The sequence below is a fragment of the Arthrobacter sp. V1I7 genome (genome assembly GCF_030817015.1).
GTDB lineage: Bacteria > Actinomycetota > Actinomycetes > Actinomycetales > Micrococcaceae > Arthrobacter.
Window position 1 is genome coordinate 3996786 of sequence record NZ_JAUSYS010000001.1, and the last position, 57671, is coordinate 4054456.

Annotated in this window: 45 protein-coding genes (1 of these 45 only partly in view); 29 read left to right on the plus strand and 16 right to left on the minus strand. The window is 65.7% G+C overall.

The window, feature by feature from the left end; genetic code table 11:
* Together QFZ69_RS18340 and QFZ69_RS18345 are read left to right on the plus strand one after the other, a co-directional pair.
* On the plus strand, nt 1-1721 hold the 3' portion of the coding sequence (locus QFZ69_RS18340) for a glycogen debranching N-terminal domain-containing protein (RefSeq protein ID WP_306913403.1). The gene continues 250 nt to the left of window position 1, outside the view; the window shows 1721 of its 1971 coding nt (coding positions 251-1971); its start codon lies beyond the left edge, outside the window; the stop codon is at nt 1719-1721.
* Between the two features lie 153 nt (nt 1722-1874).
* Entirely contained in the window at nt 1875-2465 is a 591-nt protein-coding gene (locus tag QFZ69_RS18345; RefSeq protein WP_306913405.1) for a protoglobin domain-containing protein, read from the plus strand.
* Nucleotides 2466-2475: 10 nt separating this feature from the next.
* On the opposite strand, the gene QFZ69_RS18350 is transcribed toward QFZ69_RS18345, so the two are convergent.
* Nucleotides 2476-3078 (minus strand): YdeI family protein, encoded by a 603-nt coding sequence (locus tag QFZ69_RS18350; protein WP_306913408.1) that lies wholly within the window; start codon nt 3076-3078, stop codon nt 2476-2478.
* A gap of 90 nt (nt 3079-3168) precedes the next feature.
* Between QFZ69_RS18350 and QFZ69_RS18355 the strand changes: the two genes are divergently transcribed.
* Nucleotides 3169-3927 carry a VOC family protein gene (locus tag QFZ69_RS18355; protein ID WP_306913410.1) on the plus strand — a complete coding sequence of 253 codons (759 nt, stop codon included), beginning with the start codon at nt 3169-3171 and terminating at the stop codon, nt 3925-3927.
* Between the two features lie 18 nt (nt 3928-3945).
* Here QFZ69_RS18355 and QFZ69_RS18360 read toward each other — a convergent pair whose 3' ends face one another.
* Genes QFZ69_RS18360 through QFZ69_RS18380 form a run of 5 tightly spaced genes read right to left on the minus strand, consistent with a single transcriptional unit; the run spans nt 3946 to nt 11408 of the window.
* The gene (locus tag QFZ69_RS18360; RefSeq protein WP_306913413.1) at nt 3946-5208 is read right to left on the minus strand and encodes a M20 family metallo-hydrolase; all 1263 of its coding nucleotides are present in this window, start codon (nt 5206-5208) and stop codon (nt 3946-3948) included.
* 9 nt (nt 5209-5217) lie between these two features.
* On the minus strand, nt 5218-6975 hold the full coding sequence (locus QFZ69_RS18365) for an amidohydrolase (RefSeq protein ID WP_306913415.1): 1758 nt from the start codon (nt 6973-6975) through the stop codon (nt 5218-5220).
* An 18-nt stretch (nt 6976-6993) separates the two neighbouring features.
* Nucleotides 6994-8421 (minus strand): gamma-aminobutyraldehyde dehydrogenase, encoded by a 1428-nt coding sequence (locus QFZ69_RS18370; RefSeq protein WP_306913417.1) that lies wholly within the window; start codon nt 8419-8421, stop codon nt 6994-6996.
* Between the two features lie 12 nt (nt 8422-8433).
* Nucleotides 8434-10074: a thiamine pyrophosphate-dependent enzyme gene (locus QFZ69_RS18375; protein WP_307000324.1), complete on the minus strand. Its 1641-nt coding sequence runs from the start codon at nt 10072-10074 to the stop codon at nt 8434-8436.
* Nucleotides 10071-11408 carry an MFS transporter gene (locus tag QFZ69_RS18380; protein ID WP_306913419.1) on the minus strand — a complete coding sequence of 446 codons (1338 nt, stop codon included), beginning with the start codon at nt 11406-11408 and terminating at the stop codon, nt 10071-10073. Before QFZ69_RS18380 ends, QFZ69_RS18375 begins: the two co-directional genes overlap by 4 nt.
* A gap of 176 nt (nt 11409-11584) precedes the next feature.
* Between QFZ69_RS18380 and QFZ69_RS18385 the strand changes: the two genes are divergently transcribed.
* The 9 genes from QFZ69_RS18385 (at nt 11585) to QFZ69_RS18425 (ending at nt 20533) form a co-directional block, all read left to right on the plus strand.
* The gene (locus tag QFZ69_RS18385) at nt 11585-12769 is read left to right on the plus strand and encodes a CdaR family transcriptional regulator (RefSeq protein ID WP_306913420.1); all 1185 of its coding nucleotides are present in this window, start codon (nt 11585-11587) and stop codon (nt 12767-12769) included.
* Between the two features lie 132 nt (nt 12770-12901).
* Nucleotides 12902-14260 (plus strand): MFS transporter, encoded by a 1359-nt coding sequence (locus tag QFZ69_RS18390; RefSeq protein WP_306913422.1) that lies wholly within the window; start codon nt 12902-12904, stop codon nt 14258-14260.
* On the plus strand, nt 14257-14730 hold the full coding sequence (locus QFZ69_RS18395) for a RidA family protein (protein ID WP_306913424.1): 474 nt from the start codon (nt 14257-14259) through the stop codon (nt 14728-14730). Before QFZ69_RS18390 ends, QFZ69_RS18395 begins: the two co-directional genes overlap by 4 nt.
* On the plus strand, nt 14727-15335 hold the full coding sequence (locus tag QFZ69_RS18400) for an RraA family protein (RefSeq protein ID WP_306913426.1): 609 nt from the start codon (nt 14727-14729) through the stop codon (nt 15333-15335). Before QFZ69_RS18395 ends, QFZ69_RS18400 begins: the two co-directional genes overlap by 4 nt.
* A 41-nt stretch (nt 15336-15376) precedes the next feature.
* Nucleotides 15377-15916, plus strand: a complete 540-nt coding sequence (locus QFZ69_RS18405) for an NUDIX hydrolase family protein (RefSeq protein ID WP_306913428.1) — start codon at nt 15377-15379, stop codon at nt 15914-15916.
* A 129-nt stretch (nt 15917-16045) separates the two neighbouring features.
* Nucleotides 16046-17155 carry a DUF6707 family protein gene (locus tag QFZ69_RS18410; RefSeq protein ID WP_306913429.1) on the plus strand — a complete coding sequence of 370 codons (1110 nt, stop codon included), beginning with the start codon at nt 16046-16048 and terminating at the stop codon, nt 17153-17155.
* 49 nt (nt 17156-17204) lie between these two features.
* Nucleotides 17205-17930, plus strand: a complete 726-nt coding sequence (locus tag QFZ69_RS18415) for an SRPBCC domain-containing protein (protein ID WP_306913431.1) — start codon at nt 17205-17207, stop codon at nt 17928-17930.
* A 33-nt stretch (nt 17931-17963) separates the two neighbouring features.
* Entirely contained in the window at nt 17964-19271 is a 1308-nt protein-coding gene (gene tgt / locus QFZ69_RS18420) for a tRNA guanosine(34) transglycosylase Tgt (RefSeq protein WP_306913433.1), read from the plus strand.
* Nucleotides 19272-19591: 320 nt separating this feature from the next.
* Nucleotides 19592-20533: a hypothetical protein gene (locus tag QFZ69_RS18425; RefSeq protein WP_306913435.1), complete on the plus strand. Its 942-nt coding sequence runs from the start codon at nt 19592-19594 to the stop codon at nt 20531-20533.
* A 145-nt stretch (nt 20534-20678) separates the two neighbouring features.
* Here the strand turns inward: QFZ69_RS18425 and QFZ69_RS18430 are convergent, their stop codons facing one another.
* On the minus strand, nt 20679-21374 hold the full coding sequence (locus tag QFZ69_RS18430) for a queuosine precursor transporter (RefSeq protein WP_306913437.1): 696 nt from the start codon (nt 21372-21374) through the stop codon (nt 20679-20681).
* Nucleotides 21375-21692: 318 nt separating this feature from the next.
* Entirely contained in the window at nt 21693-23120 is a 1428-nt protein-coding gene (locus QFZ69_RS18435; RefSeq protein ID WP_306913439.1) for an MFS transporter, read from the minus strand.
* A gap of 258 nt (nt 23121-23378) precedes the next feature.
* On the opposite strand from QFZ69_RS18435, the gene QFZ69_RS18440 reads away from it, so the two are divergent.
* Genes QFZ69_RS18440 through QFZ69_RS18450 form a run of 3 tightly spaced genes read left to right on the plus strand, consistent with a single transcriptional unit; the run spans nt 23379 to nt 26498 of the window.
* The gene (locus QFZ69_RS18440) at nt 23379-24047 is read left to right on the plus strand and encodes a response regulator transcription factor (RefSeq protein ID WP_306913440.1); all 669 of its coding nucleotides are present in this window, start codon (nt 23379-23381) and stop codon (nt 24045-24047) included.
* Nucleotides 24044-25480, plus strand: coding sequence for a HAMP domain-containing sensor histidine kinase (locus QFZ69_RS18445; protein ID WP_306913441.1), 1437 nt, complete (start codon nt 24044-24046; stop codon nt 25478-25480). Before QFZ69_RS18440 ends, QFZ69_RS18445 begins: the two co-directional genes overlap by 4 nt.
* Nucleotides 25481-25532: 52 nt before the next feature.
* Nucleotides 25533-26498 carry a TAXI family TRAP transporter solute-binding subunit gene (locus QFZ69_RS18450; RefSeq protein ID WP_306919498.1) on the plus strand — a complete coding sequence of 322 codons (966 nt, stop codon included), beginning with the start codon at nt 25533-25535 and terminating at the stop codon, nt 26496-26498.
* 100 nt (nt 26499-26598) lie between these two features.
* Here QFZ69_RS18450 and QFZ69_RS18455 read toward each other — a convergent pair whose 3' ends face one another.
* On the minus strand, nt 26599-28110 hold the full coding sequence (locus tag QFZ69_RS18455) for a helix-turn-helix transcriptional regulator (RefSeq protein WP_306913442.1): 1512 nt from the start codon (nt 28108-28110) through the stop codon (nt 26599-26601).
* A 141-nt stretch (nt 28111-28251) separates the two neighbouring features.
* On the opposite strand from QFZ69_RS18455, the gene aceA reads away from it, so the two are divergent.
* A complete protein-coding gene (gene aceA / locus QFZ69_RS18460; protein WP_306913444.1) occupies nt 28252-29583 on the plus strand; it encodes an isocitrate lyase in 1332 nt (443 codons plus the stop codon).
* Between the two features lie 199 nt (nt 29584-29782).
* The gene (aceB, locus tag QFZ69_RS18465; protein ID WP_306913446.1) at nt 29783-31435 is read left to right on the plus strand and encodes a malate synthase A; all 1653 of its coding nucleotides are present in this window, start codon (nt 29783-29785) and stop codon (nt 31433-31435) included.
* A 172-nt stretch (nt 31436-31607) separates the two neighbouring features.
* Here the strand turns inward: aceB and QFZ69_RS18470 are convergent, their stop codons facing one another.
* The 3 genes from QFZ69_RS18470 to QFZ69_RS18480 form a co-directional block, all read right to left on the minus strand.
* Complete coding sequence (locus tag QFZ69_RS18470; RefSeq protein WP_306913448.1) at nt 31608-32804, minus strand: CynX/NimT family MFS transporter; 1197 nt, start codon at nt 32802-32804, stop codon at nt 31608-31610.
* Nucleotides 32805-33173: 369 nt separating this feature from the next.
* Entirely contained in the window at nt 33174-34088 is a 915-nt protein-coding gene (locus QFZ69_RS18475; protein WP_307000326.1) for a sugar phosphate isomerase/epimerase, read from the minus strand.
* A 491-nt stretch (nt 34089-34579) separates the two neighbouring features.
* Complete coding sequence (locus tag QFZ69_RS18480; protein WP_306913452.1) at nt 34580-35788, minus strand: ROK family transcriptional regulator; 1209 nt, start codon at nt 35786-35788, stop codon at nt 34580-34582.
* A gap of 231 nt (nt 35789-36019) precedes the next feature.
* On the opposite strand from QFZ69_RS18480, the gene QFZ69_RS18485 reads away from it, so the two are divergent.
* From QFZ69_RS18485 to QFZ69_RS18520, 8 genes are all read left to right on the plus strand, one after another.
* Nucleotides 36020-37063: a sugar phosphate isomerase/epimerase gene (locus QFZ69_RS18485; RefSeq protein WP_307000330.1), complete on the plus strand. Its 1044-nt coding sequence runs from the start codon at nt 36020-36022 to the stop codon at nt 37061-37063.
* 108 nt (nt 37064-37171) lie between these two features.
* Nucleotides 37172-38389, plus strand: coding sequence for an inositol-3-phosphate synthase (locus QFZ69_RS18490; protein ID WP_306913456.1), 1218 nt, complete (start codon nt 37172-37174; stop codon nt 38387-38389).
* Nucleotides 38386-39267, plus strand: coding sequence for an SCO3242 family prenyltransferase (locus tag QFZ69_RS18495; protein ID WP_306913458.1), 882 nt, complete (start codon nt 38386-38388; stop codon nt 39265-39267). The genes QFZ69_RS18490 and QFZ69_RS18495 overlap by 4 nt, the downstream gene beginning before the upstream one ends.
* Nucleotides 39264-40760, plus strand: coding sequence for a TIM barrel protein (locus QFZ69_RS18500; protein WP_306913460.1), 1497 nt, complete (start codon nt 39264-39266; stop codon nt 40758-40760). The genes QFZ69_RS18495 and QFZ69_RS18500 overlap by 4 nt, the downstream gene beginning before the upstream one ends.
* A gap of 11 nt (nt 40761-40771) precedes the next feature.
* Nucleotides 40772-41650 (plus strand): TatD family hydrolase, encoded by an 879-nt coding sequence (locus QFZ69_RS18505; RefSeq protein WP_306913463.1) that lies wholly within the window; start codon nt 40772-40774, stop codon nt 41648-41650.
* Nucleotides 41650-42783 carry a metabolite traffic protein EboE gene (gene eboE / locus QFZ69_RS18510; protein ID WP_306913465.1) on the plus strand — a complete coding sequence of 378 codons (1134 nt, stop codon included), beginning with the start codon at nt 41650-41652 and terminating at the stop codon, nt 42781-42783. The genes QFZ69_RS18505 and eboE overlap by 1 nt, the downstream gene beginning before the upstream one ends.
* Nucleotides 42784-42814: 31 nt before the next feature.
* Nucleotides 42815-44215 carry an alkaline phosphatase family protein gene (locus tag QFZ69_RS18515; protein WP_306913467.1) on the plus strand — a complete coding sequence of 467 codons (1401 nt, stop codon included), beginning with the start codon at nt 42815-42817 and terminating at the stop codon, nt 44213-44215.
* A 296-nt stretch (nt 44216-44511) separates the two neighbouring features.
* On the plus strand, nt 44512-46713 hold the full coding sequence (locus QFZ69_RS18520) for a PQQ-dependent sugar dehydrogenase (protein ID WP_306913469.1): 2202 nt from the start codon (nt 44512-44514) through the stop codon (nt 46711-46713).
* Between the two features lie 151 nt (nt 46714-46864).
* Here the strand turns inward: QFZ69_RS18520 and QFZ69_RS18525 are convergent, their stop codons facing one another.
* From QFZ69_RS18525 to QFZ69_RS18540, 4 genes are all read right to left on the minus strand, one after another.
* Nucleotides 46865-48100 carry an ROK family transcriptional regulator gene (locus QFZ69_RS18525; RefSeq protein WP_306913470.1) on the minus strand — a complete coding sequence of 412 codons (1236 nt, stop codon included), beginning with the start codon at nt 48098-48100 and terminating at the stop codon, nt 46865-46867.
* 183 nt (nt 48101-48283) lie between these two features.
* Entirely contained in the window at nt 48284-49366 is a 1083-nt protein-coding gene (locus QFZ69_RS18530; RefSeq protein WP_306913471.1) for a polyprenyl synthetase family protein, read from the minus strand.
* Between the two features lie 72 nt (nt 49367-49438).
* A complete protein-coding gene (locus QFZ69_RS18535) occupies nt 49439-50491 on the minus strand; it encodes an ABC transporter permease (RefSeq protein ID WP_373461729.1) in 1053 nt (350 codons plus the stop codon).
* Nucleotides 50488-52008, minus strand: a complete 1521-nt coding sequence (locus tag QFZ69_RS18540; RefSeq protein ID WP_306913473.1) for a sugar ABC transporter ATP-binding protein — start codon at nt 52006-52008, stop codon at nt 50488-50490. Before QFZ69_RS18540 ends, QFZ69_RS18535 begins: the two co-directional genes overlap by 4 nt.
* Nucleotides 52009-52162: 154 nt before the next feature.
* Between QFZ69_RS18540 and QFZ69_RS18545 the strand changes: the two genes are divergently transcribed.
* From QFZ69_RS18545 to QFZ69_RS18560, 4 genes are all read left to right on the plus strand, one after another.
* Nucleotides 52163-53206 carry a substrate-binding domain-containing protein gene (locus QFZ69_RS18545; protein WP_306913475.1) on the plus strand — a complete coding sequence of 348 codons (1044 nt, stop codon included), beginning with the start codon at nt 52163-52165 and terminating at the stop codon, nt 53204-53206.
* An 87-nt stretch (nt 53207-53293) separates the two neighbouring features.
* Nucleotides 53294-54466: a Gfo/Idh/MocA family protein gene (locus tag QFZ69_RS18550; protein ID WP_306913476.1), complete on the plus strand. Its 1173-nt coding sequence runs from the start codon at nt 53294-53296 to the stop codon at nt 54464-54466.
* Between the two features lie 367 nt (nt 54467-54833).
* On the plus strand, nt 54834-56066 hold the full coding sequence (locus QFZ69_RS18555) for an IS256 family transposase (protein ID WP_307000480.1): 1233 nt from the start codon (nt 54834-54836) through the stop codon (nt 56064-56066).
* A gap of 284 nt (nt 56067-56350) precedes the next feature.
* A complete protein-coding gene (locus tag QFZ69_RS18560; protein WP_306912914.1) occupies nt 56351-57574 on the plus strand; it encodes an IS110 family transposase in 1224 nt (407 codons plus the stop codon).
* The last annotated feature ends 97 nt before the right edge of the window (nt 57575-57671 follow it).

Below are 57671 nucleotides of genomic sequence, written 5' to 3' on the forward strand. Positions count from 1 at the left end.
GCGTCAACGGTATGGCGCCCGAACCGGCCTCGGTCGAGGCGGAGGCCGGCGGCGTGCTGCGTGTCCGGGGACTGGTCCACGGCATTCCCGGGCCTACGGAAGATCCCGCCGTCGAGCTCGCGCAGACCTGGACCGTCACACCGGGCGTGGTGCGCCACTCCCTGCAGGTGAACACCTCGTTCGACGCCCTGGACGTCGAAATTGAAGTGCGGCTCGCCGCGGACTTCACCGATATGGCCGCCATCCGGCTCAGCCGGCTCAGCCAGCCGTTCGCGCCGTTCGCCGCGGACGACTCAGCCCTGCGCTGGCGGAACGGCGCCCGGACGCTCACGGTGGCCGCCCCGGGCAGCGTAGCCGCGGGAGAACGGCTGCTTTGGCGTGGAACGGCAGGGCGCGGGCGGCCCTTCGAGGCCGAATGGCAGGCCGTCCTGGCGGACAGCGAGGACGCCGTCGTGGCCGCGCGCCCGCCCGCCTCGCGGCGGCCCCGCGCGGAGCCGTCCGGTGCGCTGGGCCTGCTGCTGGACAACTCCCTCGATGAACTGGCCGGCCTCCGCCTGGCTTCCCGCCAGCTGCCGGACGCCCCCTTCCTGGCCGCCGGAGCGCCGTGGTATTTCACCCTCTTTGGACGGAACTCGCTGTGGGCGGCGCGCCTGCTGTTGCCGCTCGACGCCGGGCTGGCCGGCGGGACGCTGCGCACCCTGGCCGCCTTCCAGGGCAGCCGGAACGATCCCGCGGGCGCCGAGGAACCCGGGAAGATCCTGCACGAGCTGCGCGCCAAGGAGCTGGTCCTGGAGAGCCAGGGCCTGCGCCTGCCGCCGATCTACTACGGCGCCTTGGACTCCACCCCGCTGTGGCTATGCCTGCTCGGCGAACTGGGCCGCGCCGGCACGGATGACAGCACAGTCCGGGCGTTGCTGCCGAACGCCGCACGGGCGGCGGAATGGTTGCTGGCTGCCGGCGAAGTGCGCGATCACGGTGCCAACGGCGGCTTCCTCTGCTACCAGGACAACGGGCACGGGCTCGGGAATCAGGGCTGGAAAACCGCAAGGGACGCCATGCAGTTCCGCAACGGCCGCCAGGCGGACGGCCCGATGGCGCTCTCCGAAGTGCAGGGCTACGCCTACCAGGCCGCAGTGGAAACGGCCGAGTTGTTCGATGCCTACGGCGAGCCCGGCGGACAGGCGCTGCGGGACTTCGCCGAAGCCCTGAAGCAGGCATTCCGCGAGTGCTTCTGGATGGAGGACGAAGGCGGGCTGTTCCCGGCGATGGCCCTCGATGGGCACGGCGACCCGCTGGATGTGCCGGGCTCCAACATGGGTCACCTGCTCGGCACCGGCATCCTCGACGCCTCGGAGGCGCGGCTGGTGGCGGACCGGCTGCTCAGCCCGGAGTTGTTCTCCGGTTACGGGGTGCACACGATCTCCCGCCGAGCCGCGGGCTTCTGGCCCTTCAGCTACCACTGCGGCTCGGTCTGGAGCCACGATACGGCCATCGCCATCCGCGGGCTGCTGGCCGAGGGCTTCCTCGCCGAGGCCCGGATTCTGGCCGAAGGACTGCTGAAGGCGGCCGGCTCGTTCGACCACCGGCTGCCGGAACTGTTTGCCGGTGTCCCCTTGTCCGATTCCGGCCATGCGGTCCCGTATCCGGCGTCCTGCCATCCGCAGGCGTGGTCCTCGGCGTCGGCCGTGGTGATCGCCCAGGCCATGGGCGTGGGGTTCTGAGCGGCCGCTGGTCGGTGCCGGCTGGCCTTGAACCTTGCTTCGCTATCCGGCATCGCGTCATCCGGACCCTCTACCGTTAACTGCGCAGCCTACTTAGTGTTGACTTACACGGAGCCGGAACGGGCTTCACCTGGAAGCAGAAGGAGCGGGCCAATGTCACACGATATTCCCGGCTACACCGCCGGCACCGCAACGCTTGCACGCTCACCGCTGACGCTCGCTGAATTCGAGCTGAAGAAGGCGAGCGCGCTGTTCGGCGACGACGACGTGAAGCACCTCCGCCTGTCCCTTGAAGTGGTGGAGGAGCAGGTGGAGGAGATTCTCGACGTCTGGTACGGCTTCATCGGTTCACAACCTCATCTTCTGGCCTCCTTCAGCGGCAAGAGCAGCGCCGAGCCGCTGGGCGATTACCTCGGCGCGGTCCGCCGGCGCTTCGGCCAGTGGATCCTCGACACGGCGCGCGCCGAGTACGGCCAGGACTGGCTTGACTACCAGCACGAGATCGCTTTGCGCCACCACCGCAGCAAGAAAAATCTTACCGACGGCGCCTCGTCCACCGACATCGTGCCATTTCGCTACCTGTTCGCGCTGATCTTCCCGGTGACTTTCACGCTCAAGCCGTTCCTCGCCAACAGGGGGCATGCTCCAGAGGTCGTCGACAAGATGCACGAGGCCTGGGTGAAATCGTGCCTGCTTCAGCTCACGCTGTGGAGCCATCCGTACGTGAAGGACGGGGACTTCTGAGCGCAGGACCTTACTCGGCGCCGGCCGCGCGTTTCTTCTGCGGATACGGCGTCTCGTGGCGGGCCAGCATCTCGACGAAACGGGCGATCTTTTTCTCCCGTGTCGAGGCCTGTTTGACCGCGTTGGTCCGGTAAATCAGCGCGTACCGGTTGACGGAGGTCAGGACGTCGAACATGGCCTGGGCCCGGGGTTCGGCCGCGATGGCCGCCGCGAGATCCGCCGGTACCACCGCCGTCGCAGACCCCGAATAGGCGGCTTCCCAGCGCCCGTCGGCCCTGGCGGCGTCGACGGCGGCGCGCCCTGCGGGGGTCATCCGCCCGGCGGCTTCGAGGCGTCCGATCCGGTCCACGTTCCGTTCCGACCACACACTCTTCGGACCCCTCCGGGTCATCCGCTGGAACGAGCTCTCCGCGTCCCGGCGCCTGCCCTGGCCATCGATCCAGCCGAAACACAGCGCCTCCAGCAGCGCCGCCTCGTAGTCCAGCTCGGTCACCGAGCCGCCCTTTTTGTGCAGCACCAGCCACACGCCAGGGCTGTCCGCATGATGCTGCTCGAGCCAGGCGCGCCACTCGGCGGCGTCCTTGACCAGCAGTTCCTCAAGTTCAACAGCCATGGCACCATTGTGCTCCCCCCTGACCATGAGTGCGGATTTGGTGGCACGATATCCCTGAGAGCCGGATCTGTCACAACCTAAGGAGCAACGATGCTGCGTGTTCGCCCGGTCCACTTCACCTCCCGCCTCGATGAGTGGGAGCGGCTGCTCACCTCCCTGGGCATGGTCAAGACTGTCGATGAGCCCACCTGGCGGGAGTTCGACGCCGGTTCCGGCCGCCTCGGCCTCCATTTCGTCGAGCAGGGAGCCCCCGAGGACGGCACCACGTCCTTCGGTGTTGAGGTGGGCAACCTGCAGGAGTTTGCCCGGCGCACCCAGGAGGCGGGGGCCGCCGACGGCGGCACCACCGCGGAACTCATCGACGCGGACCACGGCCCCTCCTGCCGCGTCACGGCGCCGGACGGGTTCAGTTTCCTGGCCGACCCGGCGACGCGCGCCGCGGACGGGAGCTGGGGCGGGTCGACGGAAGCGGATCCGGGCCTCGCCGTCGTCGTGGTTTGGTTCTCCGAGGACGCTGTGGCGGCGGCCCGAACCCTGCGCGACATCGGCGCCCTGGCCCGCCCGAATCCGGGCAGCAGCGACCCGGACAACGTGGAATCAGAAGCCTTCACGGCGAAAAACGGTGGGATCCTGATGGTCGGATCCGTCACCGGTGCCGGCCGCGCCGGCATGGGCTTCGAGTACGCCGGCGACCTGCACGCCCTCCGTGAACGCCTTGCCGCAGCGGGACACGAGGTGGCAGTGATCGAGGAAGCCGCCATCCCCACGCTGCACGTGGCCAACCCGGACGCGGCCGGCACTTCTGCCCGCCCGCCGCTCTGGATCGCAGCGGCCCCGTCGCCGAGCTGAGCCGGATCCGCCGCGGCGTCAGTCGGCCAGCACTCCGTTGCAGAGCCGGTTGACGACCTCCGTCAGCATGGTCAGCCCTGCCACGATGTCCTCGTCGGTGGTGTATTCGTGCTCGTTGTGGGAGATCCCGTCCACGCTGGGCACGAACAGCATCACGGTTGGCACGAGGTCCTTCATGTTGGTCGAATCGTGGCCGGCCAGGGTCATGACCTGTTTGTTCGCCATTCCCAGGTCCGCCGCCACCTTCGCGGCCAGCTCAACGCCCTCGGGCTGATACGGCGTCACCGGCCACGAGTGGGCGTGGTTGCGTTCCACGGTCACGTTCGCGAGCCGCTCGATCCCGGAGATCCGCTGATGCAGCATGGCATCTGCCTCGCCCAGGACGGCCTCATCGGCGCTGCGCAGGTCCAGCAGCAGGCTGACGCGGGAGGGCACCACTACGGGCGAGTTCGGGTACACAGTCAGCTGCCCGACGGAGGTGTGCAGCACGCCCGGAAAAGTATCCGCGAGTTCACGGGCTGCCACGACCATCATCGATGCCCCCAGCAGCGCGTCTTTCCGGTCGGCGATCACGGTGGAGCCGGTGTGTGCCTGCTCGCCGTGGACCACGAACTCGTATTTGTTGGCGGCCCAGTTGGAATTAACCAGGCCGATGGTGATGCCTTCCCGTTCCATGCTTCGGCCCTGCTCAATGTGGATTTCGGCGCAGTACGCGGCCTCCGGTCCCTCGTAGGTGCCACGGCAGCCGATCGCGTCCAATGCCTCGCGGACCGAGACGCCGGCCGCGTCCGTGGTGGCCAGCGCGGTCTCGAGTTCGAGTTTTCCTGTGTAGACGGAGGATCCCATCATGGACGGCTTGAAGCGGGAGCCCTCCTCGTTGAACCAATTGACCACCGCGACATTGAACTGGGGCTGCCCGTCGGGTCCGGCGGCGGCCCACTGCTCGACGAGCCGGAAGGCCGCGTGGGCTGCGGCGAGCACCCCGTAGGCGCCGTCGTACCGTCCCGCCGTCGGCTGCGAATCCATATGCGAGCCCACCACAACAAAGGGCGCTCCCGGCACTGCCTCGTACAGGCCCCACTGATTGCCGGCCCGGTCGAACTCAACGGTGAAGCCCTGCGCCTCCAGCAGGCCTGTAAGCCATTGCCGCTGTTGCCCGTCCGGGGCGCTGGCGGCCTGCCGTTCGACGCCGCCGTTCTCGGTGGCGCCGAATTGGCTCATGATGTGGAAGTCCCGCACGAATGCGGCGTCGCGGGTGCTGAAAGTGGTCTGAGAAGTCACGGTGTTCCCCTATGAACGGTTGGTAGCTGTGCTTGAGAATGGTGTGGCCGCGGCAGGATCGTCCGCTGGCCGGAACCGCATACCAGGCGCCTGGAATGTGAAGGTCCCCCCGACGGCGGTGGCCAGGACCTTGAGCTCCGCGATATTTCGGGCAAGGAGCGGGGACCCGGACAAGACGGTGAAGTCGGCCAACTTCCCGGCGGTCAGTGAGCCCTTGACACCAGACGTGCCGGTGGCTGCGGCGGCCCCGGTGGTGTACGCCGCCAAGGCCTGGAACGGGCTCAGCCGCTCGTCCTGGTTGCCGAAAACGGTCCCGGATTCAGTGCACCGGTCAACGAAGGCCTGCATTCCGCGGAGCACATTTCCGTCTGCGACGGGGCGGTCGGAGCTCCCGGCGAGCGTCACCCCAGCCGAAAGGAACGACGCCGCACGGTAGGCCCAGCCGAGCCTTTCCGGGCCCAGCGAGGCGGTCATTCCGTCCCCGCCGTTGAAGAAGAAGCTGGCCTGCGGGGTGACGGCGATACCGGCTGCGGCGAGCCGCGGAAGCTGGTCCGGCCGGGTCATCGAGGCGTGCTCGATCCTGTTGGGCACGGCCCGGGGCGGATACTTCCCCGCGCAATCGGAGATGATGTCGATCGCGAGGTCTATGGCGCGGTCGCCGATGGCATGCGCGGCGATCGACCAGCCCGCCGCGTAGGCAGCCTCGATCTTGTCCCGGAGGGCCTCCGGTTCCGCCTGGAAGTAGCCGGTGTTGCCCGCGTTGTCCGTTCCGCCGTGGCTGCAGTAGTCCTCACTGACTGCCGCCGTTTCGCCGAGCAGGGAGCCGTCCAGGAACACCTTCGCCGGGCCCAGCGACAGGAAGTCGCCGCCGAAACCGCTGGCGATGCCGAGGTCCAGGCCGGCCGGCGCCGCGCCCCGCGGTTGCTGTCCGCCGAGCGGGTGGAGCACATCAAGGACCGGCATCAGCTGCGCGCGGGCGTGGAGCCTGCCCGCGGACGCCGCCCGCTGGTAGGCGGCCAGCTCCACCGGGCTGTGGCCGATCCAGCCGCCGCCGATCCCCGCCTCGGTGAAGCTTGTGATGCCCTCTGCGGCGTAGTAGCTGGTGGCCCGGTCCAGCGCGGCTTCAATCGCCTCGCTGGAGTACGGCAGGATCAGCTGCTGGATCAGTTGCTGCGCCGTTTCCTGGACCAGCCCGGTCGGGCGGCCGCCGGCATCGCGAACAATCACGCCGCCGTCGGGGTCCGGAAACGACGCCGTATCGGCGCCGGCAAGCCGGAGCGCGGCGGTGTTGACGACGGCCATGTGGCCGGAGTTGTGCCGCATGAACAGCGGCCGGCTGCCCGTGATCCGGTCCAGCACGGCGATGTCCGGAAACTCGCCGCCGTGCTGCTGCTGGCTGAATCCGGTGGCCAGGAGCCAGCCGGGCGCCGCGCCGGCCCCGGATTCAGCGGTTGAGGGCGATTCCGCGGCACTGTCTGCCGCCATGCCGGCCTCCAGCAGGGCGTAGAGCTGATTCAGTCCGCGCGCGGCGGAGACGTCCAGTTCGCCGAGGCCCAGCCCGAACCAGGTGGTGTGGCAGTGGGCGTCGATGAAGCCGGGAGTCACGGTGGCGCCGCTGAGGTCCAGGACTTCGGCGGCCTCCAGCCCGTCCAGGTCATCGTCGAGACCCACGATCCGGCCCTGCCAGACACCCAGCGAGGTGGCATGGGGGCGGCGCCCGTCCATGGTGATGATGTCCGCGTTTCGCAGCAGCAGATCGAGTTTCATGGTTACCTAGCGTGGTTCTCAGCGGTGGGAGGTGGTGACTGACTTGATGCGGGTGTAATCCTCCAGGCCAAAGACGGAGAGGTCCTTGCCGGTGCCGGAGTGCTTGAAACCGCCGTGCGGGGCTTCGGCGGGGATCACCTGGTGGCAGTTGATCCAGACAGCGCCGAAGTCCAGCTCGTTGGACACCCGGGTGACGATGCCGTGGTTGTTGGACCAGACGCTGGAGGCCAGCGCGTACTTCGTCCCGTTGGCGAGCTCCACTGCTTCGGCCTCGCCCCGGAAGGGCTGGATGGTGACGACGGGTCCGAAGATTTCCTCGCACACCACCTCGTCGGCCTGGACCACGCCGTCGATCACGGTCGGTTCGAAGTGGAAGCCGGCGCCGGTGCGCTTGCCCCCGGCGAGGACCTTCGCGTTCGCCGGCAGCCGGGACATAAAGCCCTCCACCCGGTCCAGCTGCGCGGCGCTGTTCAGCGGCCCCAGATCCGCGGCGTCGCCGCCGACCCTCAGCGCTGCGGCCGCTCCGGCGAGCGCGGCGCCGAACTCCTGGTGGATCGATTCCTCCACAAGCACGCGGGTCACCGCGGTGCAGTCCTGTCCGGCGTTGAAGAACGCACCGAGCGCGATCTCGCGGGCCGCCAGGTCAATATCGGTGTCCGCGAAGACGATCGCCGGCGCCTTGCCGCCGAGTTCCAGGTGGACGTCCTTGAGGGTCTTCGACGCCGCGGACATCACCTGCGCGCCGGCCCGGGTGGAGCCGGTGATGGACACCATTTCGGGGATCTCGGACTCCACCATGGCGGCACCGGTCGCGCGTCCGCCGCAGATGACGTTCACGACGCCGGCGGGGTAGGCTTCCTGCGCCAGCTCGCCCAGGACCAGGGTGGACCAGGGCGTGGTGTCCGCCGGTTTCAGCACCAGGGTGTTGCCGGCGGCGAGCGCCGGTCCGATCTTCCAGATGGCCATCATGAACGGATAGTTCCATGGGGTGATCTGGGCGACCACGCCGAGCGGTTCCCGCCGGACTGTCGAGGAAAAGCCACGGACGTATTCGGTCTGCGCGGTCCCGGACACCACGCGGCAGGCGCCGGCAAAGAAGCGCAGCTGGTCGGCCCCGCGGAGGATTTCGATCTCGCGGGTGATCTCGCGGGGTTTGCCGGTGCAGGCCACCTCGGCGTCCAGGAGCCTGTCAACGTTGGCTTCGATGAGGTCGGCGAGTTTGAGCATCATGGCCTGACGTTCCGCCGGCGTGGTCCGCTTGTAGCTTTGGAAGGCCGTGCGAGCGGCCTGGAACGCGCGGTCCACCGTGGCGGCGTCGCTGTCCGGGGCGGTGCCGAGCTGGACTCCGGTGGCGGGGTCGAAGAACGGCAGGGTGGCCTCGGCCGGACCGCCTGCCGCACTCCCGTGGACGATTTCACCGTTGATGATGTTGTGAAGGGTGATCATGGCGGGCTCCGGTCAGTTGCTGGAAGTTTTGGGTGAGCGGGTGGCGGGGTCCTGCGGGAGGTGCAGGACCGCCGGCAGCCCGGATTCGACGGCGCGGCGGAAGGCGGCGCCGAAGTCCTCCGCTTTCTCCACGCGTTCGCCGTAGCCGCCGTAGGACCGGGCCAGCGCGGCGAAGTCCGGGTTGGTCATATGGGTGCCTGAGGGGCGGCCCGGGTAGTGGCCTTCCTGGTGTTCGCGGATCGTGGCAAAGATGCCGTTGTCCACCACGAGGGCGATGAACTTCGCGCTATGGCCCATGGCCGTGGCCATTTCCTGGCCGTTCATCAGAAAGCAGCCGTCCCCGGCCACGGAGATCACCTGGCGGCCGGGGTACGCGAGGGAGGCGGCCACCGCCGCCGGGATCCCCATGCCCATGGCACCGTTCCGGGGCGCGGCGAGTGAGTTTGCCGTGTTGTGCTTGAGGTAGCGGGCCGGCCACAGCGAGTGGTTCCCTGCCCCGTAGGTGATGACGGCGTCGTCGTCCATTTCCTGTTTGAGGATTTCCATTACGACGGCGAGGTCCACATATTTTGAGTCCACTTCGTTCCCGCTGTCCGGCTGCGCCGTGGAGAACTTTTCGTAGTCCGCGCGGGCCCCCGCCAGCCAGCCGGCCGCGGGTTCCACCGTGGAGTCCGTGACGGCGAGTGCCTTGGCGAAGGACGCGACGTGGGCCGGAATGTGCTGGTCCAGCCGGCCGAAGTGGCCCAGCAGGTCCGCGTCGGGGTTGACCACCACGGTGGCGGCATCCAGTCCGCGCTTGTAGCCGTCGGAGAGGACGTCGGCGCGGACGCAGCCGACAAACACCAGCAGATCGGCTTCGTCGAGCCGGCGGGCGTTGGCGTCGCTGCGGGCGTAGCCCAGATATCCGGCGTAGGAGTCACTGCTGTGCGGGACGGCGTCGTAGGCGCGGAAATCCGCGAGTACGGGGACGCCGTGGCGGGACGCCCAGCCGGCCAGCGCGTCGGAGGAGTCCTGGTCCCAGCCTTCGCCGCCGACCACGATCAGGGGCTTCCTGGCCGAGGCGAGCTTGGTCTCGAGGCCGGCGAGGTCCGCCGCTGCGGGTTCGGTGCGGGCGACGGTGCGGGGCTCCACGGTGCCCGATTCGATGGCGTGGACCAGCACGTCTTCGGGAAGGCCGATCACCACCGGGCCCGGGCGGCCGCTCAGTGCGGTGAAGATGGCGTCATCCACCACGCGGGCCGCGGAGGCTGCGTCGTCGAGCGTCACGACCTTCTTCGCCGTGCTGCCGAACCAGGCGTTGATGTCGAATTCCTGGAACGACTCCCGGCCGCGGTCCGCGACCGGGATGAGGCCGACGAACAGGATCATCGGGGTGGCGTCCTGGTGCGCGGTGTGGATGGCAATGAAGGCGTTGGCGGCGCCGGGACCCCGGGTCACCATGGCGACGCCGGGGAGCTCCGTGAGCCGGCCTTCAGCGAGGGCCATGAACCCGGCGCCGCCTTCGTGGCGGGTCACCACAGTTTCAATTGAGGAATCGTGCAGGCCGTCCAGCACGTCCAGGAAGCTTTCGCCGGGGACGCCGTAGACGCGCTGGATGCCGGCTCGTTCCAGCTGGGCAACGATCAGGTGCCCTGCGGTGGTTGTGGTGCTCAATGCTTCATTCCCTCTTCTTCGATGCTGAGTGCGGGGAGGAGGATGCCGGACAGCGCCGTCAGCACGGACACGACCAGCAGGATGATGGCACCCGGCCAGAACGAGTTGCCGTTGGCGGCCACGAGGGCCGTGGCGATCAGCGGCACGAAGCCCGAGATGACGCCGGCGCTGTTGGACGTGATGGCGACGCCGGTGTAGCGGACCTTCGTGGCGAAGAGCGCGGTGAGGGCCGTTCCGGACACGGCGTACGGGATGGACAGCGTAGACACGCCGACGATCATGGCCAGGACCACCAGGACGGGGTTGGCGGTGTCGATGGCCAGGAAGACGGGTACTGCGATGGCGGCTGATGCGACGCCACCCCAGAGGATGACTTTGCTGGCTCCGAACTTCTCGCCCATGCGTCCGGCCCAGATCAGGACGAAGATTTCCACCACGGCGGCCAGGAGCGAGCCGAGCAGGAGGGTTTCGTAGGGCATCTTGAGGATCCTGGTGCCGTAGAAGACCACGAAGCTGGTGATGAGGTAGAAACCGCCGATCCCAAGCAGCGCCGAGCACATGCCCACCAGGATCTGGCGCCAGCTCTTCGTCAGCACGCCGCGGATGGGTGCGTGCTCGGTCTCGCCGGACTCCATGAGCGCTTCGAATTCAGGAGACTCGCTGAGCTTGCTGCGGATCCACATGGAGACGGCCAGCAACGGCAGCGCCGCGATGAACGGGATGCGCCAGCCCCACGCGTCGAAGTTGGTCTGGCCCACGAGGTACAGCATTCCGAAGAAGCCGCCCGAGGACAGGATGGTGCCGATCGGGGACCCGATCTGCGGCAGGGCCGCATAGCGGGCGCGCTTGGCAACGGGGGCGTTTTCGACGGCGATGATCACCGCGCCGCTCCACTCGCCGCCGACGGCGAGTCCCTGCAGGATCCGCAGCGCGACCAGCAGGATAGGTGCTGCTACGCCGATGGTCATGTAGTTGGGCAGCAGACCGATCAGGCCGGTCACGATGCCGATGCCGACGATGGTGACCATCAGGATCTTCTTGCGGCCGATTTTGTCACCCAGGGATCCGAAGATGAAGCCGCCGATCGGGCGGGCCACGAATCCCACCGCCAGCGTGGCGAAGGAGCTCATCGCCGACACGAAGGGGTCCTGCGACACGAAGTACTGCGCGTTGAACACGAGTGCCGCGGCGGTGGTGAACAGGAAGAAGTCGTACCACTCCAGTGCCGTTCCGACGAGCGCCGCGAGGGCGACTTTCTTGGCCACGCTCTCATCGACGACCCCGGAAGTCTGCGGGGTGGCGATGGTGGTGGCGTTGCTTGCGCTTCTTGCCATGATTGCTCCAAAGAATGTGACTGGACTTGACTGCAGCCAACCGCGTCAATCCGTGACGGCGGCGCATCGTTCGACGGTTGTGATTGGCCTCACCCCGCGCTTCGCTCCATTCTGCCAGTAGCTTTTCCCAAAAAAACTAGCGGTGCGCCACGCATCTCCGGCCCTAGAATGTGGGAATGCACAATTTTGAATCGCCAGGCGACGAAGTCCGTTGGAGTGAACTGGTGGACCAGCTGGAGGGGCGGCTGGACGCCCTCGCCCTGGCGTTCACTGCCCGGGTCCGGCAAATCCCGGAGTATGGGGAAAGCCAGGTGACTGTCCCGGAGATTCGGAACACGGCGAGGGAAACGTTCCGCCTCCTTATCCACGGCCTTCGGCGTGTTCAGGCTGCCAACGGACGGGACGGGCTGCTCGCCTTCGCTTCGGACCTCGGTTCCAAGCGCGCGCGGTCCGGGATTCCGCCGGAGTCCCTGACATCGGCCGTGCGACTGGACTTCAGCATCCTGTGGGCCGACCTCCTCGACATCGCCGCCCCGGAGGACGCAGCCCTGCTGGCTTCACGGGTGGACCAGGTCTGGCGGGTAGTCGACGAATTCGCCACCCGGACCCACATGAGCTACCTGACCGAGCGCGTTCGCATGGCCCAGGAGGAATCCAGCATCCAGCAGGAATTCATCGCGCGGCTGTTCAACCAAAGCACGCCCTCCGCCGAAACTTCCGCCCAGGTTGGCTCAGCCTTGGGCATTGGGGCTGATTCGCGGTGTGGCCTCGTGGCTGCAAGCGGTGAACCGGGAGCCCGGCTTCGAGCGGCCGCAACGAACTTAGGTTCCGGCCAGCGCCGCCACAGGCTGTTCCTGCACGAATCCGGCGGAAACACCTATCTGTTTTGGCAGCTTCCCCAGCGCAAAGCCCGGGACGTGCGCATGGCCGGGCAGCAATTGCCCGCAAACCTGGCCGACATTCCCTGCGGCTACGTTCCGGAGGTCCACGGCCTCCGTGGCCTGCCCTCCGCGGCCCGGACGGCGGAGAGCCTCGCGGCCCTGCTTCGCCCGGGCGATGCCGGCCCCTTGTCCCCCGATGCTGCCTGGCCCCGGCTTGCCCAACAGAATCTTCAAGATGCGGGTCTCGACCTTGCCGCCCAGTTGGACGAAGCCCTGGCGGAGTGCCGGGGCGGAGAGCGGGAGCGCCTGATGGAGACTGTGCAGCATTTCTTGTCCACCGGAAACATTACGGCCACCGCCGAGCAGCTGTTTTGCCATCGGAACACCATCCTGAACCGGCTCAATCGTTTCCACGAACTAACCGGAATCGACCTGACCGTCCCGGCCCAGGCCGCCAGGCTGGTGGTTGCGTGGGCCTAACCGTTGTGTGAACACCCAATCAGAGAGCTTTATTGGTGGATTTTTCGCCATTGAGCTGTGATCGCCAACACAGAATAGTTGGCTTCTACCTTGCACCGGACATTCGTCCCCGCACCCCCATCTGGAGAACTGATGGCTCAACTGGTAGAAACCACATCCCAAGCCGCTCGGCTGGACCTCGCCAAAATGCGCAAGATCGCCGTCGCGAGCGTCATCGGCACCACCGTCGAGTGGTACGACCTCTTCGTCTTCGGGACAGCCTCCGCGCTGGTCTTCAACAAGATCTTCTTCCCGAGCTTTGACCCCGTCGTCGGCACTATGCTCGCCTTCGGAACCTTCGCGTCCGCCTATATCGCCCGCATGGTGGGTGCCATTATCTTCGGCCACTTCGGGGACCGGCTGGGCCGGAAATCCATGCTGCTGATCTCGCTGCTGACCATGGGCGCCGCCACGTTCGCTATCGGGCTGCTGCCGGACTACAACAGCATCGGCATCATGGCCCCGCTGCTGCTGCTCTTCCTGCGCGTCATCCAGGGTTTGGCCTTGGGCGGCGAATGGGGCGGCGCCGTCCTGATGACGGTGGAGCACGCACCCCCGTCCAGGCGGGGGTTCTACGGATCCCTGGTCCAGGTGGGCGTGCCGGCCGGTACCCTGATCGCCAACGTCGCGTTTCTCATTGTCGCCTCGAGCGTCAGCACCGAAGCCCTCCTCAGTTGGGGTTGGCGCATCCCGTTCCTGGCTTCCGCGCTGCTCGTGGCGGTGGGCATCTACATCCGGCTCCACATCGAGGAAACCCCGTCCTTCCAGGCGGTCAAGGACGCCGGGGCCAAGGCTAAACTGCCGTTCGCCGCCCTCATGGCCAAGTACTGGAAGCAGGTCATTCTGGGCGGTGTCGCAACGCTGTCCACGGGAAGCACCTTTACGCTGCTGGTGGCCTCCGGCGTGTCATATGGCAAGAAGGAACTGGGGCATTCAGAGGCGCTCATGCTCTGGGTCGTCCTGGCCGCCTGTGCCCTGTGTTTTGTCCTGATCCCCTTCTTCGGCCAGCTCTCTGACAAGTACGGCCGCAAGCCGATCATCTACGCGGGCGTAGTCGCCGAGGCCGCTTTGGCTTTCCCGATGTTCTGGCTCATGGACACAAAATCTGTGCCCTTGCTCTTCGTCGCCTACCTGGCAATGATGACCGCCTTCGCCGCCAACTACGGTCCGATCGCAACCTTCCTCGCTGAGCTCTTCGGCTCCAAGGTCCGCTACTCGGGCCTGTCCGTCGCCTACATGCTTTCCGGCCTCCTGGGCAGCGCAGCAACACCGTTCATCACCACCTGGCTGCTGGGCGTGACCCACCAGAGTTCGTCCATCGCGTGGTACATCATGGCCGCCGCCCTGGTCTCGCTCGGCGCCTTGTTCGTCCTGACGGAAACCCGCCACGGCAACATCGACGCCGTCGACATGGCTCCCGCCGACGCGGCCGAAGCGGCGGCAGCCAAATGACCGTTCTTCCCACCGATCGTCCCACTGTCCTTCCCGTTGGGGGCGGTATCCGCCGGATCGCGGAGATACCGGGCGGCGCGGCCGCCGTCGGCCCTTTCTCGCAGGCCGTCGTCGCCAACGGCTTCGTGTTCACCGCCGGCCAGATTCCCGCGATCAGCGGGCTGGACGACCAGCCCGATACGTTCGAGGACCAGGTGCGGCAGACGCTGCGCAACCTCCAGTCAGTGCTTGAGGCCGCCGGGTCCGGCCTCGAGCACGTGGTCAAGGTCAACGCCTATCTCACCGATCCCGGCCGGCTGGAGGACTACAACCGGGTCTATACCGAGTTCTTCGCCACTGCCAGGCCGGCGCGGACTACGGTCTGCGTCAGCCTGTGGGGCGTCTCGCTGGAAATCGAGTGCGTGGCCGTACTTGCCGGCGAAGCGGTCCAGGGCACGGATCCGGGCGCGGTCGCACCGGGGGCGCCGTGAGCACCGGCCTGGTCGAGGGGCTGGCTGCCGTCAGTTACCCAACGATCGGGCATTTCCTGGAGGACGGTTTTGTGGATCCGGCCATCCAGTCGCTGCTCGACGGCGTCAAGATGGCCGGGCCAGCCGTCACGGTGCGCATCTCAGATCACGACGCATTCGCCATGAACCGCGCCTTGCTGGAGCTGTATCCCGGCGCTGTGCTGGTCGTGGACATGTCCGGTGACCACCGGCACGCGCCCGTGGGCGCCGTCACCGCCGCGGCGGCCACCGCGCAAGGCGCCGCGGGCGTCGTCGTCGACGGCGTAGCCACCGACCTTGTGGAACTCCGCGCCACCGGCCTGCCGGTCTTCGCCCGCGGAACTTCATGCCTGACCACCAAAAGAGTCCACAGCGGCGGCTCCGCGGTGAACGTCCCGGTGCAGTGCGGCGGCGTCCGGGTCAATCCGGGCGATTGGGTGCTCGGAGACGACAACGGGGTGATTGTCCTGGCCCCGCAAGCCGCGGCCGATGTACTAGGGCAGGCGCTCGCCTCGGACGCCGCCGAACCGGCGCTGCTGGCACGGATCGCCGCCGGCGAGCCGCTGGAAACAGTACTGGCGATCTGACGGACGGCGGGGTTCGGGCAGGGATGCGGTAGAACTTAACCATGAACGTTCGCACTCCTGACCCGAATCCCGGCTGGCTCTCCGAAGACGATTTGTTCGAGGCGCGGGGCAGGCTGCCGATGGTCTACGTCGAGGCCGTGCCCGTCAGGCTGGATCCGCTCGGGTTCGTGAACGAAGTCGGTACGCTGCTGCAGGCCGATGAGGACGGCAACATGATCCGGTCCCTCGTCTCCGGCCGCGTGCTCTACCGCGAGACCATCCGCGCCGCGCTCCTGCGCCACATGGAGAAGGACCTCGGCCCGCTGGCGTTCCCGCAACTTCCCATCAGCCCGGTGCCGTTCACGGTCGCCGAATACTTCCCCGCCCCGTCCCACACCGGATTTACCGATGACCGCCAGCACGCCGTCGCGCTGGCGTACATCATCCCCGTCACCGGCGAATGCTCGCCGCGGCAGGACGCCCTCGAGCTCACGTGGATGACGCCCCAGGAAGTAATGAGCTCGGATGTGCAGCTCGAATTCAGCGGCGGCCGGGCGGCGCTGATCCGTCAGGCGCTGGCCTTCGCAGGCGTCGGCAACTGACCGCCGCCGGGCGGCCCCGGCGTGCCCGGCGGAGTCCCCGGGACGCTCGAGGCAACGCCGGCGTCCCTGACTTCACCACCTGCCTTTGTAGACTGTTGGGCGGACCATAAGAGAATTTAAGGACCCCCGATGACCCACCCGCCAGCCTCCCGGAACTACAGCGAACAGCCGGCTGGATCCCTGCAGACCGGGCACCACCTGCTCCTTCCGGACGGCAAACGCTCCGCTGAGATCCAGCGTGTTGACGTAGAAACGGACGACTTCGGCACCCCCGCGCTGGTTCTCGCGACCCTGACTGGCGGCGGAATGCTGCGGATCGCTGCCGGTTCCGCCGTCTCGGTCCTGGACGCCCCCGAGCACGCGGCCGAGGTTCCCGCCCGCGGTGACATTCCCGACTTCGGGGTTACCGCCCGAGAGGACGGCGCCGGGAAGCCTCCCCCGCGTGGTACCAGCCCCGACGTCGACAACGGCACCGGTCGCGGCGGCGCCGGGAAGGAAGACGCCGCAGAGGGCGCCACGCCGGATCCCGCCGCTGAAACTCCCGGCGCTCCCCCTGCGCCGCCCGCCGTCGTCGTCCCTCCCCTGCCTGCCGGGCCGCCGGCAGCGAGCGGCCCGAGCGAGGCGGACCTGGCACTGATCCCGTCCCCCGAGGGAACACCGGAATCCGTGGTGGAAGCGGCCGCGGCGGCACACCCGGACGCCGTGGGCGTGCAGCTGCTCGCCGAGCGGCCGGTCAAGGGCATTAATACCAAGTCCGGCAGCTGCCTCAAGGACCTCAGCGATCTGGCGCACGAGCTGTTCATCCTCCGCAAGGACGCCGAGAACGCCCTCGCTGTCGCCGACCTGCTCAACGTCCTGCCCTTCGACGGGAACCCCGGACGGTGGGCATCGGTGGAGTCGGCCCTGGCGCTCTCCAGCTACATCTGCCGCAGGCTCGGGCAGGAGGAACGCGCCACCGTGTACGAGAGGCTCCTCCGCACGCCGGACACCATGGAAACGGACCCGTTCAAAGCCCGGATCAACGCCAAGGTGCGGCAGCGCTCGCTCAACGAACCGAATCTGTACGACAAGGAAATCTTCCGCTCGATCGACAGCTCGAATCCGGATGCGGAACGGGAATGGCGCTTGCTGCGGCTGGAGGCGCTGCTGTTCCTGCGCGCGCATGGGGGCTCGGAGACGATCGGGGCACAGGAGCTGGAGCGCCGGATCGGCAACGAACTCGAGTCTGTCCGCGCCTGACACTCGTTTGGCCCTACCCCGTTGCGGCCGGGCGTTGTAGATTCGCCCCATGACGAACAATCTGAGCGTTGTGATCAACTCCGACGCGCAGCAGGTCTGGACGATGCTGCGCGAACCGTCCAAGGTGGCACAGTGGCACGGCTGGCAAGCTGATGATCAGGCCGCCGAGATCAATGAGATCTACTTCAGCCCCAATGTGGTCGAAGGCGCGGACCACACCTCCCTCGTGGTCGACGGCGGGGACGTCTTCACGCTGAAACCGGTCCCGACCGGTACCGAGGTCAGCGTCACCCGGGCCGCGGTCGACCACAATTCCGAGTGGGCCGCATGGGATGAGGACATCACCCAGGGCTGGCTGACCTTCCTTCAGCAGCTCCGCTTTGCCCTGGAACGGCATCCCCACGGAAAGCGCCGCACCATCTTCTTCTCCGTTCCCGGCACCGAGGGTTCGGTCATCGAAAAGCTGGGCGTCAACGATGTGCCGGCCCCGGGCGAACCATATTCGCTTACCCTAGACACCGGCGAGGAGATCTCCGGCAGGGTGTGGTTCCGGAGCAACCATCAGGTGGGCCTGACGGTCCACCACTACGCCGAGCACGGCGAGGGACTCGTGATCGTAGCGGACCAGCCGTCCATCCCGGACATCCGGCCCGACGGCGGTTCCCTCGTGATCGTCTCCACCTACGATCTGGGGGCCCACCGGCTGGAGGAAGTTCGGAAGTACTGGGACACATGGCGGGCTGAGAACTACCCCACATCCGACCCGCTGCACTAAGGGTTGCCGGCTGTCAGCTGGCAGACTTGAACGGTGCCAGCCATTCCTGAACCAGCCGCGCCGCCGCTCCAGCCCGCCCGGCAATCCGAGTTTTCCTTCCGGGTCGGCAAACGCCTGAGCGAAAGCTGCTCGCCGTCGTCCGCTCAGCTGGCCGAAAACGGCGGGCCGTTCCTGGGCCGCACGGGCACCATCACCACGCCGCACGGAGAGATCCAGACGCCCGCGTTCATCGCGGTGGGCACCAAGGCCACGGTGAAGTCGGTGTTGCCGGAATCCATCGCAGAGCTGGGGGCGCAGGCCGTGCTCGCCAACGCCTACCATCTGTATCTGCAGCCGGGCGCGGAAATCCTGGACGAGGCGGGCGGGCTGGGCGCGTTCATGAACTGGCGGGGCCCCACCTTCACGGATTCCGGCGGGTTCCAGGTGATGAGCCTGGGCTCGGGCTTCAAGAAGGTCATCGATATGAAGACTGCGCCAGTTGCGGATACCGCCGTCCCCGACGACGCCGTGGCACCCGGCAAGGAACGCTTGGCACACGTCGACGAGGAGGGCGTCTGGTTCAAGAGCCACCTCAACGGGGACCGGCACCGTTTCAGCCCCGAGATCTCCATGAACGTCCAGCACCAGATCGGCGCCGACATCATGTTCGCCTTCGACGAGCTGACCACGCTGCAGAACTCCCGCGGCTACCAGGAGGAATCCCTGGAACGGACCCGCCGCTGGGCCGAGCGTTGCATCACGGAACACTTCCGGCTCACGTCGGAGCGCGCCGGCAAACCGTACCAGGCATTGTTCGGCGTGATCCAGGGCGCCCAGTACGAGGACCTGCGGCGCAAGGCCTGCCGGGATCTCGGCGCGATGAACTTCGACGGCTTCGGCATCGGCGGGGCCCTGGAGAAGGAGAACCTGGGCACGATCGTGCGCTGGTGCAACGAGGAGCTGCCGGAGAACAAGCCGCGGCACCTGCTCGGCATCTCCGAACCGGACGACATTTTCACGGCCATCGAAAACGGCGCGGATACCTTCGACTGTGTCTCCCCCACCAGGGTGGCCCGCAATTCGGCCTTCTACCACCCGACCGGGCGGTATAACCTCTCCGGCGCCAGGTACAAGCGCGACTTCGGCCCGCTGCAGGAAGGCTGCGACTGCTACGCCTGCCTGAACTACTCCCGGGCCTACATCCACCACCTGTTCAAGGCCAAGGAGATGGTCTCCGCAACCCTGATCTCGATCCACAACGAGCGCTTCGTCGTAAAGCTGGTCGACGACGCCCGCCTCGCCATCGAGGCCGGCAACTTCTTCGAGTTCAAGGCCGAGACCCTGGCGCAGTACTACTCCTAGGCCCGGGCACCCTCCCGCCGAACTCGCCGGAGCCCTGCGGAGTCGTCAGGCTCCCGCCGAACTCGCCGGAGCCCTGCAGGGTCGCCGGAAGATTTGCGGCTTTCCGGCGAACCCGGGGCTTTCCGGCGAACCCGGGCCGGGCCGCTTCCCGCAGGGTGGGTGGACGCGCTCTCGAAACTCTTCGGATCGTCGAAGTCGCCGGAAGCACGTCGGGTCGCCGGAAATCTACGGCGATCCCGCAGCTGTCCGGCGACGTCGCGTTTTCCACATAACGACGGCGGTACCTCCCGGGAGCTAATCGGGCGCGTGAGGCTTGTGGCATGGCGAAACACGACTTCCTGGAACTGCCTGGTACGGGCAACATGTGGCGCACCGAGCAACTGTTGGACCTCGGCTATGGCTCCCGTGCCATCAAATCGCTCCTGGACAACGGGGCTCTGGTCCGGCTGCGCTACGGCTGCTACCTCCGGGCCAGCCTCTGGAACGCCCAGTCCCAGATTGTCCGCAGCCGCCAACGGATCTTCGCGCACGCGCACGGCACCCGGACGACGTCGACCGGGGGCTTCGTCTATAGCCACACCTCTGCTGCACGGCTGCATGGCCTGTATCTCTGGGACGTGGACAATCTCATCCACCTCACACAGCCGGTGCGGCCATCGAATGAGCGCCACGGCAAGGATGTCCGCTGCCATACACGCCCGTTCGCCGACCACGAGGTAACCCTGGTGCGCGGGCTGCGGGCAACTTCGCTGGAGAGAACGGCCGCGGACTGCGCCATGATGCTGCCCTATCGGAAGGCCCTGATCGTTATGGACCATGCCCTTCGACTCGGGGCGGATTCGGGCGCGATGCAGGCCATGGCGGATTCGCTGGACGGGCGCCGCGGCATAAGGACGTTCCGTCGTGTACTCGAAACTGCTGACCGTAGTTCGGAATCGCCTGGCGAAACCCTCACCCGGGAGCTGATCCTGCGGCTTCGGATTAAGGCGCCTGAGCCGCAGGTCGAGGTCACAACCCGGGTGGGAAGGCACCGCCTCGATTTCGCGTGGAAGGAAGAAAAGGTGGCTCTCGAATTCGACGGCAAGACCAAGTACTTCGACTACGAGCCAACCCCCGAGGTGCTCTTCGAGGAACGAAGGCGGGAAAAGGCTCTCATGGAAATGGGCTGGCGATTCCTGCGCATCGAGTGGAAGGACCTATTCCGGGAAGAGGAATTCAAGAACCGCTTGCTGCGCGCCTTGGCTGGCCGCTCCCAACCTTAGGCCGAATTCGCTGGAACCCCGCAGCGTCGCCGGAAGTTTGCGGCGAAGTCGCACGATTCCGGCGAACCGGGCGGGTGGACGAACCCGGGCGGGTGGGCGAACCCGGGCGGGTGGGTGAACCAGGCCCGGCCGGGTCGACGTCGGGTCAGGCCCCGTAGCTCGGCTCGCGCCTCTTGATCCAGCCGATCACGGCCGAAGTGACCGGGACGAACAGGAACTCCACCATCGTCTTGTATAGGAAGCCCACGAGGACGTAGTTCGCGAAGCTGCCGAAGTCGCTGATTCCGATCACGGACGCGGCGATGCTGCAGAAAATCAGGGTGTCTACGAATTCGCCGGCCACGGAGGAACCCATGATGCGCGCCCACAGGGACTTCTCCCCCGTGCGTGCCTTCATCTTCACCAGGATCCAGGAGTTGATGGTCTGGCCGGCCAGGAACGCGAGCAGCGAGGCGAGCACGATCTGCGGGACCGGGCCGAGCGCACCCTCGAGGGCTGCCTGCTTGGAAGCCCCGAACTCGTCGTCGAACCCGGGCAGGGCAATGATGATCCAGTAGCAGACCGACGCGAAGACGGACAGCGCGAACGTGGTGGCGATGGCCCTCCGTGCCACCTTGAAGCCGTAGACCTCGCTGATGACGTCGCCCAGGATGTAGGCCAGCGGGAAGAGGAAGAAGCCCCCGTCGGTGATGATCGGGCCGATCGCCACGCCCTTGGACGCCCCGATGTTGGACAGGATCAGCACCACGGCCATGATGGCCAGCGTGATACTGAAGTACGGGGAACCGATCGAGGCGAATTTAGGCGGCGCCGGAGCCGGGAAAGTCTGGGCGGAAGACATGGGTGGTCCGTTCGTAGTGGTTCGCTCGGACGCCCCGGATCCGCGTGGCGGACGAGGCCAGGGCAGCCGGCTGTATTAACACTGGGCGCTCCCGGCGGAACGACCGCCGGAACCGCCCTCCATTCTCTCACCCCGGAGGCGCCGGGAGAGCGCCAGGAGTTAACGACGACGGCGGGCGGCCAGCTGCCGGAACCCAAGTCCCGCGGTCGGCCACCCGCCGTCGTACCCCATGCCGTCGTACCCCCCCATTTCGACGGTTCCCGGCGGATCGACTCTAAGCGTCGTGGGGGCAGGGAACCGTCGAAACGGCCCGGCGACCTATCGGCGCGAGGCGCCGACGAGGTCCTTGTCATCGTCGGTGCGGCCAGCGATGCCCGCGTCGCCAGCGTCGGCCCCGGGCTCCCAGGCGTGGCCCTGCTCGCGGTCCAGGTGCGTGGCCTTCTTGTTCTTCAGCGCGAAGATGTACACCAGGAGCGAGATCGCGATGGCGACGGTGACGTAGGTGAAGAACAGGTCCACGCGCTCGGCCTTCTGGAACGCGGCACCGAGCAGCGGAACCGTACCGCCGAAGAGCGAGTTGGCAATGGCATAACCCAGGCCCACGCCGAGGGCACGGATGGAGGCGGGGAACAGTTCGGCCTTCACGAGGGCGTTGATGGAGGTGTAGCCGCCGACGATCAGCAGGCCGCCCAACATCAGCAGGAAGGCCGTGAACGGATCCTTGGTGCCGGCCAGGGTGGACAGCAGCGGCCAGGTGAACAGGACGCCGGTGATGCCGAACCACAGGAGCAGCGGCCTGCGCCCGACCTTGTCCGAGATGATGCCGTAGACCGGCTGGAGCAGCATGAAGATGAACAGTGCCCAGAAGTTGATCACGGAGGTGTCGGTCTTGGCGATTCCGGAGGTATCGTTCATGAACTTCAGGATGAAGTTGGTGTACGTGTAGAACGCCACGGTGCCGCCGAGGGTGACGCCGATGCAGATCAGCAGCGGCTTCCAGTACTGGGTGAACAGCAGCCTCATGGTGCCGGGCTGTGCAACGCCGGCCGCGGCGGGAACCTTGGCGGCCTCGACCTGCTCGGCCGACACGGTTTCTTCCATCGAGCGCCGCAGCCATAGGACCACGAGCGCGGCGACGCCGCCGATCGCGAACGGGATGCGCCAGCCCCACTCGGTCAGGTCGCCCTTGGGCAGGACGTTCTGCAGGATGACGAGAACCAGCAGGGCCAGCATCTGGCCGCCGATCAGGGTGACGTACTGGAAGCTGGAGAAGAATCCGCGGCGTCTGGAGGTGGCGGCCTCGGACATGTAGGTGGCGCTGGTGCCGTATTCGCCGCCCACGGAGAAGCCTTGGACCAGCCGCACCAGGATCAGCAGAACCAGCGCCCAGACACCGATCTGCTGGGTCGTCGGCAGGATGGCGATGGCGAAGGACCCGGCGGACATGATCGTCACGCTGAGCGTCAGCGCCGCCTTGCGTCCCTTGCGGTCCGCATAGCGGCCGAAGAACCAGGCGCCGACCGGGCGCATCAGGAATGACGTAGCGAAGACGGCCATTGCCTCGAGGCCGGCCTGCAGGTCGTCCTGGGAATTGAAGAAATGCGACTGGAAATACGCCGCGAAGACCGTGTAGACGTAGAGGTCGTACCACTCCACGAGGTTGCCGGCAGAGCCTTTGAGAATGTTGCTTACGGCTTTGCGGGTCTGGGCTGACTCATTCTGGATTTCGGCTTGCTGGGTGCTCATCGCTGAACCTTCCTTAGCGGCGGCGCTACTGGTTCCTGGCGTAGTTCCTTGCTGTCCACGGCAACTTTGCCCATGGTTCCTCCTCGACGTTGACGGCCCCCATCAAACGCCGAGGGCATTATCAAAGCTATGCGTGAGCCACAGCACAACCAACGTGGGAGGGCATTTCCTAACACTTCCTTAGGTTTCGACCGGGGAAAGGGTAATCTCCAAAGCGGGCAGATTGCAGGTGCCCAGTCAACGAAAAGGGACCGGACCATGGAATTGCTGATCGTCGAGGACGACGACGCCATGGCGTCCGCGCTGGCCGCAGCGGTTGTGTCCGCGGGGCACAACCCCACCCGGGTTGCCCGCGGGGCTGACGCCCTGCTGGTGCACCGGAAGTTCGGGGTGATCCTGCTGGACCTGGGGCTTCCCGATGTGGATGGCCTGGACGTATTGCGGAAGCTTCGCCAGGTCACCCCGGTTCCGATCCTGATCCTCACCGCACGCGACGACGAACGCAGTGTGGTGCTTGGCCTGAGGTCCGGAGCCGACGACTACCTGGTCAAGCCCGTGAAGCTGGTCGAGCTGCTTGCCCGCATCGAAGCTGTCACCCGGCGTGCCGGCCGCCACCCCGGCACGCCGCAACGGAACATCGTGCTGGGCGACGTTGAGATCGACCTCGAAAGACGCGTAGCAACACGCGCCTCAGAAAAGTTGCCGTTGACGGCCACCGAGTTCGACCTTCTCGCGCTGCTGGCCGGTCACGCGGGCTCGGTGGTGACCCGGGAACAGATCCTGGACGCGCTGTGGGGAGATGCTTTCGTCGCATCGTCCCGGGCCCTGGACGTGCACCTGACGGGGTTGCGGGCAAAACTCCAAGTGCCAGGCTTCATCATCAACGTCCGCGGCGTCGGCTACCGGATTGAGGCGGAGCCGGCGTGAAGCTGCGTGTCCTCGGCATCCTGAGCGTGCTGTCCGTTCTCATCGTGGTCTTCGGCTCCACCGCCATCCTGACGTCAGTCAGCCGGGAACTGACGCAGGAACTCCAGATCAACCGCGTCGCCGCGCTCAACCGGTTCGCGCAGGTTGCTTTCGACGCCGCGACTGCCGGCGAATCCGCACAGCTGCAGGCGGAGATGGACAGATACTCCGAACTCTACGAGGAGGGGGTCCTGATCCGTCTCCAGCAGGTTACCGTGCACTCGGGCGGCCTGAGCGAGGACAGGGCGGACGTCCGCGACGCGGTGGCCAGGGCGAGCCTGAACCTCAGCGACACCACGCTTGCCCCGCTTCAGCCGTTCGGCCCGGCGTCCGAGGTGGTGTCCCGGTCCTTCGGCAGTGCCAGCCAGGTCCTTGGGGAGGTGGTCCTCGAGGTGAACCTGGAGGCGGCCCGGCAGCAACTGCGGGAACGGTGGCTCGTCGTCGGGTTGGCGGCCGCCGCGCTCGCTGCGCTGCTCCTCCTGGGTGCGGCCCGAGTGACCGGGTGGGTGCTGCGTCCAGTCCATCGCCTGAACTCGGCAGTGACGGAACTTGCGGCAACGGGCCGGACTGGCCAGCTTCCGGACGACGGACCACCGGAGCTGCGGGAACTGAGCCGTTCGTTCAGCACGATGGCGCGGACCGTCAGCAGCAGCCTGGATTCGCAGCGGCAACTCATAGCGGACACCTCGCACGAGCTTCGCAATCCTGTCGGCGCCCTGCGGCTCAGGATCGATTTGCTTGAGTTGGAACTTCAGACCGCCCGCCAGCATGACGCGGCAGCCGGAGTCCTGGCGGAACTCGAGCATGTGGAAGACATCCTGGAGGGAGTCCTAAGGCTGGCGGCGGCTGAGCACAGGGCCCGTGAAGACTCTGCCCGGGGTCCGCTGGGCAGCCCTTCGCGTGGGGTGCAGGCTCCAATTGATCCCTACCCGATCCTCCAGGAGGAAGCCGAACGGGCAGGACCGGCCGCCCGGCGCAGCGGAGCCTCAATCCTGCTGCAAAGCCCGCCCACACCGGCCGTCCACATCGCCTGCAACCCCGCTGAGCTGGCCCAGATGGTGGCGGAACTGATCAATAACGCCACTAAATACGCGGCCGGCGCACACATCTCGGTTGCTGCCCGCATGCATGAAGGCGCGGTGGCCATCGAAGTGTCCGACGACGGCCCCGGGCTTTCCGCGGACGAACGGGCAGCAGCCACGAGCCGGTTCTGGCGCTCTCCCCGGAACCGCGGGATCCGCGGCAACGGCCTGGGCATGACCATCGTGGACAAACTGGCTGGGGCCAACGGCGGCCGCCTGCTGCTTGCCGAGGCCTCGCCACACGGCCTGATCGCCCGCCTCGAGTTTCCGCACACCGCGGCTGCCCAAAGACAGGTGGGCCAGGATTACTGATTTATTCAGGGCCGGGGCCCTGCCCCCGAGGAGGACCGCCCTCAAGGCCGGCCTGGCGGCCGGGCTGACCGGACTGCTTCTGCCTAGCCTAAGCGCGTGCACGCCCGAGGACCGTCCGGACGTTGTTACCGTCGCCGGCGGCGAGCCGGGCGGCTTCTACCTGGAGTTCGCTGCCCTATTGGCGGAGTCCCTCCAGCGACATGGCGTGGCCGACCAAGCCACCGCGCTGACCACCGGGGGCAGCCTGGATAATCTCGAATTTCTCCTGTCCGGCAGGGCAACTTTCGCCGTCGCACTGTCAGACTCAGCGGCCGCGCGGCGGGCGGCAGGAAGCGGGACGCCCGGCGTCGGAATTTCCGCCGTCGGAAAGGTCTACGAGAACTATGTCCACTGCGTGGTCCGGAAGGACAGCGGCATCCGGGACATTGCCGGACTGGCCGGCAGGACCGTGGCTGTCGGTGAGCCGGGGTCGGGGACGTCGCTGACCACTCCCCGCCTGATCGAAGCTGCCGGGCTGGGCTCCGCTGCTGTTGGTGCCGGCCCCACGGACCCGTCTGCCAAGACTGTCACAGTCCTGGGCCTCGGGCTCAACGAGGGCCTCGCGGCCCTGCAGGATGAGTCCGCGGATGCGCTGTTCTGGTCCGGGGGCGTGCCGACTGCGGCGATTGCTGCCGCCCACGGCGAGTCCGCGCTGGGGCTCCTGGACCTCTCCCCGCTGCTTCCGGCGCTGCGGGCCAAATACGGCGTCTTCTACGACCGGGTGCTGATCCCGGCGGGCGCCTACGAGGGAATTCCAGCGGTCTGGACAGTGGGCGTGGCGAATCTCCTCCTGTGCCGGAGCGATGCGGACGCCCGCACGGTGAAGAAGACCGTCGAAATCCTGGTGGGACATGGCGAGGAGCTCATTCCGCGTTCAAGCCTGGGGGTCCAGTTCCTGAGCCCGGAATCGCTGATCAACACCGCAGGTTTGCCCCTGCACCCGGCCGCCGCTGCCGCGTACCGGGAGCTCCACGGGTAACCAAAACCCTCCCTCACATCCTGCACCTAAAACCGAAACGCTCTCTCATCACATGAGAGAGCGTTCGGCGAAACCCTGCAGGATCTGAGAGAGGGTTTGCTCAGCTGCCGGAGTGCGCCTGCAGGAAGGTGTAGACTTCGGTCTCGTCCACGCCGGGGAACGCGCCCGGCGGCATCGCGGCGAGCAGGTGCGAATGGGCCCGGGCCGACGGCCAGGCGTTCCCGGCCCAGTCCGAGGCCAGGGAAGCAGGCGGACGTTTGCAGCAGCTTTCGTCCGGGCACGTCGACTTGGACCGCTCGGTGGTGTCCCGCCCGCGGAACCACTTGACCTGTGCGTAGGGGACGCCGACGGACAGCGAGAATTCGCCGTTCGCGGAGCGTTCCGTCCGGGCGGTGCACCAGTAGGTTCCGGCGGGGGTGTCGGTGTACTGGTTGTAGGCGCTGAACTTGTCCGGCACGTCGAACACCACCCGGGATGTCCAGTTCTTACACGACGGCTGGCCCTCGATGGCGCCGGTGTGGTCCTGCGGGAACGTCACGCCGTCGTTCTCGTAGGCCTTGTAGATGATGCCGCTCTTGTGCGTCTTCTGGAAGTGGGTGCGGATGTCCAGGTGCTGGGTGGCGAGGTTGGTGAAGCGGTGCGCGGCCGTCTCGTAGGACACGGCGAATGCGTCACGGATGTCCTCGACGGCGATCTCCTTGGCCTGTTTGGCCTTCTGCAGGAACTCCACGGTCGCCTGCTCGGGCAGCAGAAGCGCCGCGGCGAAATAGTTCGTCGCCACCCGCTGCATCAGGAAATCGCCGTAGTTGTTGGGCGTCTGGTGGCCCAGGACATAGTGCCCCAGCGCCTGCAGCAGCACGGAACGCGGGTCGTGGTCGCTGCGCGCGTTCTGCGTGAGATAAATCCGGCGGTTCTTAAGATCGGTCACGGAACGGGTGGAATGCGGCAAATCACCCACGTGGTGGAGGCTGAAACCCAGGTGCCCGGCGATGTCCGCGATGACGTGATGGGACAGCGGGCCGCTGGTGTGCCCCACCGAGGCGAGGACCTTCTGCGCCTCGGCCTCGTACTCGGCAAAATAGTTGTTCCGCTCGCGCATCATCGCCCGCAGTTCACCGTTCGCGCGGCGGGCCTCTTCAGGGGTAGCGACCTGTTCGTTCAGCCGGCGTTCGAGCTCATGCTGCAGTCCCACCATGGACTCCAGCACATCCATCGGCAGCCGCGAACTGATACGGATTTTGGGCAGTTTCAAGGACTCGTAGATGGGGCTTCGCTGGTAGCGTTCCAGCTCGATCTCGAGGGCTGCGCGGCGGTTGGGCGGCTCGGCACCGAGCAGCTCGTCGATGCTCGCGCCAAGGGCCGCCGCGAGCTGCTGGAGGAGGCCGAGTTTGGGCTCGCGCTTGCCGTTTTCGATCAGGCTCAGCTGGCTCGGAGCAGTTCCGACGGCGGCGCTCAGGTCATCGAGCGTGAGCCCGGCGGCCTTGCGCAGGTGCCGGACCCGGCGGCCCATGCTGATGACGTCCACCTCGGGCGCGGCGGGCGAGGACGGCGACGAGACGGGGCGATTCCAACTGGCGGGATGCATTTCTTGAGAATACGCGAAAAAGTGCATTTCTTTCCAGACCTTTCCCCTAGAAACCCCCTTGAAAGTCAAGAAAAGTAGATCTCACGGAAAGTTTCACACTCCGGATCAGCCGGCAGGACCGCAGCGACGCGGACTACGCCGGCCCCGGGCCACTCAAGGAGATCAACAATGACTGCAGCATTTGAGCCCACCCAGCAGCCGTCCGCACAGGACACAGCAAATGCGCAGGCCGCCGCCCTGGAGCTCGAGTGGGCCGCCAACCCGCGCTGGGAAGGTGTGACCCGGGATTACTCAGCCTCAGACGTCGTCCGCCTCCGCGGCCGTGTCTCCGAAGAGCACACTTTGGCCCGTCGCGGTTCCGAGAAGCTCTGGAAACAGCTCACCGAGGAGCACAAGGAAGGCAAGTACACTAACGCCCTGGGCGCCCTGACCGGCAACCAGGCCGTGCAGCAGGTCAAGGCCGGCCTCCGCGCCATCTACCTTTCCGGCTGGCAGGTCGCGGCCGATGCCAACAACTCCGGCCACACCTACCCGGACCAGTCGCTCTACCCCGCGAACTCGGTCCCCACGGTGGTCCGCCGCATCAACAACGCCCTGCTCCGCGCGGACCAGATCGAGTTCTCCGAAGGCATCCAGACGGTCGAGGACTGGATGGTCCCGATCGTCGCCGACGCCGAGGCCGGCTTCGGCGGCCCGCTCAACGCCTACGAGCTGATGAAGTCCATGATCCAGGCCGGCGCCTCGGGCGTGCACTGGGAGGACCAGCTCGCCTCGGAAAAGAAGTGCGGCCACCTCGGCGGCAAGGTCCTGATCCCCACCCAGCAGCACGTCCGGACGCTGAACGCCGCCCGCCTGGCCGCCGACGTCGCCGGCACCCCGTCCGTCGTCATCGCCCGCACCGACGCCGAGGCAGCCACCCTGATCACCTCCGACGTCGATCCCCGCGACCAGGAATTCGTCACAGGCGAGCGCACCCCGGAGGGCTTCTACAAGGTCCGCAACGGGATCGAACCCTGCATCGCCCGCGCCAAGGCCTACGCCCCGTACTCGGACCTGATCTGGATGGAGACGGGCACCCCGGACCTGGAGCTCGCCCGCAAGTTCGCCGAGGCCGTCAAGGCCGACTTCCCGGACCAGATGCTCTCCTACAACTGCTCCCCGTCGTTCAACTGGCGCAAGCACCTGGACGACGCCACCATCGCGAAGTTCCAGCGCGAACTCGGCGCCATGGGCTTCACGTTCCAGTTCATCACCCTGGCCGGCTTCCACGCCCTGAACTACTCGATGTTCGACCTCGCCCACGGCTACGCCCGGAACGGCATGAGCGCCTACGTCGAGCTGCAGGAGAAGGAATTCGCCTCCGAATCCCGCGGCTACACCGCGACCAAGCACCAGCGCGAAGTCGGCACCGGCTACTTCGACGACATCGCTACCGCGCTCAACCCGAACGCATCCACCCTGGCCCTGGTGGGATCCACCGAAGAAGGCCAGTTCCACTAGAACTCACGACGGCGGTCACTCCGCCAGCGGACCCAACACTCCTCCGCGTGCTATTCCCCATTGCCGCCTTCGCCGCTACCCGCCTCGGCGGGCGGCAATGGGGCCCCTTTTACGCACGCTTCCGGAGCATCCGGCCCGCCGTCTCCAGCGCACGTCACCATCCGCCGTCGAACAATTGCTTCTCCAAGGAGAGATTGAGATGAACAGCTTCACTGACAACTTCACTATCAACGGGGTCACGTTGACTGCACAGCCCATTTGCCGGCAGAGCGAGGTTCTTACTCCGGATGCCCTGGCGTTCGTTGCCAGGCTGCACCGGGCCACGGTGGGCCGGCGGCTGGAACTGCTGCAGGCGCGGCAGGAACGCCGTCAGCAGATCAGCAAGGGCCAGGATCCGCGCTTCCGGCGTGAAACCGAGTCCGTCCGCAACGATCCCAACTGGCGGGTCGCTCCCCCTGCTCCGGGCCTGACGGACCGCCGCGTCGAGATCACCGGGCCGGTGGACAAGAAGATGACCATCAACGCCCTGAACTCCGGCGCCAAGGTCTGGCTCGCGGACATGGAGGACTCCTCCACGCCGTCGTGGCGCAACGTCATCCAGGGCCAGCTCAACCTCACGGACGCGCTGGAACGGCGGATCGATTTCACCACCCCGGAGGGCAAGGAATACAAGCTCCGCCCGGCCGGGGACCTGCCCACCATCGTGGTCCGGCCCCGCGGCTGGCACCTGCCGGAAAAGCACATGCTCATCGACGGCACGCCGATTGCCGGCGGCATCGTGGACTTCGGCCTGTACTTCTTCCACAACGCCCGCCGCCTGATCGCCCAGGGCAAGGGCCCGTACTTCTACCTGCCCAAGATCGAAAACCACCTCGAGGCCCGGCTGTGGAACGACATCTTCATTCTGGCGCAGGACCTGCTCGGCATCCCGCAGGGCACCATCCGCGCCACCGTGCTGATCGAGACCATCACCGCCGCCTTCGAGATGGAGGAGATCCTCTACGAGCTGCGCGACCACGCCGCGGGCCTGAACGCGGGCCGCTGGGACTACATCTTCTCGGTGATCAAGAACTTCCGCACCCGCGGACCCCGCTTCGTGCTGCCGGACCGCAGCCAGGTCACCATGACCCAGCCGTTCATGCGCGCCTACACCGAACAGCTGGTCCGGGCCTGCCACAAGCGCGGCGCCATGGCGATCGGCGGCATGGCCGCGGCCGTCCCCAACCGCAAGGACGAAGCCGCCAACGCGGTCGCCATCGAGAAGGTCCGTGCGGATAAGACCCGCGAAGCCGGCGACGGCTTTGACGGCTCGTGGGTGGCGCACCCGGATCTGGTCCCCGTGTGCCGCGAGGTGTTCGACGGCGTGCTCGGCGAGCGCCCGAACCAGCTGGACCGGCTCCGCGAGGACGTCACCCCGGATGACCGCGCACTCCTCGACATCGCCTCGACCACCGGCACCATCACCGAACAGGGCATCCGGAACAACATCGAGGTCGGCATCCGCTATATCGAGTCCTGGCTTCGCGGGAACGGCGCCGTCGCCATCCACAACCTGATGGAGGATGCCGCCACCGCGGAAATCTCCCGCTCGCAGTTGTGGCAGTGGATGTTCTCCCGGGCTATCACGGACCAGGGCGACGTCATCACCCGTGAGTGGGTGGAGGACCTGCTGGACGAGGAGTTCGTCAGGCTGGAACGCTTCGAAGGGGACCGTTTCGCCGACGCGCGGGACATCTTCGAGGAGGTCACGCTCAGCCCCTCGTTCCCGGCGTTCCTGACGCTGCCGGCCTACGACCGTTTCCTGCACGAAGCGCGCGAAAAGGCAACCGTAGAGGAGCTCGCCGCGGCTTAGGGCTGCAGCTCCCTAACCGCACAGATTTCCGTCTGCCGGGCAGGCACGCCCTTCGCAACAGGCACCCCGAGATCCGGGGAGCAGGCCCGGCGGCGGAACACCCCTTCACGCTGCTCTTGGGTGGGTGGGGTGGGGTGGCAAGGAAGAGAACGTACGACGACGGCGGGACGCGTCAGCGTCCTTTCGGCACCAGCCGCACGGCGAGCGTCGTGCAAACGAAGTACATCAGCACAGACCCCAGTATCATGAGCAGCGCCGGGGTCCAGGACCCCGACGCGCTGCGCACGAAGCCGACCAGCGGCGGGGCCACCGCCCCAAAGCAGTAGCCCAACCCCTGGACCGTGGCGGACATCCGGCCCGCGGACGCCTGGTCCCGGGCCAGTTTGATGATGGCGATGAAGATCAGCGTGATCCCGCCGCCCTGCGCAATGCCGCCGAACGTGGACCACAGCCACCACAGCTGCGGCGCCAGCAGCAGACCGGCCGGCACGGCCGTCCAGAGCAGGCCCACGGTGACGGCCGTCGTCGTCGAACTGAAATACTTGGCCGCGAACGGCACTCCCAAGCCACCAACGATCGCGAAGATCTGGAACAGCGACGAACCCGCTCCGGCCTCCGCGGCGGACATGCGAAGCTCGTCATTGAGGTAGCTCGGCAGCCACGCCGTCACTGCATAGTAGGAAAACGCCTGCCCGGCGAAGCCTGCAGTGAGCCCGGCGGTAATCCAGCCGGAACCGTTAACGGCCAGGTGTTCCTGCCCGCCGGCCACCACGGCGCGGGAGGGCACAAACGCGGTGCGGGCGCCCACGGCGAGGGTCCAGAACACGATGGCCACCACCGCCAGGATGCCCACGGATCCCAGAGCCACCCGCCAACCGGCCAGCTCGGCAAGGGGCGCCGTGACCATCGAGGCCAGGAACGACCCGATATTTAATGCCGCCGTGTAGACGCCCATGGCAGTCCCCTGCCGCATGGGGGAGAAGTCGCGGCGGATAATCAACGGCACCGCGATGTTGCCTACGGTGATGGCCACGCCGATCATCACCGTGCCCACAACCACCGGCCCCGGGCCGCCTGCCGAGCGCACAATCACGCCTGCCAGGACGCCAAGGATGGTGAGGGAGACGGCGAACTCGGCGCCGAGTTTCCTTGTGGTCAGTGACGCCAGGGACGCGGCGAGCGCGAAGCACAGCACCGGGATGCTGGTCAGCAGGCCCAGCATAACGGGGGTAAATCCGAGGTCGGCCTGCATCAGGTCAACCACCGGGGCGACTGCAACGAAGGGTCCCCGGAGGTTCAGCGCCAACAGTCCGATGCAAGCGAGCAGGATCCAGCCCTTGGGAACTTTGGCCAGGAACTGTCCGCTCACGGGAGGGCGGCAAAGTTTAAAAGTGATTTCATCACTTCCATTGCTATCACGCCGCGTTGGGCAGGAAGCCAGGGCGGCGTCTTGGCACCCTGGCATACGATGAAGCTCACGCCATCCCAAACGTGCGCGAAATTACGCGGCGCACCTCGGATGATGGAACAGACATGCAGCAGCGGCTTGCCATCCTCGACGACTACCCGGTCGCTAACCAGCCACCTGGAGCGTCGCCTCAATGGCGGCCGGTGACAGTCTTCTTCAACAAGACCGCTTCCGAGGGCGAAGGAGGGCGGGCCCTGGAAGGTGAAAGCCGGGCCTGTGCTCCCCGGTTGCTGGCAAGCCCGGCTTTCGCTTCGAATATGAGCGGGCTTGCTAGAAGCGGAGCGTCCGCAGGTAGTTGTAGCCCACCTCGGCCGTCTGCAGCGGCGAGACGTCCGGTTGGTCGTTCTCGACGATGAACTCCTTCGGCGTGTGCGCCTGGAAGATGGGTGCGAAGTCGATTGTCCCCGTTCCGAGGTCAGCGAAATCGCCCGCCTCGGCCCGGTCCTTCACGTGGTACTGCAGGACCTCCTGCGGAGCCTGAAGGATGGTGTCGATAGCGAACTTGATAGGATCTACCGCACCCACGCCCACGCCCGCGGTCACCGCCCAGTAGAGGTCTACCTCGAGGTGGACCAGTTTCGGATCGAGGCGGCTGGTGAAGATGTCCCACGGCGTCAGGCCGCCGCCGAGGTCGGTGGTGAACTCATGCGCGTGGTTGTGGTAGCCGTACTTCAGGCCGGACTCACGGGCAACAGCCGCCTCCGCATTCATCTGGTCAGCCCAGCGGCGCCAGTCATCTGCAGAGCTGGAAACAAGGTAGGGCACGTTGATGTGGGTCTGGCCGAGAGTCACAGCATTGGCGATCTTCGTCTCCAACGCGGCCGGAGTGGCACTGATTCCATCATGGCTCGAAGAGGGGGTGATGCCCAGTGAATCAAGGGTGGAGCGCATCGCCCCGGCGGTGCGGCCGTACAGACCGGCGAGCTCAACCTTGGTGAAGCCGAACTTGGCGAGGCTCGCAAGCGTGGCGTCCACACCTTCGCCGCGCATGATCGAACGTAGCGTGTACAACTGGATGCTGATCAGTCCGGGGGGTACCGCCCGGCCTGCAGCCTGGGCAACCGGCGTCGCCGCGACCGCAGCTGTCCCGCCGATACCGGCGAGGCCGACACCCACACCTGCGGCCACGCCTGCGACGACTGCTCCCCGCAGGAAGCTGCGCCGATCGACCCCCTTCTCTTCCAACGAACGACGAAGGGCGCCTGGGGCATTGAATCCGAAGCACATATGTTGCCTTTCCTGGCAGTGAATGCGTTGCTTCACCGGCCTTGATGAGGGGAAGCATGCGAAGCTGCGACGCAGCGGTTTGTTAGGGGCTCGCGGCAGACACTGACGGCGCCCAAGCGGCAACGCCGCCCACGGTTAGTTGTTTCACCCATAGCGTCCTCGCCATGCGCTCCGGACTACCGTTGCCGTCGATCAGTAATAGACGCGATGAGGGCAGGAACTCATCAATGCAGCTGTGGTGCACGCTTTCACTGTCATGAATTCCCGATTTCATGCACTTTATTCGCGCCTGAAACCCAGACAGAAAGTGTTGGCTTTCGGCCTGACCGGTCGCTGGCGCCTCATACTCGGAGTAGCGTCGCCGTCGACCGGCTTTCTGATCAGAGACTAATCCGGGGCTTTGTTGCCTGTCAAGCAAAACTCACGGGGTGCCGGAGAAGGTCACTGACCTACCCGGCCGTAGAGCCGGTCAGTCCCAGAACCATGGCGTCAATGCGCTGCGGGGACATCGCATGGTGAATGGCCAGCATGCTGGCGCCGAGCACACCGGCGTCGAGCCCGGAGCTGGATTGGACGATCTGGAGGTGCTGGGTCGCTAGCGGGATGGTGCGCGAATAAACTACCTCGCGGATGCCTGCGATGAAATGCTCGCCCGTCAGAGCCATGGAGCCGCCAATGACGATGACGGACGGGTTGATTAAGCTGACGCAGGCGGAGAGAACCTCACCCACATCCCTGCCGGCTTGACGCACCGCATGGACGGCCTCCGTGCTGCCCGCGCTGACCAGCCGCACCACATCTTCGCTGGTGTTCGCCTCCATACCGAGCGCACGTAACTTCGTTGCGACGGCGGGTCCTGACGCGACCGCTTCGAGGCAATCCTTATTGCCGCAGTGGCAGGGAACGCCCGTCCCGCTAGGCACCCTGATGTGTCCGATATCCCCGGCAACCCCGTCCGCGCCGCGCTGCAGCATGCCGCTGGAGACAATGCCCGAGCCGATGCCGGTGGCGACTTTCACGAAAATGAGGTTGTCCACGTTCGGCCATGCAACATTGCGCTCCCCCAGCGCCATGATGTTCACATCGTTATCCACGAGAACCGGAACGTGGAAATGAGCCTGCAAGTGTCCCGGAACGTCGAAGCCGTTCCAGCCCGGCATGATCGGGGGATTGATGGGCCTGCCGGTCCGGTACTCCACAGGCCCCGGAAGGCCGATGCCGATGGCCAGAAGGTCGGTCGCTGCCCGCCCAGAATCTCGGAGCAGTTTGGTGCCCAGTTCAACAACGGTCTGCAGTACGACGTCGGGGCCCTGGGTTATTTCAATGGTGCGTGCGGCCTCGCGCAAGCGGTGTCCGGTGAGATCCGTTACGGCTACATGCAGGTGGGATGCTCCGATGTCCACGCCGAGGACAACCTTGCTGCCGGCCTTCAGCGCGATGCGCGAGGAGGGGCGCCCACCGGTCGAGACGGCATCGTCCACGAAGCCGACCAGGCCCAGTTCCATGAGCGCCTCAATGCGCAGCGTGATGGTGGAACGCGCCAGCCCCAAAACTTCCGCCAGTTCAGTTCGCGTACGCGGGCGTCCGTCCCGCAGGATCTGAAACAACTCACTCGCTCCGGACGAACCTAGGCCATTGAAGCTACTTATGTCACTCATCGACTAATTACAGCACACATTTCGACGAAACAACTCGAATAATGTCAGCCGCGTGAATCAGTGGCCATCTGCGGTTCCCTGCTGAACCGATTGCGATCCCCGTTCTCGCTTGTCGCCCGAATCAGCATTACCTAGCCCCGTATCGATCTAAGACCGCGCCGGTCCGACAGCAATACATCGAGCAAGCCAAAAGATTCGTTGTTTATCGTCATTAGTCGTGTTAGGTTCTTTGTGACCCAGGCCTCTCGAGCACCGCCGGTTTCCCGCAGGGTGGACGACCGGCTCGGCCAGATGCAGCATCACTTCAAGGAGGAAGCTTTGATCAGGGACATCCATTCCAGCGGCGCCCGCTCACCGCGGCGGGCAGCAACGCGCAGAATTGCCGCGGCTGCCGCATTGGCCATTGCGGCAACCGCAGCACTGATCGGCCCGGCAGCCGCGGCCCCCGTCTCCACCACCTCTAACTCAGCAGCGGACTGCGCAGGCAAGAGCATTCCGGCCAGCAAGATTTCCATCCAGATGTTCAGCTACTGGGGTTGGACGCGTGAGGCGGGCACCGAAGCCGTCCTCGCTGAGTTGAGCGACATCGGCTACCGGAATGTGGAGCCGTTCGGCGGCACCTACGAAGGCCGCACCGCAACGGAGTTCGCAGACCTGCTGGGCGAGTACGGTCTGAAGACGCCGACGTCGCACGGCAGCACCAACGAGGCACAGTTCGACGCGACCATCGCCTACGCGAAGACGATCGGGCAGAAGTACATGGGTTCGGGCGGATCCGCAGCGCCGGGAATCAGCACTCTCGAGAACACTCTTGCAACCGCAGATGCGCTGAACCGTTTGGGCGAACGGTCAAAGACGGCCGGCACCGGCAAGATCTTCGTCCATAACCATCAGGGCGAATTCACCACGCAGTTCACCGATCCGCAGACCGGCGATGTCAGGAGCGCCTGGGAAATCCTGGTGGAGCACACCGATCCCCGGTATGTGACTTTCCAGCTGGACGTCCTCTGGGCGGCTGACGCAGATGTCGACGTCGCCAGCCTCATCGAAGAGCACGGCGACCGCATTGAACTCCTGCACGTGAAGGACGGCTTCCTCAACGGTGACGCGCGCGCCACCCCGACCGACGTCGGTGAAGGCGAGATCGACTGGGCGCCAATCCTCGACGCCGCGCAAGGATCGGTGAAGTACTACGTGGTGGAGCGCGACGGCGCCCCGGCCACCCGCGAGTTCGCCGAGGACAGCTTCAACTTCCTCACCTGCTATTCCTACTGACGCGCCACACTTTCCGGGCGGCCCCACGGAGCCTGCCCGGAAAGTGCCTGCACCAATGCACTGTGAAAGGACATCGAATTGGGTACATCAGCCAAAAGGACTCCGGGCGTGACCACGAGCGCAGAACCGGCCTCCCATTCCTACGGCAAAACCGGCATCTGGCTCATTGGTGCCCGCGGGTCCGTGGCAACGACAGCCACGGTGGGCCTGGCGGCCATCTCCGCCGGCCTTGCGAACGCCACCGGATGCGTCACGGAGCAGGAGCACTTCGACGCTGTCGAGCTTCCCGCCTTCGCAGACTTTGTGGTGGGCGGTCATGACATCAGCGGTGTCTGCATGGCGAAGCGTGCTGAGGCACTCGTTGACTCGGGGATGCTGCAGCTTCACCTCTTTGAATCCGTCCGCTCCCAGCTTGTAGAAACTGATCGTCGAGTGCGGCCCGGCTACGATCCCGCGCAATCGGGGTCGCAAGCCGAGGTGGCGCGCCGGCTCTCCCAAGACATCTTGGACTTCAAGCTGTCCAACGGCCTGAACCGCGTCATTGTTCTTGATGTCGCTTCGACCGAGGCCCCGGTTAAACCGATCTCTGAGTTCACTGACGCGGACCTGCTGCTGGCTGCGCTGGAAGACCCTGCACGCTCGGTGCTGCCACCCAGCTCTGTCAGCGCCTACGCCGCCGCCCTCGCTGGCTCCCCTTACGTGTGTTTCACACCCTCAACCGCCCTCAACGTGCCCGCACTGCGTGAACTGGCGGCTCGGCATCATGTTCCAACCGCTGGCCAAGATGGCAAGACGGGCCAAACCTGGCTACGGTCCGTCCTTGCCCCAGCCTTTGCCGCCCGCGGGCTCCGTGTCCTTTCATGGGCCGGAACCAACCTGCTCGGCGGCGGTGACGGCGCCACGCTCGCTGACCCGCAGGCCGTTTCCGGGAAGTTGCAGTCAAAGAACCGCGGGCTCCAGGAGCTGACAGGAGGCGCGGTCACTCCGCTTCACATCGACAACGTTCAGGACCTCGGCGAGACCAAGGTGGCCTGGGACCACATCAACGTTGAAGGTTTCCTCGGCTCCCGGCTCACGCTGCAGACCACCTGGAGCGCCTACGACTCCATGCTGGCAGCGCCCATGGTGCTGGACCTCGCGCGATTCATGGCCCTGGCCCATGCTTCTGGGGAAGAAGGTCACGTCAGCGCACTCGGATTCTTCTTCAAGGATCCCTGGGGCAGCGACGAGCACTCGTTCGCCAATCAGACACGCGATCTCATCGATTGGGCGCAGGCGGCAAGCGCCAAGCTGGCGGCCAGCGCAGGGAGCCTCGAACAGCAGTGAGCCGGATCAACAACTACCTCGAACTGGTCCGCGCGCCGGCCGTTCTTACCGTTCTCGGCGATACGCTCGCCGGCGGCTCTGCCGCGGGGCATGCACTCAGCGGCCGCCGCATCGCCCTCCCCCTCGCAAGTGCCTGCCTGTACGCGGGCGGCATGGCGCTGAATGACTATGCCGACCGCGAGACCGATGCCCACGAGCGACCTGAGCGGCCTATTCCCTCCGGGAGGATCAGCGCCCGCAACGCCTTCACCGCGGCAGCGGCCCTCACCATTGCGGGGCTGAGCCTCAGCGCGGTCGGTGGAGGCCGGCACGCCTTCGCCGTGGGAGTTCCCCTCGCAGTCTCAATCTGGACGTACGACCTGCTGGCCAAGAACCATGCGGTCTCGGGCGCACTCACCATGGGTTCCTGCCGTGCACTGGACGTTCTCATGGGCGCCGGTTCCGGACACTGGCGCCCCGCGCTTGCCGCTGCGGGCATCATGGGCGGCCACACTGTAGCCGTCACCCTCCTTTCCCGCGGCGAAGTCAACGGAACGACGACGACGACCGCCACCGGCGTCGCCGCCGGCACCGGCCTGCTTGCCGGCGCCGTCCTGGCCGGTACCGCGGGACCCCGTCACCAGCTCCTTGCTGTGCTCGCGGCGACCGCCGTCTACGCCGCCCGGTGCGCTCCGGCCCAGGTACGGGCTGCCCATAACCCGGCGGCGAGGAATGCCCTCGAGGCCACCAAAGCAGGCATCCGCGCGATGATCCCCCTGCAGGCAGCTCTCACCCTTCGCCACGGAAACGTGGCGGCCGCAGCAGTGCTTGCTTCGGTGGACCTGTTCGGCAAGGTCCTGCGCTCCCGTCCCGGGAACGTGAGGATCACCGAGTCATGACAGCAACCACGTCCGCCATGCCCTTCGGCCTGGGGTACGGTACCAACGGTTTCACCGACCATCCGCTTCCCATAGCGCTGGAACTCCTCGCGGAGCTGGGCTACGACGCGGTGGCATTGACCCTGGGCCATCCGCACCTGGATCCGTTTGCCGAGGATCTGGACATGCAGCTGGAGTCCCTGCGCAGTCAGCTCGATGAGCTGGGGCTCCGCATTGTCATTGAAACGGGCACCCGATTCCTGCTCGATCCGCGCCACAAGCACCGGCCGGCGCTGGTGGACGATGAGGCCGCAAACCGGGTCGCCTTCCTCCGCCGCGCCGTCGACATTGCAGCGGCCGTGCAGGCGGAATGCGTCTCCTTTTTCTCCGGCGTACTTCCAGAGGACATCACCCCCGAAACCGGATGGCAGCGGCTTACTTCCCGGGTCGCGGACATCGTTGAGTATGCCCGCGGCAAGAACGTCACTCTCGCCGTCGAACCCGAACCGGGCATGCTGGTCGAGACGGTCTCTGACGTGCTGCGTCTTCGGGCAGAACTGGGCGATCCGGACAATCTGCGGGTGACCGTGGATATCGGTCACTGTGTAGTGGTCGAGCCGGACGGTGTGCGCGGAGCCCTCCTGCAGGCTGGTCCACTACTGGCAAACGTTCAGCTGGACGACATGCGCCCGCATGCCCACGAGCACCTGCCGTTCGGCGAAGGTACCGTCGATCTGCCCCTGGCGCTCGCCACGCTGGCCGAACTGAACTACCGCGGTGTGGCCGCCGTCGAGTTGCCGCGGCACTCCTACGATGCTCCGGGGCTGGCAGCGCGCAGTATGGATGCCCTGCGTGCCGGTTGGTCAGACTCCGAAGCCGTGAGGGAGACGGAACGCTGGCTGGAGGAGAGCACGACGACGATCGCTGCCAGCCCAGCCTCCCTCGCCAAGATCTTCGCCATGGCCGGCCGCCGTGTGGGCCACGGCCCTCTGCGTCCGGACGCCGATCCCACCGGTGTTCTGTTCGGCACCACAAGCGACCATGCACGTGGCCAGCTGATCGGCCGGCTTGGGGAGTTCCTTTCGCCTGATGAACTGGCCGACATCCTGCTGACTCTCTACAACGGCGGCGATTCGGCGGAACGCCGTGGCGTGCTCAGGGGATTGGGCGCGCTGGCCACAGACTCACCGAAGCTTCCCGACGTCGTCGTCTCCACGGGAGCGCGACTTACAGCTGAAGCGCTGCGGACCAATGAAAGCGGGCTCGTTACCGCCGCCGTCGGTCCCTTCGCGGCAGCCTATCTCGACCAGCACAGCTGGCGCCATGCGGTGCTGAAGCTGGTATTCATGGGGATCAGCCTCAACACGGTCACGGATCTCGAAGGACGGGCAGATGACGAGCTCGCCCGGATGGCAGGGGACTTCGCCGCCGAACGCAGCGCTGCAGGTCGCCCGATTTCGGACGACGTTCACATGCTCCTCCGATCCTCCCCCAGCCATTCGACCTCTTCCTAAGGACGCCAGCCATGCGAATTTTCGAACCTCACATCCACATGACAAGCCGCACCACCAACGACTATGAGGCCCTCTACGCCAGCGGTGTGCGCGCCCTCGTGGAACCCGCGTTCTGGTCGGGCCAGCCCCGCACCAATGTCGGTTCCTTCATCGACTACTTCGACTCCCTGCTCGGCTGGGAACGGTTCCGCGCCGCCCAGTTCGGCATCCGCCACCACGCGACGATCGCCCTCAACCCCAAGGAGGCGAACGACCCGCGCTGTGTTCCCGTCCTGGATGAGATCCCCCGCTACCTGGTGAAGGAGGGAGTGGTCGCCGTCGGCGAGATCGGCTACGACTCGATGACTCCCGCAGAGGACCGGGCGTTCAGCCGCCAGTTGGAACTCGCGCGCGAGTATTCGCTGCCCGCGATGGTGCACACGCCGCACAGGGAAAAGCTCGCCGGCACCCACCGGACGCTAGATGTCATCCGTGAGTCGGGCATTGCAGCCGGCATGGTCGTTGTTGACCATCTCAACGAGACGAACGTCGAGATCGTGAAGAACGCGGGAGCCTGGATGGGGTTCTCGATCTACCCGGACACCAAAATGGATGAGCGGCGCATGGTTACGATCCTCAGCCGCTACGGAACCGAAAGAGTGCTGGTCAACTCCGCAGCTGACTGGGGCAGGTCCGATCCCCTGAAAACCATCAGCACCGCCAACGCGATGCTCGCGGCCGGCTTCACGACCGACGACGTCGACATGGTGCTCTGGCGCAATCCGGTCGAGTTCTATGGCCAGAGCGGCCAGCTGATCCTCGATCCGATCCCCGGGTTCGTTGCGGCTGAACTGCCGGATGCGACAGCGGGTTTCGAGGGCAACTCAGTCCTGCGGGGGGCTCGAGTCTGATGCTCCTTTCCTATTGCACCAACGTCCACCCGGCCGAGGACCTCGACGGCGTGATCCGGCAGCTCCGCGAGTACGCCGGTCCGATCCGCCGCACGGTGGGCCTGGACACCCTCGGCATTGGACTGTGGCTGCCCGCCGGGCTGGCCCGTCAACTGGCTGGCAGTGCAGAGGACCGCAGCGCCCTCCTCGGCGTCCTCCACGCTGAGGGGCTACAACTGCACACCATCAATGCCTTCCCCTTCGGCGGCTTCCACAATGAGGTAGTCAAACTCGACGTCTACAAGCCGACGTGGGCCGAGCGTGAGCGGCTCGAATACACGCTGAACTGCGCGGAGGTGCTTGCGGCCTTGCTGCCCGAGGACATAGCCGGCTCAATCTCCACTCTCCCCCTTGCCTGGCGGGAGCCATGGACACAGGACGACGACGACGACGCCACTTCCGCGTTTGCCGAGCTAAGCTCCCGCTTGCGTGACCTTCGGGAGCGTACGGGAAAGACTGTCCGCGTCGCCGTCGAACCGGAGCCGGGATGCGTGCTCGATACAGTCGCCGACGTCGTCGGCTGGCTGGGGCCCCGAATTGAACGCGGCGTCGATCCGGAATTCGTGGGCTTGTGCGTGGACACCTGCCACCTCGCCGTTTCGTTCGCGGACCCGGCCGGCGCTGTCAACGAGGTTCATGCGGCAGGCCTGCGGATAGTGAAGGTGCAGGCGTCAGCAGCCCTGCACGTAACGGATCCGACCGACCCGGCAGCCCGGGAGGCACTGGCGGCGTTCGTTGAACCGCGATATCTCCACCAGGTTCGGGAGTCGCGGCCGGACGGTGTCATTGCCGCCGACGATCTCGACGAAGCCCTCGCTGACCTACCCGGAGAAAGCGCGTGGCGGGTTCACTTCCACATCCCCCTCCATCACCTGCCCTCGCCTCCGCTGGAGACCACCGTGGACGTGCTGCGGCGGACGGTCGCCGAAGTTGGTCAGCTGCCCTACGCGCCTGAGGTCCACCTCGACATCGAGACCTATACCTGGAGCGTGCTGCCCGGCTCATCGGTGGGCATCACCGACGGGATTGCCGCGGAGATCGCGTGGGCCCAGTCGAACCTGTTCGAGGCCGCACCCGCTCCTGCGAACTCGTAACGCCGCACGCCACTGACAACAAGGAAGAACCATGAAACCAGTACTGCTGCTGAACGTCGTTGGCCTGACCGCGAAGGCCCTGAGCCAGATGCCTCGCCTGTCGCGGCTTGCTGCACAGGGATGGTCCTCGGAACTGGCTACGGTACTGCCCGCGGTGACGTGCACTGTTCAATCCACCATGCTGACGGGGCTGGCGCCGGCGCAGCACGGGATCGTGGGAAACGGCTGGTACTTCCGGGAACTCGGCGATATTTTCCTGTGGCGCCAACACAACAGGCTTGTCAGCGGCGAGAACATCTGGGAGGCCGCCCGCCGCCAGTATCCCGGGTACAGCGCAGGGAATATCTGCTGGTGGTACGCCATGGGGATGTCCACCGACCTGACAGTGACCCCCCGTCCGATCTATCATGCGGACGGCCGAAAGTCTCCCGATGCCTACGTGCGACCAGCCGAACTGCACGACGAACTGGTGTCCCGTTACGGTGACTTCCCGCTCTTCCAGTTCTGGGGCCCGACGGCGACAATCCAGTCGAGCGAGTGGATCGTCAACTCCACCAGGCACGTCATGCGGAACCAGTCACCGAATCTGCTGATGGCCTACCTGCCGCACCTGGACTACGACCTGCAACGGTTTGGACCCGACTCGCCGCAGGCTGCCCACGCGGCTGCCGAGCTCGACCGCGTCCTTGCGCCGCTGCTGGATGAGGCCAGCGCGCGCGGTTACGCGGTAATTGCGGTGGCCGAGTACGGGATCGAAGAAGCACGCACACCGGTGGACATCAACCGCGTCCTGCGCAGGGAAGGCCTGCTGGAGGTCTATGTGCAGGACGGCAGGGAGCAACTCGATCCATGGACCTCCCGGGCATTTGCCGTAGCTGACCACCAGGTTGCCCATGTGTACGTCTCCGACCCGTCGGACGTGGAACGGGTGGCAGCGGTCCTTCGTGGAACTGAGGGAGTGGACGAGGTCCTCGACCGGGAAGCGCAGGGCCGCTACGGGCTCGATCACGAAAGGTCCGGGGAGCTCGTTGTCATAGCGGAGCCGGGCGCCTGGTTCACGTATTACTTCTGGCTCGACGACGACCGGGCACCCGAGTATGCACGCGGTGTGGATATCCATCGGAAACCGGGCTACGACCCCGCCGAGCTCTTCTTCAACCCGGCGGACAACCTCGCGAAAGCAAAAGCAGGACTCAATCTGGTCAAAAAGAAGCTGGGCTTGCGATACGCCATGAGCACCGTGCCCCTTGATCCAACGCATGTGCGAGGGACCCATGGACGGCTTCCTGATTCGCCGGACGGTACGCCCCTGATTATCGGTTCGCATGACCGAATCCCTTCCTCTGTGGAGGCCCTCCTGGCTAAGGGCAGCCAGGTGCCCGCCGCCGCAGTCAAGGGACTTGTGCTCCAGACCCAGGGGATAGACGGCTAGCGCGGGCTTTCCTCCCCCATTTTGATCCCTGATGCGCGTCGTCTTGCGCACTACTTCGCCGCTCTCCTTTCGCATCCGCGTCCGCATTTAGCGTTCAGAACAACAAAGCTGCAGCCTGGTGATCCTTCTATAGTTTCAACTGTTTCGGGCCCACTCTGCCTTGCGGCATCCCAAGAGGATAAATATCTCTGACTTTGTTTTTTGAAACCACTAGGCAATCTGATGACCTTCCATTAGCGTTTTAGTGACTTGAGTCCGGATGGTCGGGCTCCTCAATGACGAGAAGAAAGTAAACAATGACAGTCAATCGACACGGGATAGCGGAAGCTTCCAGGCACCGGACCGATGCCACCGGTTACGTAAAGAAACACTCGGTTCGAGCGGGTGCGGGCCTGGCTATGGCGGCCCTGATGGCCACCTCCTTCGCCATCGCACCGGCCCAGGCCCAGCGGGGCGGCGCTGCTCTCGAAGCGACTCCGCCCGATGCCAGCTTCCAGAAGGTGACTCTCAACGACGGCCCGGGCGAGCCCGTGGACCTCGCGGTGCTCCCCAACAATGATGTCCTGCACACCACCCGCGGCGGCGAAATCTGGCTCAATGACGCAACGACCGGCCTCAACACCCTGGCCGCAACACTGGACGTCTACCAGCACGACGAAGAGGGCCTGCAGAGCATCGCGCTTGACCCCAATTTCGGGACCAAGGACAACAACTGGATCTACCTCTACTACTCCCCGCCACAGAACACCCCTGTGGACGATCCCGCCACCACCGGCGTCAACGAGGGCGACGCACCCTTCAGCGGCACGGCAGCGGACTTCGAGAAGTTCGAGGGATCCCTGGTGCTTTCGCGTTTCCAGTTCGACGGTTCCTCCATCGACCTTGCCAGCGAGCAGGAGATCATTGAAGTACCCGTGGACCGCGGCATCTGCTGCCACGTCGGCGGTGACATCGTCTTCGATGCCGACGGCAACCTGTACCTCTCCACCGGTGACGACACCAACCCGTTCCAGTCGGGCGGCTTTACCCCGATCGACGAGCGTCCCAGCAGCAACCCCGCCCTCGATGCGCAGCGGACGTCCGCAAACACCAATGACCTGCGCGGAAAGGTCCTGCGCATCACGCCCAAGGACGGCGGCGGTTACACCATCCCAACGGGCAACCTGTTCCAGCCCGGAACTCCCCAGACCCGGCCTGAAATCTACGTCATGGGCCTGCGCAACCCCTTCCGCATCGAATTGAGCCAGACCACCGGCGAGCTTTTCATCGCCGACTACTCCCCTGACGCGCGCACCGGCAACCCCCTCCGTGGCCCTTCGGGCACCGGCAAGTGGGCAACAGTCACCGAGCCTTCCAACTACGGCTGGCCCTACTGCGCCACCGCAGAACTGCCGTACATCGACTACGACTTCGCTACCGGCACCTCCGGTGCAGCATTCAACTGTGCTGCTCCCGTGAACGAATCGCCGAACAACACCGGCCTCCGTGAGCTGCCTCCGGTCGCCCAGCCCGAGGTCTGGTACACCTACGGCGCCTCCGCAGAGTTCCCTGAACTGGAAACCGGCGGAATCGGCCCCATGGCCGGCCCCGCCTACGAGTTCGACGAGAAGGCAACCAAGGGCAACACCCCCGTCGCCTGGCCGTCCTACTACGACGGCAAGTCGTTCTTCTACGAGTGGACCCGCGACTACATCAAGGGCATGACCACGGAGAACGGCAACCTCGCCTCGATCGAGAACGTCGTGGACTCCCTCGTGGTGGACAACCCCATCGACATGGAGTTCGGTTCCAACGGTGCCCTCTACGTCCTTGAATACGGCGACGGCTACTTCGGCGAGAACCCCGACGCGCAGCTTTCCCGCATCGATTACATCGGCGTAAACGGCAACCACAGCCCCGTGGCTGTAGCCTCCGGTACCCCGACGGCAGGGGCAGCACCGCTGGCCGTGCAGTTCTCGAGCGAAGGCACTGCCGACGCCGACGGCGACAAGCTCCGCTACCAGTGGGACTTCAACTCCGACGGCGTTGTGGACTCCGAGGAAGCAAACCCCGCCTGGACCTACCAGGAAATCGGAACCTACACTGCCAGCCTGAAGGTCACGGACCTGGGCGGCAAGCACCGTGGACGCCACTCCTCCGCCGAGGTGGCCATCGAGGTGGGCAACCAGGCACCGGTCGTTGAGTTCATCAGCCCGGTTGCAGGCCAGGACTTCCACTTCGGCGACACCGTCAGCTACGAGGTCCGGGTCACGGACGACCAGCCCGTGGACTGCTCGCTGGTCCAGGTGACCTACATCCTGGGCCACCACACGCACGGCCACCCGCAGACCACCACTTCGGGCTGCGTCGGAACCCTGACCACTGCCGTCCCCGAGGGCCATGACCCCGCCGTTGACGACCTCTCGGCAGTCTTCAGCGCAAGCTACACCGACGCCGGCGACGCGGCATCGGCTCCGCTGACCGGAACCGCTGAAGTAGTGCTGATGGCGGGCAGCTGATGCTCTTCGAGTACCAGTGATTGCACCGTAAGGGCCACCCGGCCTGAGAAAACCGGGCCCTGTCCCAGCCCATGCTGGGGACAGGGCCCGGTTTTTCGTTAATAAAGCCGCGGCGGGGTGGCGCAAGCGCAAACGGCGAGCGCCCGTGGTGCTATGTGCGCAGGAAGCCGGCCGGATCCCGGATGAGGGGTTCGAAGGCGAGCTCTGCGGCACCGACCAGGATGGGATCTTCGCCCAGGGGGGCCAGCTCAATGGCCACGCTCTCCCGGGGACCGCGCGTTCCGGGAGTGCGCAACGCCTCGTTGAGGGCATCCGGTGCGGCGCGAACGAGGATGCGCAGGAACCCGCCCAACACGATCAGGGAGGGATTCAGCAGGTTGACGACACTCTTCAGTCCGATGGCCAAGAGCTGGACCTGCCGGTCGATGATCCCCCGCAGCTCGTGGGACGCTGATTCGTCCTGCAGCTTCTCCAGCACGGCCTCTTCGAGGTTTTCCGTCTCGCCGGCCGGAAGGCCGACGGCGGCAATCAGCTGTTCACGGGTGATCTCGGCCTCGAGGCAGCCGAAAGACCCACACGTGCATTCCGCGCCGCCCGAACGCACGTGGGTGTGCCCCAGCTGGCCCGCGAACCCGGTGGCACCGCGAACGAGGCGGCCTTCGCTGATGACACCTCCACCGATGCCGCTCGCTCCTCCGTAGAGGTAGACAAAGTCCGAAACGTCGCGGCCGGCGCCGAAGGTCGCCTGGGCACGCGCGCCTACGACGGCGTCATTTGCGGCGATGACCGGGAGTTTCAAGGCATCGCTGAGGAGCGCTGCGAGCGGTTGGTCGCGCCAGCCCAGATGCGGGGCCTCGATAACGGTGCCGTCCACGGGATCCACCAGACCGGGTATAGCGAGCCCCACGCCCACGATCCGGTGCCCGACAGGCAGGGAGGTGCGCATTCCCGTATAGATGGCCGTCACGATGTTCACGACCTCCGGCACCGACGGAGCGCGGACGGTATGGAAGCGGACAGGGTTGACGATGTGTCCGCCCATGGAAACAAGCGCCACGCTGACCACATCGATGTCCGGGTTGACGCACAGTGCCAGCGCTCCTGGGCTCGGCTCAATCATGATGCTGGGGCGGCCGTGCTGCTGCCCGGGGTCCAGGTCGCTCTCCCGGACCAGACCGAGCTGGACAAGTTCACCGACGAGCGCGCCGATCGTCGATCGGTTGAGCCCGGTGGCACGCGTGAGTTGCGCGCGGGAAATACCCGACGCGGAGTGCACCAGGCCCAGCACCGTGGACAGATTGTGCTGCCGGGTGGAATCGCGGTTGTTTCCCAGGTTGGTGCCGACGACCGCGCGCCGGATGCGTTCATCGTACGGCGGTATCGTCATGCCGCAACATCAGGAATCCGACCTGATGAGATGCGTTGAAGGAAGAGCACCACGGCAGGCGCCGACGTCTTCCCTTCCACCCCGGTTCAGGTCCTTCCTGGCAGATCGCCTTGATGCCGGATTAGTTCCTTCATGATAGCGGCAGACCGGGCCGTATCCGCGGGGTGAATCGCCAGGGCGCCGTCAGTGGGAGCCGATGCCCGAGATAACGGCGAACAGCATGCGCTCAAGGCTCCTGCCCAGGGCATCCGGTACACCGTCGGACTCCAGGTGCATCACTGCGAGGTGGGCGTTCTCGGTGGCCAGGTTGACGGCATAATCCTTTGCACCGCAGGAGACGAGCACGGACCGGACATCCTCCGCATGTGCAGCGGTCATGTCCTGGGATCCGATGAGTGGAGCGATACTGCTCCATTCCGGACGGGTAGCCGCATAGGAGAGCAGGGCCGTCCTTTTGCCCTCCCGGAGATCCCCCCAAGTGGTTTTCCCCGTGCGGTTCTCCTTGCCGAAAACGCCGAGCACATCATCTGCAATCTGATACGCAATTCCGGCGTAGCGGCCAAAGGCAGTCAGCGCGGTCACCACCGGTTCCGGTGCTGCGGCCAGCACGGCACCCGCCTGCAGCGGCGCCTCGAATGAATAGACGGATGTCTTCTGGTGTGCCGTCCTGGTGATCTCTTCGAGTGAAGGCATCTCCGGAGTCCGGCTGAACTCGATGTCCAGCACCTCACCGCCGACGGAGGAGAAGATTGCGTCGTCGAGGATCCCGTGCAGCCGCTGGCGTACGGCGGGGGGAGCTTCAATGGCCGTCAACAGGCGGTAGGCGCCGGACAGTGCCAGATCCCCGGCAAGAAGCGCTGCCGAGACTCCCGCGTGGTCTGCCGCCGCATGAGACTCGCCGGCACGCAGAGCGCGGCTTCGGTAGTGCCCCGACACATTCGGGATGCCTCGCCGAAGGACATCCCGGTCAATGACGTCGTCGTGGATGAGCAGCGCGCTGTGCAGGAGCTCGTAGGAGGCGGCGAGCGCTGCGGCGCTGCCGAAATCAGCGCCGCCAAGCTGGCGGTATGCCAGCATGACCAACCGCGGGCGGGAGCGTTTGCCGCCCGCGGTTGCTCTTTCAAGTGCCTCCCAGAGTCCGAGGTAGGCAGCGTTCACGGAGACGGCGCGGAGCTTGGCATCAGCGAAGAACCGCTGGAGCCCGTCCTCGACAAGCTCGAGGTCAGCCATGCCGTTCAGTGCATAGTCCACGTTCAGGAAGTTCACTGCCCCGCCCTCCGATTGGTTGTCCTGGCCACGGGATTGCCGGGAGCCGTCTATAACCGGCTCCCGGCGCGCCTAGCTTTTCCCGCTGCGCGGACCGCGTGCCGCGAAGCGCTGCTGCAGCAGGACCGCGACGACGATGATCAGGCCCTTGGCGAGTGCCTGCACGGAGGTGTCCATGTTGTTCTGGGTGAAGACGTTGGTCAGGGTGCTGAAGATCAGCACGCCCAGAACGGTGCCCATGATCGTGCCGCGCCCGCCGATGAGCAGCGTCCCGCCGACGACGACGGCGGCGATGGCATCCAGCTCAAGGAGCATGCCGTGGGTCGAGGTTCCTGCGGTGGTGCGGCCGAGCATCATCACGCCGGCGATACCCGCGGCAAGCCCGGCGAGCATGTACAGGTAGACGAGGTGGCGCTTGACCCTGATTCCGGCGAGCCGGGATGCTTCGAGGTTTCCGCCGATGGCGATTGTCCGGCGGCCGAAGGTGGTGCGGTTGAGGAGGAACCAGCTGGCCGCGGCCACAAGGACGAAAATCCAGATCAGGACGGGGATTCCCAGCACTTCGGCGCGCATGACCTGCAGGAAGTCGCGGTTGGTGACAATCTGCGTGCGGCGGCCCGAGATGAGTTCGGCCAGGCCGCGCGCGCCGACCAGCATGGCCAGGGTGGCAATGAAGGCCACCACGTTGCCATAGGCGATGACGAGCCCGTTGATCAGGCCGGCGCCGAGGCCAACCGCGAGTGGCACAAGAACAATGAGGACCCAGGAGGACTGTGTTGCTGCCAGCTGGACGCTGGCCAGGCTTGCCACCACCGTGGTCAGGCCCAGGACCGAACCGACGGAGAGGTCGATGCCGCCTGCGGTGATCACAAACGTGACCCCGATGCTGAGCACACCGATAATGGAGGCGTACCGGAGGATGGTCAGGATGTTCTCAAGGTTGAGGAACCGGTCGCCGCTGGTGGCGGCACCCACCACGAAGAGCAGCGCGAGAGCGATCACCAGCCCCAGGCTGCGGCCCGCGGGACCCCGCAGGAAGTTCTGCAGGGGATTGGCCCTGGGGGCGCTGTGGTCGGCCGGCGCGACGGTACGCGGCTCGGCCACCTTGGTATTCTGCTCGCTCACGCGGCACTTCCCTTCATGACGAGGTCGAGCACTCCGTGCTCGTCTATGTCGCTTGCTTTGGTTTGGGTGAGGACCTTGCCGTCATCGATCACGAGGACAGTGTCGGCGAGGCCCAGGACTTCCTCGATTTCGCTTGAAACGACGATGATCGCCGTCCCGGCCGCGGCGAGCCTGTCGATGAGCGCGTAGATTTCGGCACGTGCGCCGACGTCCACACCGCGGGTGGGCTCGTCCAGCAGCAGCACCGGTGTTCCGTGCAGCAGCCAGCGGGCAAGGAGGATTTTCTGCTGGTTTCCGCCGGACAGCGTCCGGGCGGGCCGGTCGGGATCAGCCGGACGCAACTCCAGCGCCGCGATCTGCTCGCGTGCGGCGTCACGCTCCGCCGCTTCGTTCAAATGCCCGGCCCGGGCGAAACGCTCAAAGGTTGAGAGCGTAACGTTCTTGAAAACGGGCTCGTCCAGGATGAGCCCCTGGCTTTTGCGTTCCTCCGGCGAGAGGCCGATTCCGGCGTTGACGGCAGACGTTACGGATCCCGGCCGCAGGGCCTTTCCGTTCACAGTCACCCGGCCCGAGGAGGCCTTGCGGGCGCCGTAAATGGTCTCGAGGATCTCGGAGCGCTTCGAACCCACCAGGCCTGCGAAACCGAGAATTTCGCCGGCCCGCACAGTGAAGCTGACCTTATCGAAGTGCCCGGCAAGCTCGAGGTTGTCCACGTCGAGCACCACCGGGGCATCGACCGGGACCGGCTTCCTCTCCGGGAAAACATTTTCCACATCCCGGCCCGTCATCAGGCGAATAAGCTCCGACTTCGGCGTATCGGTCACATTCAGGCCATTTGCCGTGCTGCGCCCATCCTTGATCACCGAGATGCGGTCACCGATCTGCCGGATTTCTTCCAGCCGGTGCGAAATGTACACGACGGCGATGCCCTGCGCGGTGAGTTCACGAACCACACGGAACAGGTTTGACACTTCACCGGAGTCGAGGATGGCACTGGGTTCATCCATGATGATCAGCTTGGTATCGCGCGACAAGGCGCGTGCCATGCTGACGATCTGCTTGTTGGCGGCAGACAGCGTGCCTACCTCCGTGGACGGCGAAAGACTGCCGTGCCCGAGCCGCTTGAGGAGGGTACGCGCAATAGCGTTCGCCTTCTTCACATGGAGCACGCCCCCGGTTGCGCGTTCGTGGCCGAGGAAGATGTTCTCGGTGACGGTAAGTCCATCCACGACGTCGAGCTCCTGGTACATGGTCGCAATGCCCAGATCGAGCGCAGCAGTGGGACCAGGGAGTGTAATTTGTTTGCCCTCCCAGCGGATTTCCCCGCTGTCAGGCTGGTGGACGCCGGAGAGCGTCTTGATGAGGGTGGACTTGCCCGCTCCGTTCTGGCCCATGACACAGTGAACTTCTCCCGGAAGTACCTGCAGGTCGACGCCTTTCAGCGCCTGGACACCAGCAAAACGCTTGGTAAGTCCCCGAACTTCGAGCAACGGCTGTGGCTGATCTTCTTCGAACATGCGACGAAGCTAACACATTATGTCGGTGATCGCTATAAAGTCGTCGATTTCCTCCGCTCTTCTGTTATTGTGATAGCTGTCACGCAGAGTAGCGGGCATGAAAAGAGCATGCTGCACCAAGCGAAGACTCACTTAACTCACTGAGGAGATACACATGCTTGCAGTTCGTACGGGCCGGAAGATGCTCGTCACCACCGGTGCCCTCCTTGCTGTCGGCACCCTTGTTACCGGCTGTACAGCAGGGGCGGGCGAGACCAGCACCCAGCCGACCAACGCTTCGGTGGAAGGCAACCAGGCCAGCGGTGACACCGTAGTCATCGGCTTCTCCGGCCCCGCGGCAGACCACGGCTGGCTGGGCGCCATCAACGCCGGAGCTATTGCCGAGGCGAAGAAGTACAGCGACATCGACCTGCGGGTGGCTGAGGGAACCAACGACGCGAACCTGCAGATCAGCCAGGTAGAGCAGTTCATCAACGACCGCGTCGACGCCATCGTGCTGCTGCCTACGGACGGCGCTGCCCTTACCCCGGTTGCCATCCAGGCTATGGAAGCCGGTATCCCCGTAATCAACGTCGACCGGGAATTCTCGAGCTCCTTTGCGGCACGCACCACCATCCTGGGCGATAACTACGGAATGGGCGTCAGTGCCGGCACCTACATTTGCGAGCAGCTCGCAGACAATAAAGATGCCGTCGTCGCCGAGGTCGCAGGCATCGACTCGTTGCCCCTGACGCAGGAGCGCAGCAAGGGCTTCGCAGACTCGCTGGAATCCTGCGGCCTTAACGTAGACAACCGCGTCGCGGCCGACTTCACCGTCCAGGGCGGTGAAGCAGCGACGTCACAGCTCCTGTCGGCGGCCCCGAAGATCGACGCCATCTGGAACCACGACGACGATCAGGGCATCGGCGTCCTGGCCGCCGTCGACAACGCAGGCCGCAGCGAGTTCCTCATGGTCGGTGGCGCCGGCTCGGCCAACGCCATGCGCGAGATCCAGTCCGGCGCGAGCGTCCTCAAAGCTACCGTCATTTACCCCTCCACCCAAGCGGCAGACGGCATCCGCCTCGCTCGCTTGATCTCCCAAAACAAGGCCATGAGCGATCTCGTGGAAGTGGAAGTCCCGAAGCGCGTCGTTCTGAACGCACCGGTTGTCAACGGCGAGAACGTCGAGCAGTACCTGCCGACCGCCTTCGAATCGTAGGACGGTGAGGGGGTGGGCGCCTTGCCGCTGGCAGGGCGCCCACGCTCGATCCAACTGTTTTTACAACGCCGCCGGATAAGAGGAATCATGCTGAACGACACACCACCCCTGAGGGTTGCCCTAATCGGACACGGATTTATGGGGGCTGCCCATTCGCAGGGATGGCGGGTCGCACCGCGATTCTATGACCTGCCAGCCCGGCCGGAAATGGCCCTGCTGGTGGGACGCAATGCCCGCCGAGTGGAGGCATCGGCGAAAAAATGGGGTTGGGAAGAAACTGAGACCGACTGGCGGGCTGCCATCGCCCGCGACGACATTGACGTGATCGACATCGTTACACCCGGCGGCTCTCACGCCGAGATCGCAATTGCCGCGCTTGAGGCGGGTAAGCACGTACTGTGCGAGAAGCCTCTCGCAAACACTCTTGACGAAGCTGAAGCAATGGCCGCCGCCGCGGACCGCGCCCGTAAGGGCGTCTTCGCAATGGTCGGCTTCACCTACCGTCGCGTTCCGGCGGCAACCTTCGCAAGGGACCTGGTTCAATCCGGCGCGATCGGCGAAATCCGCCAGGTGCGCGCCGCATACCTGCAGGATTGGCTGGGTGATCCTGAATCCCCGCTGACGTGGCGCCTCCAGAAAGAGCACGCGGGGTCCGGGGCGCTCGGCGACCTCGGCGCACACGCGGTCGATCTCTCCCAGTTCATCACCGGCCAGAAGATCACCGGCGTCAGCGGCATCCTGAACACTTTCGTCCACGAGCGCCCGCTGCTCGGCGCGGCATCAGGGCTGGCGGGCACCGCGGCAGCCGAGCGCGGCAACGTCAGCGTGGATGATCTCGCCCTGTTCAGCGGCCGTTTCGACGGCGGCGCCGTCGGCTCGTTCGAAGCCACACGGATGTCCACCGGCCGCAAAAACGCGCTCCGCATTGAAGTGGCCGGCTCCACCGGCGCCATCTCCTTCGACTTGGAGAACATGAACTCCCTCGGCTTTTACGATGCAACGGCATCCGACACCCGCCAGGGATTCACCACCATCATGGTCACCGAACCCGCTCACCCCTACATGTCTGCCTGGTGGCCAACCGGACATGCCCTGGGCTACGATCACGCCTTCGCCCACCAGGCAAAGGACTTCGTCGAAGCCATCGCTGAAGGCCGCCGGCCGGAACCGTCCTTCGCCGACGGCCTACAGGTGCAGAAGGTACTTCACGGCGTGGAGCGCAGCGCGCAAGCAGACAGCATCTGGACCAAAACCATCTAGTACCTGCTCTTTTCCAGCCTGCGCCAGCCAGAGGACCAAAATGCCCACTCCATCCGGCGATAGCAGCTCCATCCAGTCCGGGAAGCCCTCAAGGCCGATCGGGAGGAGGCGCTGGCCGGAGGACCGGGCACTGCGCGCGCACTCTGCCGAAGCTGTGGTCCCTCAGCTCCACAACCAATCCCCGGAAGCCTCCGAACAGCCGAGGGCTGTACTGCGCGCGTTCTACAGCGCTCTCGCGACTTTATAGTCTGACGGGACTGTAATTTAAACGGTGTAACTCCAGAGAATTAGGAGGTTGCCGTGACTGATGTGATTAGTGATGTGACTGCTGCGACGAGCATGGTTTGCGCCGGCTCCGGCGGACGCGCTGGATGAGCAGTTGGTGCAGCAGCTGAGTGAGCGGGCGCGTGCGGAAGGCCTGCGGCTGACCGGTGAGGGCGGGCTGCTGTCCCGGCTGACGAAGATGGTCGTGGAATCGGCGCTGGAGGGCGAGATGGAGGACCATCTGGGCTACGCCCGGCACGATCCGGCTGGCAGGGACGGCGGGAACTCGCGGAACGGCACCCGGTCCAAGGAGCTGTTGACCGAGGCCGGTCCGGTGCAGATCGCGGTGCCGCGGGATCGGGACGGCTCGTTCACCCCGGAGCTGGTCAGGAAGCGGCAGCGCCGCCTGTCCGGGCTCGATGACCTGGTCATCTCGCTGTCCGCCAAGGGACTCACGCACGGGGAGATCTGCGCCCACCTGGCCGAGGTCTACGGCGCGGAGGTCTCCAAGCAGACGATCTCCACCATCACGGAGAAGGTCTTGGAGGGTTTGTCGGCCTGGCAGAGCCGGCCGCTGGATCCGGTCTATCCGGTGATCTTCATCGACGCGGTGAACGTGAAGATCCGCGACGGGCAGGTCACGAACCGGCCGATCTACGTGGCGCTGGCGGTGACCTGCGAGGGCACCCGTGACATCCTTGGGCTCTGGGCCGGCGAGCACGGTGACAGGGAGGGGACGAAGTACTGGCTGCGGGTCCTGTCCGAGATCAAGAACCGCGGCACCCAGGACTGCCTGATTGTGGTCTGTGACGGGCTCAAGGGCCTGCCCGAGGCCATCGCCACCGTCTGGCCTCAGACGATCACCCAGACCTGCATTGTTCACCTTTTGCGCAACTCGTTCCGCTACGCGTCGAAGAAGGACTGGTCCGCGATCGCGAAGGACCTCAAGCCCGTCTACACGGCGGCGTCGGAATCCGATGCCCTGGACCGGTTCGTGGAGTTCAGCGAGAAGTGGGAAAAGCGCTACCCGGCGATCATCCGGCTCTGGACCAACGCCTGGGCCGAATTCGTGCCCTTCCTGCAGTTCGACCGCGAGATCCGCACCATCATCTGCACGACCAACGCCATAGAGAGCATCAACGCGCGCATCCGGCGAGCCGTGAATGCCCGCGGACACTTCCCCACGGAGCAGGCCGCGCTCAAATGCGTCTATCTGGCGGTCATGAGTCTGGACCCCACCGGGACGGGCCGACAACGCTGGTCCAACCGCTGGAAGGCTGCGCTCAATGCCTTCGAAGTCACCTTCGACGGACGCCTGTCCGCCGGCAAGAAATAAAATCAAAACCAGTTACACCGAAAACTTGACGCTGATACTGGAAGGGTCCGGGAATGCAGTGACCCGATACTTGACTGGCGGCCCCCTTCGGGGGACCTGTCCTTGACCTGATTTGTCCTGCGTTCCCGGGACCAGCCGTGGGCTCTGCCGGTTCATGACCTCATAGGAGCATGACCGATCCCATGACCAGTTGGCCCTGCCATGGTGCGCGTCCCTTCAGCGTCCTGTCTGCGGCCGACAGGGCCAACGGTGACAACCCGAACCGTTGCTTGGAAGGACACCATATGCCACACGCGAGAGCGGATGTCGACGCGGCCGGACGCGTCGCCGGGGTCGACACCCACACCGACACTCACACCCTTGCCATTCTCACCGAGAACGGCGCGGTGGTCTCCACCGCGACGTTCACGGCGGACAGCCGTGGCTATGCCGCGCTCATCGATGCCGTAGCCTCAGCCGGCCCCGTCCGGGGGATCGGTGTCGAGGGCACCAACTCCTACGGCGCCGGCCTGACCCGGGCCCTTCAGTCCGCCGGACACACCGTGCTGGAAGTCCTGCGCCCTACCCGGCAGGTGCGCCGGATGAATGGGAAATCAGATCCTGTCGACGCAGTCGAAGCTGCCCGTACGGTGCTTTCCGGCCGTGGCATCTCCATCCCGAAAGACACCAACACCGCCGCTGAATCCATCCGATTCCTGCTCGGCGCGCGGAAACGGTTCGTCTCCTCCATGACCTCGATCTCCAACGCCATTAAAGGGCTGCTGATCACCGCTCCAGAACCGGTCCGCGCCAGATACCGGGACCTGGACACGGACGCGCTGCTGCGCCGTCTGGCCAGTAGTCGTCCTGGATCCGATCTGGCCGGCCCTGAAGACGCCGCCGGGCTGGCCCTGAAGACGATGGCTTGCGCCCACCAGGAGCTCTCAGACCGCGTCGCCGGCATCGAGACGCAATTGCATGAACTCGTCCAGGCGCACCACCCAGCATTGCTGGATGTCTACGGCGTCGGGACCCTGGTCGCCGCGCAACTCGTCGTGACCGCGGGCGGCAACCCAGAGCGGATCCGCAACGAAGCGTCGTTCGCCGCGCTCTGCGGCGCCGCGCCAATCCCGGCGTCCTCCGGGCGCACCACCCGCCACCGGCTCAACCGTGGCGGCGACAGACAGGGTAACGCCGCCCTCCACCGCATCGCACTCGTCCGAATGCGCCACGACCCCAAAACCCGCGCCTACGTCGAGCGCCGCACACAGGATGGCAAGAGCAAGAAGGAAATCATCCGCTGCCTCAAAAGGGCCATCGTCCGAGAGATCTACCGCATCCTTACCAGCCCAGCAGTAAGGACGGTCCAAGCCGACCTCCGCGCCATTCGCACGAAAAAGAACATCACCCTCAGTCAAGTGGCCGTAGCCTTAAGCACGTGGCCCGCCCGGATCTCCGATATCGAGCGCAAAGCCCGGCCGCTGCCCGAACTCGCCGATCGCTACAGAAACTGGCTCGCCACCGCTTGACACACGATAGGAGCATCAGACCCAGTCTGACGGGCAGGTAGCTCGTTTTAAGTAGTTTCGTCCCGGATTATTAGGGATTGTTTCCTGAATCAGGACT

Coding starts and splice junctions, on each gene's coding strand:
- QFZ69_RS18350 (WP_306913408.1), bottom strand. CDS start 3,078: ATGGCTGTTGAACTTGAGGAACTGCTGGTCAAGGACGCCGCCGAGTGG.
- eboE (WP_306913465.1), top strand. CDS start 41,650: ATGCTCCTTTCCTATTGCACCAACGTCCACCCGGCCGAGGACCTCGAC.
- QFZ69_RS18390 (WP_306913422.1), top strand. CDS start 12,902: ATGGCTCAACTGGTAGAAACCACATCCCAAGCCGCTCGGCTGGACCTC.
- QFZ69_RS18550 (WP_306913476.1), top strand. CDS start 53,294: ATGCTGAACGACACACCACCCCTGAGGGTTGCCCTAATCGGACACGGA.
- aceB (WP_306913446.1), top strand. CDS start 29,783: ATGAACAGCTTCACTGACAACTTCACTATCAACGGGGTCACGTTGACT.
- QFZ69_RS18440 (WP_306913440.1), top strand. CDS start 23,379: ATGGAATTGCTGATCGTCGAGGACGACGACGCCATGGCGTCCGCGCTG.
- QFZ69_RS18370 (WP_306913417.1), bottom strand. CDS start 8,421: ATGATCACCCTTCACAACATCATCAACGGTGAAATCGTCCACGGGAGT.
- QFZ69_RS18520 (WP_306913469.1), top strand. CDS start 44,512: ATGACAGTCAATCGACACGGGATAGCGGAAGCTTCCAGGCACCGGACC.
- QFZ69_RS18410 (WP_306913429.1), top strand. CDS start 16,046: ATGACCCACCCGCCAGCCTCCCGGAACTACAGCGAACAGCCGGCTGGA.
- QFZ69_RS18525 (WP_306913470.1), bottom strand. CDS start 48,100: ATGACGATACCGCCGTACGATGAACGCATCCGGCGCGCGGTCGTCGGC.
- QFZ69_RS18455 (WP_306913442.1), bottom strand. CDS start 28,110: ATGCACTTTTTCGCGTATTCTCAAGAAATGCATCCCGCCAGTTGGAAT.
- QFZ69_RS18505 (WP_306913463.1), top strand. CDS start 40,772: ATGCGAATTTTCGAACCTCACATCCACATGACAAGCCGCACCACCAAC.
- QFZ69_RS18345 (WP_306913405.1), top strand. CDS start 1,875: ATGTCACACGATATTCCCGGCTACACCGCCGGCACCGCAACGCTTGCA.
- QFZ69_RS18405 (WP_306913428.1), top strand. CDS start 15,377: ATGAACGTTCGCACTCCTGACCCGAATCCCGGCTGGCTCTCCGAAGAC.
- aceA (WP_306913444.1), top strand. CDS start 28,252: ATGACTGCAGCATTTGAGCCCACCCAGCAGCCGTCCGCACAGGACACA.
- QFZ69_RS18560 (WP_306912914.1), top strand. CDS start 56,351: ATGCCACACGCGAGAGCGGATGTCGACGCGGCCGGACGCGTCGCCGGG.
- QFZ69_RS18385 (WP_306913420.1), top strand. CDS start 11,585: ATGCACAATTTTGAATCGCCAGGCGACGAAGTCCGTTGGAGTGAACTG.
- QFZ69_RS18415 (WP_306913431.1), top strand. CDS start 17,205: ATGACGAACAATCTGAGCGTTGTGATCAACTCCGACGCGCAGCAGGTC.
- QFZ69_RS18500 (WP_306913460.1), top strand. CDS start 39,264: ATGACAGCAACCACGTCCGCCATGCCCTTCGGCCTGGGGTACGGTACC.
- QFZ69_RS18425 (WP_306913435.1), top strand. CDS start 19,592: ATGGCGAAACACGACTTCCTGGAACTGCCTGGTACGGGCAACATGTGG.
- QFZ69_RS18545 (WP_306913475.1), top strand. CDS start 52,163: ATGCTTGCAGTTCGTACGGGCCGGAAGATGCTCGTCACCACCGGTGCC.
- QFZ69_RS18380 (WP_306913419.1), bottom strand. CDS start 11,408: ATGGCAAGAAGCGCAAGCAACGCCACCACCATCGCCACCCCGCAGACT.
- QFZ69_RS18395 (WP_306913424.1), top strand. CDS start 14,257: ATGACCGTTCTTCCCACCGATCGTCCCACTGTCCTTCCCGTTGGGGGC.
- QFZ69_RS18430 (WP_306913437.1), bottom strand. CDS start 21,374: ATGTCTTCCGCCCAGACTTTCCCGGCTCCGGCGCCGCCTAAATTCGCC.
- QFZ69_RS18355 (WP_306913410.1), top strand. CDS start 3,169: ATGCTGCGTGTTCGCCCGGTCCACTTCACCTCCCGCCTCGATGAGTGG.
- QFZ69_RS18540 (WP_306913473.1), bottom strand. CDS start 52,008: ATGTTCGAAGAAGATCAGCCACAGCCGTTGCTCGAAGTTCGGGGACTT.
- QFZ69_RS18365 (WP_306913415.1), bottom strand. CDS start 6,975: ATGAAACTCGATCTGCTGCTGCGAAACGCGGACATCATCACCATGGAC.
- QFZ69_RS18480 (WP_306913452.1), bottom strand. CDS start 35,788: ATGAGTGACATAAGTAGCTTCAATGGCCTAGGTTCGTCCGGAGCGAGT.
- QFZ69_RS18515 (WP_306913467.1), top strand. CDS start 42,815: ATGAAACCAGTACTGCTGCTGAACGTCGTTGGCCTGACCGCGAAGGCC.
- QFZ69_RS18435 (WP_306913439.1), bottom strand. CDS start 23,120: ATGAGCACCCAGCAAGCCGAAATCCAGAATGAGTCAGCCCAGACCCGC.